Source organism: Clostridium cylindrosporum DSM 605 (genome assembly GCF_001047375.1).
Taxonomy (GTDB): domain Bacteria; phylum Bacillota; class Clostridia; order Clostridiales; family Caloramatoraceae; genus Clostridium_AB; species Clostridium_AB cylindrosporum.
The window spans coordinates 57,672-112,723 of record NZ_LFVU01000006.1 but is presented as its reverse complement, the minus strand read 5'-3'; the positions used below and the strand labels follow the sequence as shown (position 1 = coordinate 112,723).

General features: G+C 30.5%; 48 protein-coding genes, 2 tRNA genes, 2 pseudogenes and 3 other annotated features (1 of these 55 only partly in view). Of the genes and pseudogenes, 49 read left to right on the top strand and 3 right to left on the bottom strand.

Going from position 1 to position 55,052, the window contains the following annotated elements; genetic code table 11:
* The first annotated feature begins 59 nt into the window (after positions 1-59).
* The 14 genes from CLCY_RS04115 (at position 60) to CLCY_RS13305 (ending at position 13,123) form a co-directional block, all read left to right on the top strand.
* Positions 60-134, top strand: a tRNA-Gly gene (locus CLCY_RS04115).
* 9 nt (positions 135-143) lie between these two features.
* Positions 144-218, top strand: a tRNA-Cys gene (locus CLCY_RS04110).
* A gap of 86 nt (positions 219-304) precedes the next feature.
* The gene (locus CLCY_RS04105; RefSeq protein ID WP_048569873.1) at positions 305-1,069 is read left to right on the top strand and encodes a DUF6873 family GME fold protein; all 765 of its coding nucleotides are present in this window, start codon (positions 305-307) and stop codon (positions 1,067-1,069) included.
* Between the two features lie 63 nt (positions 1,070-1,132).
* Positions 1,133-2,044, top strand: coding sequence for a putative sporulation protein YtxC (gene ytxC / locus CLCY_RS04100; protein ID WP_082141700.1), 912 nt, complete (start codon positions 1,133-1,135; stop codon positions 2,042-2,044).
* Between the two features lie 50 nt (positions 2,045-2,094).
* Positions 2,095-2,315 (top strand) — a binding site (T-box leader).
* A 54-nt stretch (positions 2,316-2,369) separates the two neighbouring features.
* The gene (gene thrS, locus CLCY_RS04095; RefSeq protein ID WP_048569871.1) at positions 2,370-4,283 is read left to right on the top strand and encodes a threonine--tRNA ligase; all 1,914 of its coding nucleotides are present in this window, start codon (positions 2,370-2,372) and stop codon (positions 4,281-4,283) included.
* 69 nt (positions 4,284-4,352) lie between these two features.
* Positions 4,353-4,482, top strand: a sequence feature (ribosomal protein L20 leader region).
* An 18-nt stretch (positions 4,483-4,500) separates the two neighbouring features.
* Positions 4,501-5,022, top strand: coding sequence for a translation initiation factor IF-3 (gene infC, locus CLCY_RS04090; protein WP_053083257.1), 522 nt, complete (start codon positions 4,501-4,503; stop codon positions 5,020-5,022).
* 21 nt (positions 5,023-5,043) lie between these two features.
* Complete coding sequence (gene rpmI, locus CLCY_RS04085) at positions 5,044-5,241, top strand: 50S ribosomal protein L35 (RefSeq protein ID WP_048569869.1); 198 nt, start codon at positions 5,044-5,046, stop codon at positions 5,239-5,241.
* 30 nt (positions 5,242-5,271) lie between these two features.
* On the top strand, positions 5,272-5,631 hold the full coding sequence (gene rplT / locus CLCY_RS04080; protein ID WP_048569868.1) for a 50S ribosomal protein L20: 360 nt from the start codon (positions 5,272-5,274) through the stop codon (positions 5,629-5,631).
* Positions 5,632-5,850: 219 nt separating this feature from the next.
* Positions 5,851-7,212, top strand: coding sequence for a TrkH family potassium uptake protein (locus tag CLCY_RS04075; RefSeq protein ID WP_048569867.1), 1,362 nt, complete (start codon positions 5,851-5,853; stop codon positions 7,210-7,212).
* 18 nt (positions 7,213-7,230) lie between these two features.
* Positions 7,231-7,890: a potassium channel family protein gene (locus tag CLCY_RS04070; protein WP_048569866.1), complete on the top strand. Its 660-nt coding sequence runs from the start codon at positions 7,231-7,233 to the stop codon at positions 7,888-7,890.
* A gap of 10 nt (positions 7,891-7,900) precedes the next feature.
* Positions 7,901-8,674, top strand: a complete 774-nt coding sequence (locus tag CLCY_RS04065; protein ID WP_048569865.1) for a TrmH family RNA methyltransferase — start codon at positions 7,901-7,903, stop codon at positions 8,672-8,674.
* A 53-nt stretch (positions 8,675-8,727) separates the two neighbouring features.
* Positions 8,728-8,950, top strand: a binding site (T-box leader).
* A 64-nt stretch (positions 8,951-9,014) separates the two neighbouring features.
* Positions 9,015-10,037 (top strand): phenylalanine--tRNA ligase subunit alpha, encoded by a 1,023-nt coding sequence (gene pheS / locus CLCY_RS04060; protein ID WP_048569864.1) that lies wholly within the window; start codon positions 9,015-9,017, stop codon positions 10,035-10,037.
* Between the two features lie 13 nt (positions 10,038-10,050).
* Positions 10,051-12,417, top strand: coding sequence for a phenylalanine--tRNA ligase subunit beta (gene pheT, locus CLCY_RS04055; RefSeq protein ID WP_048569863.1), 2,367 nt, complete (start codon positions 10,051-10,053; stop codon positions 12,415-12,417).
* 94 nt (positions 12,418-12,511) lie between these two features.
* The gene (locus CLCY_RS13305; RefSeq protein WP_053083255.1) at positions 12,512-13,123 is read left to right on the top strand and encodes a cell division protein ZapA; all 612 of its coding nucleotides are present in this window, start codon (positions 12,512-12,514) and stop codon (positions 13,121-13,123) included.
* 64 nt (positions 13,124-13,187) lie between these two features.
* Here CLCY_RS13305 and CLCY_RS04045 read toward each other — a convergent pair whose 3' ends face one another.
* Positions 13,188-14,342 (bottom strand): aspartate aminotransferase family protein, encoded by a 1,155-nt coding sequence (locus CLCY_RS04045; protein ID WP_048569862.1) that lies wholly within the window; start codon positions 14,340-14,342, stop codon positions 13,188-13,190.
* Positions 14,343-14,344: 2 nt separating this feature from the next.
* Positions 14,345-15,211: an acetylglutamate kinase gene (argB, locus tag CLCY_RS04040; RefSeq protein WP_048569861.1), complete on the bottom strand. Its 867-nt coding sequence runs from the start codon at positions 15,209-15,211 to the stop codon at positions 14,345-14,347.
* Between the two features lie 161 nt (positions 15,212-15,372).
* Here argB and argC point away from each other — a divergent pair, with 161 nt between their 5' ends.
* From argC to CLCY_RS04025, 3 genes are all read left to right on the top strand, one after another.
* Positions 15,373-16,410 carry an N-acetyl-gamma-glutamyl-phosphate reductase gene (argC, locus tag CLCY_RS04035; protein WP_048569860.1) on the top strand — a complete coding sequence of 346 codons (1,038 nt, stop codon included), beginning with the start codon at positions 15,373-15,375 and terminating at the stop codon, positions 16,408-16,410.
* A 15-nt stretch (positions 16,411-16,425) separates the two neighbouring features.
* Positions 16,426-17,646 carry a bifunctional glutamate N-acetyltransferase/amino-acid acetyltransferase ArgJ gene (argJ, locus tag CLCY_RS04030; protein WP_048569859.1) on the top strand — a complete coding sequence of 407 codons (1,221 nt, stop codon included), beginning with the start codon at positions 16,426-16,428 and terminating at the stop codon, positions 17,644-17,646.
* Between the two features lie 108 nt (positions 17,647-17,754).
* Entirely contained in the window at positions 17,755-18,324 is a 570-nt protein-coding gene (locus CLCY_RS04025) for a DUF3994 domain-containing protein (RefSeq protein WP_048569858.1), read from the top strand.
* A gap of 55 nt (positions 18,325-18,379) precedes the next feature.
* Here the strand turns inward: CLCY_RS04025 and CLCY_RS04020 are convergent, their stop codons facing one another.
* On the bottom strand, positions 18,380-19,735 hold the full coding sequence (locus CLCY_RS04020) for a sodium-dependent transporter (protein WP_048569857.1): 1,356 nt from the start codon (positions 19,733-19,735) through the stop codon (positions 18,380-18,382).
* Between the two features lie 556 nt (positions 19,736-20,291).
* Here CLCY_RS04020 and CLCY_RS04015 point away from each other — a divergent pair.
* The 32 genes and pseudogenes from CLCY_RS04015 to CLCY_RS03870 form a co-directional block, all read left to right on the top strand.
* Positions 20,292-22,721 (top strand): U32 family peptidase, encoded by a 2,430-nt coding sequence (locus CLCY_RS04015; protein WP_048569856.1) that lies wholly within the window; start codon positions 20,292-20,294, stop codon positions 22,719-22,721.
* Between the two features lie 48 nt (positions 22,722-22,769).
* Positions 22,770-25,139, top strand: a complete 2,370-nt coding sequence (locus tag CLCY_RS04010; RefSeq protein ID WP_048569855.1) for an endonuclease MutS2 — start codon at positions 22,770-22,772, stop codon at positions 25,137-25,139.
* A 90-nt stretch (positions 25,140-25,229) separates the two neighbouring features.
* A complete protein-coding gene (locus CLCY_RS04005) occupies positions 25,230-25,421 on the top strand; it encodes a hypothetical protein (protein WP_048569854.1) in 192 nt (63 codons plus the stop codon).
* 208 nt (positions 25,422-25,629) lie between these two features.
* Entirely contained in the window at positions 25,630-26,055 is a 426-nt protein-coding gene (locus CLCY_RS04000; protein WP_048569853.1) for a hypothetical protein, read from the top strand.
* Positions 26,056-26,111: 56 nt separating this feature from the next.
* Positions 26,112-27,116: a type II toxin-antitoxin system antitoxin SocA domain-containing protein gene (locus CLCY_RS03995; protein WP_048569852.1), complete on the top strand. Its 1,005-nt coding sequence runs from the start codon at positions 26,112-26,114 to the stop codon at positions 27,114-27,116.
* Between the two features lie 230 nt (positions 27,117-27,346).
* On the top strand, positions 27,347-28,735 hold the full coding sequence (locus CLCY_RS03990) for a hypothetical protein (RefSeq protein ID WP_048569851.1): 1,389 nt from the start codon (positions 27,347-27,349) through the stop codon (positions 28,733-28,735).
* A 10-nt stretch (positions 28,736-28,745) separates the two neighbouring features.
* Complete coding sequence (locus tag CLCY_RS03985; protein WP_048569850.1) at positions 28,746-30,008, top strand: hypothetical protein; 1,263 nt, start codon at positions 28,746-28,748, stop codon at positions 30,006-30,008.
* 98 nt (positions 30,009-30,106) lie between these two features.
* Positions 30,107-30,292: pseudogene (locus CLCY_RS13595) on the top strand (hypothetical protein); the annotation flags it as partial.
* A gap of 4 nt (positions 30,293-30,296) precedes the next feature.
* Entirely contained in the window at positions 30,297-30,584 is a 288-nt protein-coding gene (locus CLCY_RS03980) for a MutS2/Smr-associated SH3 domain-containing protein (RefSeq protein ID WP_048569849.1), read from the top strand.
* A gap of 5 nt (positions 30,585-30,589) precedes the next feature.
* Complete coding sequence (locus CLCY_RS03975; RefSeq protein ID WP_048569848.1) at positions 30,590-30,859, top strand: Smr/MutS family protein; 270 nt, start codon at positions 30,590-30,592, stop codon at positions 30,857-30,859.
* 34 nt (positions 30,860-30,893) lie between these two features.
* Positions 30,894-31,052 carry a hypothetical protein gene (locus CLCY_RS13735; protein WP_161797102.1) on the top strand — a complete coding sequence of 53 codons (159 nt, stop codon included), beginning with the start codon at positions 30,894-30,896 and terminating at the stop codon, positions 31,050-31,052.
* Positions 31,053-31,302: 250 nt separating this feature from the next.
* Positions 31,303-31,658 (top strand): annotated as a pseudogene (gene tnpA, locus CLCY_RS03970) (IS200/IS605 family transposase).
* A 297-nt stretch (positions 31,659-31,955) separates the two neighbouring features.
* Positions 31,956-32,789, top strand: coding sequence for a flagellin Hag (gene hag / locus CLCY_RS03965; protein ID WP_048569847.1), 834 nt, complete (start codon positions 31,956-31,958; stop codon positions 32,787-32,789).
* Between the two features lie 92 nt (positions 32,790-32,881).
* Positions 32,882-35,158 (top strand): glycosyltransferase family 2 protein, encoded by a 2,277-nt coding sequence (locus CLCY_RS03960; protein ID WP_048569846.1) that lies wholly within the window; start codon positions 32,882-32,884, stop codon positions 35,156-35,158.
* Positions 35,159-35,198: 40 nt separating this feature from the next.
* On the top strand, positions 35,199-36,956 hold the full coding sequence (locus tag CLCY_RS03955; RefSeq protein ID WP_048569845.1) for a TIGR00180 family glycosyltransferase: 1,758 nt from the start codon (positions 35,199-35,201) through the stop codon (positions 36,954-36,956).
* Positions 36,957-37,024: 68 nt separating this feature from the next.
* Positions 37,025-38,332, top strand: a complete 1,308-nt coding sequence (locus CLCY_RS03950) for a glycosyltransferase family 4 protein (RefSeq protein ID WP_048569844.1) — start codon at positions 37,025-37,027, stop codon at positions 38,330-38,332.
* A gap of 10 nt (positions 38,333-38,342) precedes the next feature.
* Positions 38,343-39,512 (top strand): FkbM family methyltransferase, encoded by a 1,170-nt coding sequence (locus tag CLCY_RS03945; protein ID WP_048569843.1) that lies wholly within the window; start codon positions 38,343-38,345, stop codon positions 39,510-39,512.
* A 23-nt stretch (positions 39,513-39,535) separates the two neighbouring features.
* Positions 39,536-40,558 carry a radical SAM/SPASM domain-containing protein gene (locus CLCY_RS03940; protein ID WP_048569842.1) on the top strand — a complete coding sequence of 341 codons (1,023 nt, stop codon included), beginning with the start codon at positions 39,536-39,538 and terminating at the stop codon, positions 40,556-40,558.
* Positions 40,559-40,581: 23 nt separating this feature from the next.
* Positions 40,582-41,595, top strand: coding sequence for a radical SAM/SPASM domain-containing protein (locus CLCY_RS03935; RefSeq protein ID WP_048569841.1), 1,014 nt, complete (start codon positions 40,582-40,584; stop codon positions 41,593-41,595).
* 17 nt (positions 41,596-41,612) lie between these two features.
* A complete protein-coding gene (locus CLCY_RS03930; RefSeq protein ID WP_048569840.1) occupies positions 41,613-42,626 on the top strand; it encodes a radical SAM/SPASM domain-containing protein in 1,014 nt (337 codons plus the stop codon).
* 35 nt (positions 42,627-42,661) lie between these two features.
* Positions 42,662-43,201: a dTDP-4-dehydrorhamnose 3,5-epimerase gene (gene rfbC / locus CLCY_RS03925; RefSeq protein WP_048569839.1), complete on the top strand. Its 540-nt coding sequence runs from the start codon at positions 42,662-42,664 to the stop codon at positions 43,199-43,201.
* Between the two features lie 24 nt (positions 43,202-43,225).
* On the top strand, positions 43,226-44,002 hold the full coding sequence (gene rfbF, locus CLCY_RS03920) for a glucose-1-phosphate cytidylyltransferase (RefSeq protein ID WP_048569838.1): 777 nt from the start codon (positions 43,226-43,228) through the stop codon (positions 44,000-44,002).
* 32 nt (positions 44,003-44,034) lie between these two features.
* A complete protein-coding gene (locus CLCY_RS03915; protein ID WP_048569837.1) occupies positions 44,035-44,949 on the top strand; it encodes an SDR family oxidoreductase in 915 nt (304 codons plus the stop codon).
* On the top strand, positions 44,942-46,036 hold the full coding sequence (gene rfbG, locus CLCY_RS03910) for a CDP-glucose 4,6-dehydratase (RefSeq protein ID WP_048569836.1): 1,095 nt from the start codon (positions 44,942-44,944) through the stop codon (positions 46,034-46,036). The genes CLCY_RS03915 and rfbG overlap by 8 nt, the downstream gene beginning before the upstream one ends.
* 327 nt (positions 46,037-46,363) lie before the next feature.
* Positions 46,364-48,097: a phospho-sugar mutase gene (locus CLCY_RS03905; RefSeq protein ID WP_048569835.1), complete on the top strand. Its 1,734-nt coding sequence runs from the start codon at positions 46,364-46,366 to the stop codon at positions 48,095-48,097.
* A gap of 104 nt (positions 48,098-48,201) precedes the next feature.
* On the top strand, positions 48,202-49,551 hold the full coding sequence (locus CLCY_RS03900) for a glucose-6-phosphate isomerase (protein ID WP_048569877.1): 1,350 nt from the start codon (positions 48,202-48,204) through the stop codon (positions 49,549-49,551).
* A gap of 114 nt (positions 49,552-49,665) precedes the next feature.
* Positions 49,666-49,989, top strand: a complete 324-nt coding sequence (locus CLCY_RS03895) for a hypothetical protein (protein WP_048569834.1) — start codon at positions 49,666-49,668, stop codon at positions 49,987-49,989.
* Positions 49,990-50,142: 153 nt separating this feature from the next.
* A complete protein-coding gene (locus CLCY_RS03890) occupies positions 50,143-50,667 on the top strand; it encodes a GNAT family N-acetyltransferase (protein ID WP_048569833.1) in 525 nt (174 codons plus the stop codon).
* Positions 50,668-51,017: 350 nt separating this feature from the next.
* Positions 51,018-53,243 (top strand): formate C-acetyltransferase, encoded by a 2,226-nt coding sequence (gene pflB / locus CLCY_RS03885; RefSeq protein ID WP_048569832.1) that lies wholly within the window; start codon positions 51,018-51,020, stop codon positions 53,241-53,243.
* Between the two features lie 4 nt (positions 53,244-53,247).
* Positions 53,248-53,982 (top strand): pyruvate formate-lyase-activating protein, encoded by a 735-nt coding sequence (pflA, locus tag CLCY_RS03880; RefSeq protein WP_048569831.1) that lies wholly within the window; start codon positions 53,248-53,250, stop codon positions 53,980-53,982.
* Positions 53,983-54,188: 206 nt separating this feature from the next.
* Complete coding sequence (locus CLCY_RS03875) at positions 54,189-54,857, top strand: MgtC/SapB family protein (RefSeq protein WP_048569830.1); 669 nt, start codon at positions 54,189-54,191, stop codon at positions 54,855-54,857.
* 53 nt (positions 54,858-54,910) lie between these two features.
* Positions 54,911-55,052, top strand: partial view of a tetratricopeptide repeat protein gene (locus tag CLCY_RS03870; RefSeq protein ID WP_048569829.1) — the 5' end (the start) only. The gene runs 947 nt beyond the window's last position; 142 of the gene's 1,089 nt are visible here — the first part of the coding sequence; it begins with the start codon at positions 54,911-54,913; its stop codon lies off the right edge, out of view.

The following is a 55,052-nucleotide window of genomic DNA, read 5'->3' as shown; positions in this document are numbered from 1 at the left end:
AGCAGGGGACTGAAAATCCCCGTGTCGCTGGTTCGATTCCGGCTCGAGGCACCATTTATGCGGGAGTGGCTCAGTGGTAGAGCGTCACCTTGCCAAGGTGAACGTCGCGAGTTCGAATCTCGTCTTCCGCTCCAATTTCATATGGCGACATAGCCAAGTGGTAAGGCAGAGGTCTGCAAAACCTTTATTCCCCAGTTCAAATCTGGGTGTCGCCTCCAAAAAACCTTGAAGTTAACTTCAAGGTTTTTTTATATGTAAATTTATAAGTGTTTATGTTAATAAATTAGACTTTGGAGATGATTATGTGGAAAAAATTGTGAGAGTACCTAACTTGCCAGAGAATAAAGTTTCACTTGCAGTAGTAGATGGGAGAATACCTAGGGATATAGAAAAAGCTTTACTTTATAAAAAGATAAAAATTATAAAAACTAAAAAAATTGGGGCTTTATATAATTCTATTTCCTATCATCCTGATATTATGATGTGTCATATAGGCGGTAGTGATATAGTAGTTGCTAGAAACATATCAGAAGATTTTGTATATAAACTTGAGGATAATGGTTTTAATATAATTCAAGGGAAAAGTGAACTTACAAATAAATATCCCCTAGATGTGCAATATAATGTTTGTATAGATGAGGATTGTGTTATTTGTAATGAAAAGTTTACTGATACTACTCTTATAGATAAGCTTGTTCAAAAAGGTAAAAGAATAATAAATGTTAAGCAAGGGTATACTAAGTGTTCAACATTAATAGTTTCTTCTGGAGTATTTGTAACATCTGATCCTGGAATTCATACTATATTAATTAAGGAGAAAAAAGAGTCTCTGTTAATATCACCTGGATTCATTGACTTATTTGATATGAATTATGGTTTTATAGGAGGGGCTTCAGGAAAGATTTCATCTTTAGAGTTAGGATTTTATGGGAATATATCACTACATAAAGACGCTAATGAAATTAATGAATTTCTTAAAAAGCATAGAGTAAAACCTATGTCTTTAAGTAAAAATAAATTAATTGATTTAGGGACATTAATACCACTAAAAGAATATAATGGTATATAATCTCCGGTTTTTTCCTGAATATCATTTTATGGAGCACACATACTATTCTTGAAGGGAGTGATAATGTTGCTTCTCCTGTCTATAGGATATACGAACACTAGAAATGACATGTACTATAAATTTACTCAGTTATGCTCATATTTAAAAGAAAAAAGAGTTGATGCTGCTATTGTTGAAAGCGCGGTAGGTCAAGTTAATTATATAAAGTGCATACTTAAGGATACAGAAGAAAATATTACATTCTTTAATGAATGTAAAGAGTTTTTTTATGCATATGCATCAAACATTATATATGAGTTTATATCAAGTGAATATGAAGAGAAAATAATTAAGAAAATCGTAAAAGATAGTTATTATTATCTTGAAAATAAAGAAAAAACAGAAATAATAAAAAGATGTAATTCACTAATGTCGGGATCAGGCACATTTATAGCTGGAGGACTTATATCAAGTATAAGTTGTAAAAACTCAGTTATTAAAAAAATTCAAGACTATTTAGATAATAATCAAGAAATAAATATAGAAGGCTTTGTAAGGTTTAGACTTAAAAACATAATGTCAGAGTTAAACGTTATTGTAGATAAGGTAGTTGAAGATTATGTTTTAGAAAGAGAATATAGTGAGTTTATAAAACTTCTAAAATATTTCGTGGATATTCAAGAAAGTAAATATGAGATTGTTAACATATTTATAAAAGATGATAGCAAATACCAAATAACAAACGAGGATGATTTAGATATTACAGATGAATTTTTTGAGGATTTTGGATTAGATACAAGTGGTAATATGTCTCATAGGGAAGACATACTAATAAGCGCTCTTATAACATCCTCACCTTTAAAAATAGTAATCCATGGTTTTGAAAATATCAACTTTAAAGAATCTATTGATACCTTAATAAATATTTTTGGTGATAGAATGATACTTTGTAGTGGATGTGATAAATGTAAAGAACTTGTAGGATTATTTATGTAAATACAAATATAGACATTAAAATACTTATATGATATAATGCAGTCAGTATTATAAAAACTGTGATTGGGAAGAGTATTTTAGGACCGGTTATAAGAGAGGAAAGTCCTTGGCTGAAAGACTTTCTTAGCTAGGCTAATTGAAAACCACCCATGAGTTCTGTCTTGAAGAAGTTACTTTTAACTTATAGGGAACAGCGTTTGCTGCGTTAAAGCTTTAAGTGGGTTTATGCCAATCTGGGTGGAACCGCGGGAATTTATCTCTCGTCCCTGTTTTTCAGGACGGGAGTTTTATTTTTTGTTTAATTTACAAGATAAGGAGAAGAGATATGATTAAAGTTACTTTAAAAGATGGAAAAGTATTAGAATTTGATGGCAAGATAACTGCTGCTGATGTTGCAAAAAGCATAAGCATGGGTCTATTTAGAGCTTCACTTGCAGCTAAAGTAAATTCAAAGGTGGTTGATCTTAATACTGAAATTACATCAGATTGTGAAATAGAACTTTTAACAGCTGATAGTGAAGAAGGAATGGGAGCATTAAGACATACAAGTGCACATATATTGGCTCAAGCAGTTAAAAGACTTTATCCAGAGGTAAAGCTTGCAATTGGACCAGCTATAGATAATGGATACTACTATGATTTTGATGCTGATTTTGCTATAACACCGGAAATACTTGATAAGATTGAAAAGGAAATGGCAAAGATCGTTAAGGAAGATCTAGAACTTGAAAGATTTGAAATGAGTAGAAATGAAGCCATTGAATTCTTTAAGAATCAAGGTGAAATATACAAAGTAGAACTTATTGAAGACCTTCCAGAGGATGAGATTATCTCATTCTACAAGCAAGGTGAATTTACTGATCTTTGTGCAGGCCCTCATGTAGCATCTACTGGAAAAGTTAAGGCTATAAAACTTCTTTCAATTGCTGGTGCATATTGGAGAGGTGACGAAAAGAATAAGATGCTTCAAAGAGTATATGGAACTTCATTCCTAAAGAAAAGTGAGCTTGAAGAATATCTAAATATGCTTGAAGAAGCTAAGAAAAGAGATCATAGAAAACTAGGTAAAGAACTTGATTTATTTAGTATGAATGAAGCAGGACCTGGATTCCCATTTTTCCATCCAAAGGGAATGGTAGTGAGAAATGAGCTAGAAAACTTCTGGAGAAAGATTCATGCTAAAAACAAATATAATGAAATCAAAACTCCAATTATATTAAGTGAAGAACTTTGGCATACTTCAGGACACTGGGATCACTATAAAGACAACATGTACTTTACTAAAATTGATGGAGCGGATTATGCTGTAAAACCAATGAATTGTCCAGGAAGCATTTTAGTATATAAAAGCGGAATGCACAGTTACAGAGACCTTCCAGTGAAAATGGGGGAACTTGGACTTGTTCATAGACATGAAATATCAGGAGCTCTACATGGACTTATGAGAGTTAGAACATTTACTCAAGATGATGCTCATATATTTATGACTAAGTCACAAATAAAAGATGAAGTACTAGGAGTTATAAACCTAATTGACACAGTGTATAAAACTTTTGGTTTTGAATATAATGTTGAACTTTCAACAAGACCAGAAAGCTCAATGGGAAGCGATGAAGACTGGGAAGCTGCTACAAATGGTCTTTCAGATGCACTTGATGCTGCTGGACTTTCATATAAGATAAATGAAGGGGATGGAGCATTCTATGGACCTAAGATTGACTTTAAGCTAAAAGATTGTTTAGGAAGAACATGGCAATGTGGAACTATACAGCTAGATTTCCAATTACCTGAAAGATTTGATCTAAATTACATTGGCGAAGATGGAGAAAAGCATAGACCAGTTATGGTACACAGAGTTGTATTTGGAAGTATAGAAAGATTTATAGGAATACTAATAGAGCATTTTGCAGGGGCATTCCCAACATGGCTTGCACCTGTACAAGTAAAGATTCTTCCTGTAACAGATAGAGCAAATGAATATGCTAAAAATCTTGAAGCAAAGCTATTAGACAATGATATAAGAGTAGAAGTAGACACAAGAAATGAAAAAATAGGCTATAAGATTAGAGAAGCACAACTTCAAAAGTCTCCATATATGATTATACTTGGAGACAAGGAAGTAGAAGCAGGAAACCTTTCAGTTCGTTCAAGAGTTAAGGGAGATATGGGAGCAGTTTCAGTAGATGAATTTATAGCATCTATTAAGGAAGAAATACTAAATAGAACAATTAACCAATAATAATTAATGATAAAATTATAAAATTAAAAAAAGTTGACAATAACAAGGGTTACTTGTTACAATGTTAGAAGTGAAAAGAAGAAACCATCCGTTTCTCACCTTACTCTAATTAGGGTTGTAGGGTTAATAATTATGATATATTACTAATTTGTGTATATATATTGCGGGTGGAGAATTCCATCCGCATTATTTGTTATATGGTTTTAAATTTCTGGAGGTGGATACCATTAGTAAAGAAAATTTAATCAATGAAGAGATTCGTGAAAAGGAAGTCAGAGTACTAGGACCAGATGGAGAAGCAATTGGCTTCATGTCATCAAGGGAAGCACTAGAAATTGCTGAAGGAAAGCAACTAGACTTAGTATTGATTGCACCACAGGCTAAACCACCTGTAGTTAAGGTTATGGACTACGGAAAGTACCTATACGAACAACAAAAAAGAGACAAAGAAGCTAGAAAAAAACAAAAAACTGTTAATATGAAGGAAATTCGTGTTAGCCCGACTATTGAAGCAAATGATTTAGCAGTTAAGGCTAAGAATGCTGCAAAGTTCCTTAAAGATGGAGATAAAGTTAAAGTTACAGTTAGATTTAGAGGAAGAGAAGCAGAACATTCTCACTTCGGTGCAGAGCTTCTTAAGAAGTTTTTTGAAACGGTATCAGAAGTGGGTGTAATAGAAAAGCCAGCTAAGCTGGAAGGGAGAAATATGATAATGATATTGGCTCCTAAGAAGGCGTAACTAAGAGAGGAGGAAACTAAAATGCCAAAAATGAAAACTCATAGAGGTGCAGCAAAGAGATACAAGAAAACAGCGAGTGGTAAGTTCAAGAGAGCTCATGCTTTTAAGAGACACATTCTTAACAAGAAGTCATCTAAGAGAAAAAGAAAGCTTAGAAAAGGAACATACGTAAACGTAGCTGAACTTAAGATTGTAAGAAAATTATTACCTTACGTATAAAATAGATAGTAAGAAAAGGAGGGAACACTAATGGCAAGAGTGAAAAGAGCAGTTCATTCACATAAGAGACGTAGAAAAGTATTAAAACTAGCAAAAGGATATTACGGTGCGAAAAGCAAGTTATATAAAATAGCTAAGCAAGCAGTTATGAAGGCACTAAGCCAAGCATATATTGGTAGAAAGCTAAAGAAGAGAGATTACAGAAGACTTTGGATCGCAAGAATCAATGCTGCAGCTAGAGTTAACGGTTTATCATACTCAAAGATGATAAACGGGCTTAAGATTGCAGGAGTTGATATCAACAGAAAGATGCTTTCAGAAATAGCTATTAATGATGCAGCTGCATTTGCTGAACTAGCAGAAGTTGCAAAATCAAAGCTAAACGCATAGTTTATTAAGACCTGATTTTATCAGGTCTTTTTTGTACCCTAAATCTCTTATTAATATGCTAATATATACTATACTTGATAATAGATACTTGCAGTGATAGAATAACTGTTATAGTCAGTGTAATAAGATTTTTTATATTGGAATACTAGAACTTATAATAAAACCTATAGTGCCATATAGCACCTTTAATACTTAAAAGCAATTAGGAGGAGCAAGTAAATGTTCTTGAAAAGTAAAGAAAATAATTATAAATTTTTTAAGCTTAGGCCTGTTCAGATATTAGCACTAGGATTTGCTGCGCTAATTTTATTAGGAGCTATACTTTTAACCCTTCCAATTTCATCTAGAAATGGAGATGTAACTTCCTTTTTAGATGCCCTATTCACCGCAACATCAGCTACTTGTGTTACGGGACTTGTAGTTGTAGATACGGGAACACATTGGAGCACTTTTGGTCAAGTAGTTATAATATCACTTATACAAATCGGTGGTCTTGGGTTTATGACATTTTCAACACTTATTGCTATAATTCTTGGGAAAAGAGTTAGTTTAAAAGAGAGACTTATTATACAAGAAGCATATAATGCATTTAGCATACAAGGGATTGTGAAACTTGTTATCTATATACTGATTATTACTCTTACTATAGAAGGTATAGGAGCTATAATACTTACTACACAGTTTTTAAAAGATTATAGTATAGGAACTTCTATTTATTATGGTATATTCCATTCTATATCATCATTTTGTAATGCAGGATTTGATCTGCTTGGCGATTTTAAAGGTTACACAGGGTATGTGACAAATTCTATAGTCAGTTTAACTGTTGCAGCTCTTATAGTACTTGGAGGTATAGGATTCCTTGTAATAGCAGAGGTTATTGGTCATAAAAGAAGGAGAAAATATACATTACATACAAAGGTTGTAATAATAACAACTGCATTTCTTATTATATTAGGTGCAGTACTTATGTTTGCTTTTGAATACAATAATCCTAAAACAATGGGAAATCTATCAATTATAGATAAAATTGTAGCAAGTATATTTGCATCAGTAACTCCGAGAACCGCAGGTGCTAATACAATTTCAACTGGGGATATGACAATTGCAGGACAATTTTTAACTATAATTTTAATGTTTATAGGTGCATCTCCTGGTTCTACAGGAGGGGGAATCAAAACAACTACAATGATGATTCTTTTTATGACTATAATGTGTATTATTAATGGACGTGATGATACTGAAATATTCAGAAAGAGAATAAATAAGTATTCTGTTTATAGAGCCGTGTCTATAACACTTATAAGTTTTATGCTTGTAATAGTTGTTACAATGATTTTATCTATTACAGAAAAGGGGACATTTATTCAGTTCCTATATGAAGCAACATCAGCCTTTGGTACAGTTGGGCTAACTCTTGGACTTACTCCAACACTTACTCCAATAGGAAAAATAGCAATAATAATTACCATGTATGCAGGAAGACTTGGGCCTCTAACCCTTGTATTAGCATTTGCATATAAACAAAAAACAACAAATACAACTATAAAATATCCAGAGGATAAGATTTTAGTTGGTTAAGTTTAAGGAGGATAGATTATGACTTCAAAACAATATGTTATTATAGGACTTGGGAGATTTGGAACAAGTATTGCCAAAACACTTTATTCACTTGGAAATGAAGTTTTAGCAGTAGATGTTGATGAAGAGGTAGTGCAGGAAGTTTCTCAGGATGTTACACATGCAGTACAAGCTGACTCAACTGATGAAAGTGTTCTAAGGGCCCTTGGACTTAGAAACTTTGATGTTGCTGTAATTACTATAGGCTCAGATGTACAGGCGAGTATAATGGCAACACTTCTTGTAAAAGAACTTGGAGTAAAATATGTAATAGCAAAAGCTCATAATGAGGTTCATGCTAAGGTTCTGTATAAAATAGGTGCTGATAGAGTAGTGTTCCCAGAACGTGATATGGGAGTTAGGGTTGCACATAACCTGTGCTCATCTAACATACTAGATTATATAGAGCTTTCTCCGGATTATAGCATAATGGAAGTAACAGCTATTAATAAGTGGGTTGGAAAATCTCTTAAGGATCTAAATATCAGAAGTAGGTTTGGAATAAATGTTATGGCAATAAAAAGAGGAAATGACATTAATATTTCTCCAGAAGCTGATGAATACATTAAAAAGGGAGATATTTTAGTTGTAATTGGAGGAACTGAGTCACTTAAGGATATTGAAGAATACAGCGAATAGGAAGATAAATATGATATCAAAGGACAATAAGTTAGTAAAGAAAGCGCAAAAGCTTAAAAAGAAAAAGTATAGAGAAATAGAAGGACTTTTTTTAGCTGAAGGGATTAGATTTGTTGAAGCAGCTATTGAAAATGGATCTGCGGAGTATGTTTTATATAGTAATATGATATATTCTACAAATGGTTATGAAAGAGTTTTGGAATCAGATGTAGATTCATTTGAGGTACAGGATTCTATTTTAAGGGATATATGCGATACAGAATCTCCTCAGGGAGTAGTTGCTATATGTACTAAAAAGGATCATGTTATTGAAGAAATAATGGGAGATTTATTAGTTATTGTAGATGGTGTTCAAGACCCTGGAAACTTAGGTACAATAATAAGAACATGTGATGCAGCGGGTGTATCTGGAATCATTATTCTTAAGGGAACAGTTGATGTTTATAATCCTAAGGTGTTAAGGTCTACCATGGGGTCCATATTTCATATACCAATAGTTAGTGCTGATAACTTTAGTAATACATCTAATATTCTTTTAAATAATGGTTATAAAATATTAGCCACAAGCCTTCAAGGTAAAAAGTCTTTATATGAATATAACTTTTCAAATAAGACAGCGGTTATACTAGGTAATGAAGCAAATGGTGTAAGTGATGAGAATCTATCACTTGCAACTGACCTTATTATAATACCTATGGAGGGTGAAGCGGAATCCTTAAATGTTGGAGTAGCAAACTCTGTTATAGTATACGAGGCTTTAAGACAAAGGATTTATAAAAAATAGAGATAATTGACATATATCTAATTTGTGATACAATTGTATGGTATGAATTAGAATATACGGCGTTGAAAGAGGCCATTAGGAAGATACCCTGTACAGGAAAGATAAGTCATAGACTGAGAGCTTATCGGCAGAAGGACCTTTTGAAGTTTCCCTCTGGAGTCCCCTATCTGAATTTTTAGTAGGTTAGGGCGGTGAAAATCGTTATAATTGCTTTAAGTGGGTATTATATATACCAATTAGGGTGGTACCACGGAGAATACAGCCTTCGTCCCTTACCGGGATGAGGGCTTTTTTTATTTTTAAAAAAAAGTATACATAATTAAGAAAGGAGACTATCTTTATGAAGGATCAGTTAAATCAAATAAAAAACGATGCAATAGTAGATATTAAAGCCTCTGAGAATAGTCAAAGTATAGAGGAAATACGTGTTAAGTACCTTGGGAAAAAGGGATTACTTACAGGAATATTAAGAGGTATGGGTAAATTATCAGCAGAGGAAAGACCTATTGTTGGTAAAATAGCCAATGAAGTTAGAGAAGAAATAGAGGCAGAACTTGAAGTAGCGTTAAAATCTATTAAGAATAAAGAAAAAAATGAGAGATTACAAAGTGAAATAATAGATATAACAATGCCAGGAAAAAGACGTGAACTTGGAGGAATGCATCCTATAAATAAGGTTCTTGATGAAATAAAGGAAATATTCTTTGGTATGGGGTTTGCAATTACAGATGGACCTGAAGTTGAAAAGGATTATTATAACTTTGAGGCATTAAATATTCCAAAGAACCATCCAGCAAGAGATGAACAGGATACATTTTATATTAATGAAAATGTGGTTTTAAGAACTCAAACTTCTCCTATGCAAATTAGATATATGGAGGAAAATAAACCTGCTATAAGAATGATATCAGCAGGTAAGGTTTATAGATCAGATGCAGTAGATGCAACACATTCACCAATATTCCATCAAATAGAAGGACTTGTTATAGATAAGGATATTACTATGGCAAATCTTAAGGGAACACTAGATACATTTGTACAAAGATTCTTTGGTGAAAACATAAAAACTAAATTTAGACCACATCACTTCCCATTTACAGAGCCATCAGCAGAGGTTGATGTATCATGCTTTATGTGTGATGGTAAGGGATGTAGAGTTTGTAAAGGGGAAGGATGGATAGAAATCCTTGGCTGTGGTATGGTTCATCCTGAGGTATTAAAGGCAGGTAATATAGATCCAGAAAAGTATAGTGGATTTGCCTTTGGAATGGGTCTTGAAAGAATAGTTATGATTAAGTACGGAATTGATGATATAAGATTACTATTTGAGAATGATGTAAGATTCTTAAAGCAATTTAACTAAGGAGGTTTTTACTATGAAAGTTCCATATAAATGGATGTTAGAGTATGTAGATTTAGATGAAAATATAAATGATGTAGCAGATGCATTAACACTGTCAGGTTCTAAGGCAGAAGAGGTTATAGAAACAGGTAAAGAAATTTCTAATGTTATAACAGGTAAAATAGAAAAGATAGATGTACATCCAGATGCTGAAAAGCTAATTGTATGTCAAATAAATGTAGGACTAGATGAAAATATTCAAATAGTAACAGGAGCTAAAAATGTAAGCGAAGGAGATATAGTTCCAGTTGCTATGCATAAGTCAACTCTTCCAGGGGGAGTTAGCATAAAGAAGGGGAAACTTCGTGGAGTTGAATCAAATGGTATGCTTTGTTCTGAAGAGGAGTTAGCTATACCTGTAGATGAGCCAGTTCATGGAATAATGATACTAGATAAGGATACACCAATAGGAGCTGATATAAAGGAAGTTCTTGGTCTAAATGGTGGAATTATAGACTTTGAGATAACATCTAATAGATCAGATTGCTTTGGAGTATATGGTATTGCCAGGGAAGCCGCAGCTACATTTGGGAAGCCTTTAAAAGAGCTTGATCTTAGCTACAAAGAAGATAAGGATACTATAAAGCATTACCTTGATGTTAAAGTATCAGATTCTTTATGTAGAAGATACATGGCTAAGATGGTTAAAAACGTAAAGGTTGGACCATCACCTGCATGGTTAAAGGCAAATCTTGAGGAAGCAGGAGTTAGATCAATTAATAATATAGTAGATATTACAAACTATGTTATGATAGAACTTGGTCAACCTATGCATGCATTTGATTATAACTTTATTAGTGATAGCAAAATTGAAGTTAGAAGAGCTAATGATGCTGAGAAATTTACAACACTTGATGAAGTAGAAAGAACACTAGATTCATCAATGCTTGTTATAGCAGATGGAGAAAAAAGCGTTGCAATAGCAGGTGTTATGGGAGGAATGAACTCAGAGGTTACAGAGGCGACTCAGGTTATAGTACTTGAAAGTGCTAACTTTGATGGAACAAATGTTAGACTTACATCAAAGAAGCTTGCATTAAGAACAGATGCATCAGGTAAATTTGAAAAGGATCTTGATCCAAATCTTTGTGAAATTGCTATTAATAGAGCTTGCCATCTTATAGAATTAATTGGTGCTGGTGAAGTTATTAGTGATGTTATAGATGTATATGGAACTAAAACTGATGATGTAAACCTTGAGGTTACTCCAAAGTGGATAAATGGATTCCTTGGAACAGATATAAGTGTAGAAAGAATGAAGGAAATACTTGTAAGTCTTGGAATGGAAGTAGATGGAGAAGAAGTTCTAAATATAAAGGTACCTTCATTTAGACAAGATATTAGAATAAGAGAAGATGTAGCTGAAGAAATAGTTAGAATATATGGATATGATAAAATACCTTCAGTTAAAATCAAAGGTGAAGCAGTAGAAGCTGCATGGACAATAGAGCAAAAATTAACTAAGTTAGTTAAGGAAACAATGATTGCATCTGGATTCTATGAAGCATTAACATATTCATTTATAGCACCTAAGGTATTTGACTCTATAAATGTAGAAAAAGATAGTTCACTTAGAAACTGTGTTAAGATAAGCAACCCTCTAGGGGAAGACTTTAGTTTAATGAGAACAACAACAATGCCAAGTATGCTAGATTCCTTATCAAGAAACTATGCAAGAGATAATAAGGAGGCATTATTATTCGAAGTATCAAAGGTATATATACCAAGTGAGGATACTCTACCAGAAGAAAAGTTAAAGCTTACTATTGGTATGTATGGAGATGTAGACTTCTATGAATTAAAGGGAGTAGTTGAGGTTCTACTTGAAAAGCTTTCAGTTCCTAAGTTTGCATTCGAAAGAGAAAGCAGTAATCCATCATTCCATCCAGGAAAAACAGCAAACCTTCTAGTTAGAAATAAACCTGTTGGAACATTTGGTGAACTTCATCCAGATGTGCTTGAAAACTACGGATTTGAAAATAGAGTATTCTTTGCAGAGCTTGATTTAGAAAGTATTTTTGAAGCATCAAAGATGGATAAAAAGTATAAGGCGCTTCCAAAATTCCCAGCGGTAACAAGAGATATCGCTATGCTTGTTAATGAAGATGTAACTGTTGGTGAGATTGAAGCTATAATTAAGAAAAATGGGAAAGCTATACTAGAAGAAGTTAAGCTATTTGATGTTTATAGAGGAGCTCAAATTCCAGGTGGTAAGAAGAGTGTTGCATATGCTCTTGTATATAGAGGAGAGAATAAGACTCTAAAGGATGAAGAAGTTAATAAAGTTCATGATGGTGTAGTAAAAGCTTTATCAGAAAAGTTATCAGCGGAATTAAGATAGGATAAACTTAGAATTTTAAAAGGAGTTTGTTATATTTTTGTAGAATAACTACATGAAAATAACTTCTTAAACAAATTTGAAAGGGTGTCTTAGTATGACTAAGGAAAAAGTGGTAGTTAAAATCAATGGTGCAGAGTACACACTAAGGGGGGACGGCTCTGAGGCATATTTATATTCTATTGCAAGTTATGTAGATAGAATGTTAAAGGATATTCTTCAGGGTAATCCAATGCATAGTAATACATCTGCCGCTGTACTTACAGCACTAACAATTGCAGACGAATTGTTTATAGCAAAACAGAAACTACATGATTTAGAAAAAGAAATCAATATACCAAGGGAAAGAGAAGTTCAGATAAAGGCTAATTATGATAAGTTAAAAGAGGCTTATGAGTGTTTAAGTAAGGAATATGAGCAGTATAAAAATGAAAGTTCAGATTCATCATTAAACTTAAAAGGTTTAGAAGACACTAACAGTAAGCTAAGTCATGAATTAGAAATTAAGATAAAAGAATCTAAGCGTTTAGAGGAAGAATTAAATAAAGTAAAGCTAAATCTAAAAGAGTCAGATGAAATTAACAAGGTGTTAATTAAGAAAAATGAGAGTATTAAAACTCAAGCAATGGAAGCTCTTATAGAAGCTACTACTTTAAAGAAGGAAATTAAAGAATTTAAAGAGGCAAGAATAAATAGTAAAACTGTTTAACTTGCACTTGACGCCCTTGTAAAAAAGACTGCTAACTAGAAAGTTAGCAGTCTTTTAATTATATTTATAAACATTTTTCAAGAATACTTAATGCTTCATCAATTTCTTCATAGGTTACATTTAGAGGAGGTAAAAGTCTAACAACAGTAGAGCCTGCACCAACTAAAAGTAATTTATTTTCAAGTGCCTTTGAAACAACATCAGATGGATTTTCAACTTCTATTCCTATTAAAAGTCCCATTCCCTTAATATCTTTAATAGCAGAATTATTTTCCTTAATCTTGTTAAGCTTATCTACTATATAGTTAGCTTTTTCATTGACTTCTTTAATGATATTTTTATCTAATATCTCGTTAATAATAGCCATTGAAACTGCGCACGCTAGTGGATTTCCTCCAAATGTGCTTCCATGATCACCTGGTTCTAATTTTTCTGCAACCTTACTACTAACTACTGTAGCGCCGATTGGGAAACCTCCACCAAGTCCCTTAGCAAGACATAGAATATCAGGTGTAATTCCAAAGCTTTCAAATGTAAAGAAAGTACCTGTTCTTGCAATTCCACATTGAACCTCATCAAATATTAATAGTGCGTTGTATTTATCGCATAGAGTTTTAACTTCTAATAAGAAATCCTTATCTATGGATATAATTCCACCTTCACCTTGAATTGGCTCAAGAATAACAGCACATGTATCTTCATTTATCTTATTTTTTATATCTTCGATATTATTAAATTCTGACTCTATAACTCCTCCTATAAGTGGAGCAAATGCTTCTTGGTATTTTCCTTGGCCTGTTACAGAAAGAGCTCCCATAGTTCTACCATGGAATGAATTTTTCATAAATACAATATTACTCTTTGAATTGTTTCCAAAGGACTTCCCATATTTTCTTGCGAACTTTAAAGCTGCTTCAATTGATTCTGTACCACTGTTGCAAAAGAATACAGATGAAAGTGAAGAAAGTTCAGTAAGCTTTCTAGCAAGGTCTGTTTGAACATCACTCCAATATAGGTTTGATATGTGAACTAACTTCTCAGCTTGAGCAGTTAATGCATTTTTTATAATATCAGATGAATGTCCAAGACAATTAACAGCTATACCTGAAACAAAGTCTAAATATTTTTCTCCTTTATCAGTGTATAGGTAAGGTCCTTTACCTGAAACAAAAGTTAAGTCAAATCTTTTATAATTATTAGTTAATAAACCGTTTTCCATTATTAGTTACCTCCCTTTATAGATGTAGAAGTATAGCCTTCACCAAAAGCATCTGTTAATAGTGAATGTTCACGTCTTCCGTCTACTAAGTGAACAGTGTTCGTTCCGTTTTCGATAGCAGCTATACAACATTCCATCTTAGGAATCATTCCCCCTTGAATAACTCCACTTTTTATATAATCCTTTATTTCACTTGTTGTAATTTCCTTAATAAGTGATGATTTATCATTTATATCAAGATAAACCCCTTCAATATCAGTCATAAGAACTAATTTTTCAGCCTTTAACGCTGAACTTACAGCCCCTGCAACATAATCCGCATTTATATTATATATGTTACCCTCATTATCAACACCAATTGGTGCAATAACAGGAATAATGTCTTTATCTATAAGCATATTTAAAAATTCAGTGTTAACAGATTCAACTTCACCTACTAGACCAAGATCAATTTTTTCTCCATTAACATATGAGTATTTTTTCTTTGCCTTAAGAAGAGAACAGTCACGTCCTGAAACTCCTAAGGCGTTTAATGAGTAGCTAGATAGTGTACCAGAAAGTTCTTTATTAACACTTCCACAAAGAGTCATTTCAACAATTTCCATAGTATGTCCATCTGTTACCCTTTGTCCGTTTATAAATTCAGTTGTACATCCAATTTTATCAAGCATATTTGATATGTTAGGACCTCCACCGTGTACAATAACTATATTTACACCATTTTTCTTTAGGTAAGCAACATCTTTGAAAAATGCATCTTTGCCTTCTTCAGACCTCATGATGCTACCTCCGAATTTAATAACTATTGTATTTCCTTTGTATTTATTTATATTTGATGTATTAAAATCAAAGTTTAATGCATTTTCCATGATATAACCTCCATATCCAAAAATAACTATTACAGTCTTATACAAATAATTATAAATGATATATTATAATTATACAAGGAGTAAATTAAATATTTATAAATAATTATTGAATATTTATTCTATGTAGCATATAATGGTATTAATAATATGGGGGTGTTAATATGATAAAAGTAGGTATCGTAGGAGCTACAGGTTATGCGGGTCAACAGCTTTATTATATATTAAATAATCACAAGAATGTAGAAGTGAAGTATATATCTGCACATAGTAGTGTAGGTGTTTGTATAAGTGAATTGTATGGTAATTACAGTAATATTATTCAACAAAAATGCATAGGAATGGAGGGGGCAATAGAAAAACTTGATGAAATTGATGTTGTATTTCTAGCACTTCCACATGGTACTGCATTTGATTTAGTAGAAAAGGCATATAAAAAAGGTGTAAAGGTAATAGATCTTGGTGCTGACTATAGAATAGATGATGCTAAAAGTTATGAAACTTGGTATAATGTTGAACATAAAAACCCAGAATTAATAGAAGAAGCTGTTTATGGACTTTGTGAAATTAATAGGGATAAAATTAAAGACTCAAGTATAATTGCGAACCCAGGATGTTATACAACAGCAAGTATACTTGCAATGTATCCACTTATAAAGCATGGAATAGTAGATGAGAAAAAGGTAATAATAGATGCGGCTTCAGGTACAAGTGGTGCAGGAAGAAGTGGAAAGATAGATAATCTTTTCTGTGAAGTTAATGAAAACTATAAGGCATATGGAGTAACGAATCACAGACATACTCCTGAAATTGAACAGGAACTTACAAAGGCATGTGGTAGTGAAGTATTAATATCATTTACTCCTCACCTAGTACCTATGAATAGAGGTATACTTGCTACTTGTTATGGTTTCTTAAAGAAAGATGTAACACATGAAGAAATTAAAGCTATATATGAAGAAGAATATGGTAATGAAAGATTTATAAGATTACTTGATACTTTCCCACAAACAAGATGGGTACGTGGAACTAATCTATGCGATATATCATTTAAAATAGATGAAAGAACTGGAAGAATAGTTGTTATATCAGCTATAGATAATCTGGTTAAAGGTGCAGCAGGTCAGGCTGTGCAAAATATGAATATAATTTTTGGACTTGATGAAGCAGAAGGTATAGATAATTTAGCTATGGCACCTTAGTAGGAGGAAGGATTTATGAAAATTTTAGAAGGAAAAACAATAACAGATGTTAAAGGGTTTTTAGCCAACGGAATATACAGTGGCGTAAAAAGAAGTAAAAAACTTGATCTATGCATGATTTACAGTGAATATAAGGCAAAGGCATCAGGAACATTTACTCAAAACAAAGCAAAGGCAGCTCCTGTAACATTGAATCAACAAAACATTGATAATGAAAACATTCAAGCAATAGTTGTTAACAGTGGAAATGCCAACGCTTGTACAGGTGAAAATGGATATAATGATGCGGTTAAAATGACTGAAAAAGTTGCAGAGTGCCTAAATCTTAAGAAAGAGGAAGTTCTTGTTGCATCAACAGGAATAATAGGGGTACCTCTTGAAATGGATAAGATTCTACCAGGGATTGAAGAATCTTCAAAGATTCTATCAGCTGATGGTGGAGAAAATGCTGCAAAGGCAATTCTTACAACGGATACATTTTCTAAGGAAATAGCAGTAGAATTTACTGTAGGTGGTAAGGTAGCTAGAATTGCAGGAATGGCTAAGGGGTCAGGAATGATACATCCGAATATGGCAACAATGCTTGCATTTATAACAACAGATGTTAACATTTCAAAGAACCTATTAGACAAGGCTTTTAAGGAAAGTGTTGCCTCAACCTATAATATGGTTTCAGTAGATGGAGACACTAGTACAAATGACATGTCTATAATACTAGCCAATGGGGCATGTGAAAATGAAGAAATCATAAGTGAAGAAAGTGCTGATTATATAGAGTTTAAGAAAGCTATTGAATTTGTAAATGAAACACTTGCAAAGCTTATAGCAAAAGATGGAGAAGGCGCTACAAAGCTTTTAGAAGTTAAAATTAAGGAAGCATTAACTCTAGAAGATGCTAGAAAATGTGCAAAGTCAGTTGTTTCATCTAATCTATTTAAATGTGCTTTATTTGGAAATGATGCAAACTGGGGTAGAATAGTTTGTGCACTAGGGTACTCAGATGCTAACATAGATATGGACATAATAGATGTATTCCTTAGAAATGAATCAGAAAGTATTCAGATTGTAAAAAAAGGTGTAGGCATTAATTTTGATGAAGATGCAGCTGAAAAGCTTCTTGATAGCAAAACAGTTTCAGTAGTAGTAAACCTTAAGCAAGGTGCATATGAAGCTACAGCTTGGGGATGCGATTTAAGCTTTGAGTATGTGAGAATCAATGGGTGCTACAGAACATAATTAATGTTTTGTATAATTTCATATAGAATGGAAATAGTAAGTAAAGAGTATTTATTAGATGCTCTTTACTTTTTTTATTTTAAATTAAATTTTAAAGGAGAGATAAAAGTGGCAAAAGTATTTAAAAAATTATCAGTTGCACTTGTAGGAATAATATCAGCTAGTATGATATTAGCTTCTTGTACAACAGCTGAAAAAATTAAAAATGATGTTAATCAAGGGACTAATGACGTTAAACAAGGTGCAGTAAAAGGCGTTCAAGATGTAAAAGAAGGAAGTAAAAAGGTAGGGGAAGGTGCTAAGGATATCGGTGAAGATGTAGTAGATAAGATAAAGAATGCTAAGGCATTTCTAATTGGTAGTTGGACTGGAAAAGAAGATAGTGGAGATCACTATAAAATCTCACTATATGCTGATTCTACATATGAAGTAGTAGAAAATAATGCTAAAGGTGAAGAAAAAGCTGTTTATTCAGGAAAGTATACAGTTGATAATAGTAAGATAACTCTTAATCAAGAAAAGAAAAGAGAAAAAGGAAAAGTAGTAGAAGATAAGAAAGTTAAGAAATTGACTTATAACATAGTAGATAATAAGGTGCTAAAAATTAAAGATGAAAGCAAAAAGTCAGAAATAAGCCTTAATAGAGAAAGTAATCTATTTGATAAGATAATTAAGTAGATAGAAAAGCTACCTATACCAGAATATAAATTCTAGTAAGGGTAGCTTTTGTTATTTATTTCTTAAGGAAGTTAAATGCTCCTAAACTATCTAAGAAAACAATTATTATAGCAATTGGTGCAATATACTTTATAATTATATACCAAGTATTAAATAGCCATTTTTTAATAGGTTTCGGATTTGATAGCTCTGAAAAAAGCTCTTCTTTTTTCATTTTTAGTGGTAAGAATATAGATATAAGTAATGCTCCGAGCGGCATTAAAAAATTACTTACCATAAAGTCAGCTAAATCAAAAAAGGTTTTCCCTAATATAGTAAAATCACTTAATGCTCCAAATGAAAGTGCAGATGGTATACCAAATGCAAATATACTAAGACCTATTATCCATGACCATTTATTTCTTTTAGTATTATCTCCCTTAGTTATTGAATTAACAATAATTTCAAGCATTGAAAATGATGACGTAAGTGCTGCAAATAAAAATAATACAAGAAAAGCTATAAAAAATAATGTACCAAATGGTATTCTACTAAATACATTTGGAAGAACATTAAATAGTAGTGCAGGTCCCTGATCAGGTTTTAGTCCAAATGAAAATACACCAGGGAAAATAGCAAGTCCAGAAAGAATTATAATAAATAAGTTCATAGAAACTATTGAAATAGCAGAACTATTTATGTTTGTATTCTTAGGTAAGTATGCACTATAAGTTACCATACCTGAAACCCCAAGACTTAAGGTGAAAAAGGCCTGACCTAGTGCAAATAATATAGATTGAGATGTTATCTTAGTAAAGTCAGGTTTAAATAAAAACTCAACTCCAGCATAAGCATTCTCTAGACTTAATGAGCGAGCTATAATAATAATAAATATTACAAATAAAGCTGGCATCATAATTTTACTTGCTCTTTCTATTCCAGATTGAACCCCTTTAGATATAACAAGTATATTAAGTACTATAAACAGGAGATGGGCAATAATAGAAAGTAGGGGATCTCCTGAAACAGAGCCAAGTAATTCTCCATACCCTTGAGGCGAAAGATCAGTAAGACCACCTGTAATACCTTTAAATATATAAATAAGAATCCATCCACCTATAACACTGTAGAAAGATAGTAGTATAAAAACGGTTACATTACCAAGATAGCCTATAAGGTTCCACTTGGTACCAGGTGCGATTGTAGAATATGCTTCTATTGCATCTTTTCCTGTCTTACGTCCGATGATAAACTCCCCAAGTAGAAGAGGAAGTCCAAGTGAGATAGTGAATATAACAAACATAAAGAAAAATGCTCCTCCACCACTGATTCCAGCTATATAAGGGAATTTCCATATAGCTCCAAGTCCAATAGCGGAACCAGCTGCAGCTAGAATAAATCCAATTCTTGATGAGAATTGATTATCACTCATATTATAACCTCCGTTAATTATTATATTGTAAAAATGTGTCGCTTTATTATATCACAGTATAGAACTATATGAAATAATAAAATAGAAAATGCTTTCTGCTTGTTGTAGGTATGAGGTGTGCAGTAGTGGGGTTTAGGGTTGAAGCGACGAGAATTTCGAGAAGGACTTCTAATCCCCACAAATATATTAAGCCAAGTGCGACCTCTAAATCGCTACACTTGCCGAGGTCTTCTAAGTCTTAATATATTTGATTTGGATAAGAATTCCTAACTCTCATTGCTACTGCTTCAACCCTAAACCCCACTACTTGCATGAAACTATACTTAAATAATAAGATGGAAATATTTGGAGAGTATGTATACTTTATAAATTTTTATACTTTTATACGGACACTACTTTTTTAATAGTAAACTTTATTATTACCTAAAATTTATATATTTATATACAAAATAGTTTTTTTCAACTACTGCATAGCACATACTTCATCTAAATAGTTGTGTAGAATTAAGATTATTGTATATAATTAAATTAAGACTAAGGAAGAGGAGAAATAATTATGTCAGAGATATTAGCTCCTGCTGGAAATTTTGAATGTTTAAAGGCAGCTGTACTTAATGGTGCAGATGCAGTATATGTAGGTGGTAGTGAGTTTTCAGCAAGAAAGTACGCAAGTAACTTCTCTAGGGAAGAAATGATAGAAGCAGTTAGATATTGTCATTCATATAACGTTAAGCTTTATGTAACTATGAATACATTATTAAGTAATAAAGAGATTCAAGGCGCACTTGAATACGCTGCCTTTTTATATGAGGTAGGGGTAGACGCTATTATAGTTCAGGATATAGGATTTTTAAAGCTTTTAAGAGATAAGCTACCAGAGCTTGAGGTACATGGAAGTACACAAATGACTGTTCATAATTTAGAGGGAGTTAACCTTCTATATAATATGGGAGTAAAAAGGGTAGTGCTTTCACGTGAGCTTTCAATAGAGGAAATCAAATATATAAAGGAAAATACAAAAGCTGAGATTGAGGTTTTTGTTCATGGTGCTCTTTGTATATGCTTCTCTGGTCAATGTTTGTTTAGTAGCATGATAGGTGGAAGAAGTGGAAATCGTGGAACCTGTGCACAAAGTTGTAGAATGGAATATAGCTTAGATGGTGGGAAGAAGAGTCATATCTTAAGTCCTAAGGATTTATCTACATTAGAATATATAGAAAAGTTAGTAGAAATAGGTGTTGATTCCCTGAAGATTGAAGGAAGAATGAAGCGCTTCGAGTATGTCGCAACAGTTGTATCATCATATAAGAAAGCTATAGAAGGAAGAAGAGAATCAAAGGATATAAAAAATGTTACCCAGATATTCAATAGAGGAGGGTTCACATCAGCCTTTATGCATAAAAATGAAGGTAAGAATATGATGAGCTATGATAGACCAAAGAACTGGGGGACATATCTTGGTGATGTTATAGGTGCTAAGGGAAAGTTTTGTGATATACGTTTAGTTTCAGAATTAAATCTTGAAGATGGAGTTGAAGTCTTTGGTAAGGATAAAGGTGCAAAGGTTTCGAAGATAAAAAAAGGAAATATAGAGGTAGAATCTGCATCAAAGGGTGATATAGTCACAATATATCTTGAAGGTGCAAAGGCAGGAGATAAGATATACAAGTCTTCAGATATACTTCTTCTAAAGTCAGCAAAGGAAACAATAGATCCTAAATCATCTCCTAAAAGAGGAATAAGAGGAGAGTTTATAGCAAAGATTGGAGAAGAGCCAATACTGACAGTTAGAATAGATTCAGGTAATGTATATAAAGAAGGTAAGATTTTCAGAAAGTCATTAGAAAACTTTGAAGAAATTCTTGTCAATGTTACTTCAGATATAAGTGAGAGAGCAATAAATAAGCCAACTACAAAGGAAAAGGTAGAAGAGTCATTAAGAAAACTTGGAGATACACCATTTGAGTTTGAATCCTTAAATGTAGACATTGAAGAGGGAATAATAATACCTGTATCAAGGCTAAATGCTATGAGAAGAGAAGTTATAGATTCTCTAATTGACAAACTTCAAGGTAAAAAGGAAAAGTTAGGTGTTAATATAGAATATAATAAAAAGCCTTCTAGTGATAACAAAAGGCTTGTAGTATGTACGACTGATATAAAATCTGCGAAGGAAGCTCATAATGAAGGAGTAGATTTGGTATTTTATGGAGGGGAAAATCTAAGATTTAATCCTACAAAGATAAGAGAAATAGCAAAACTTAATAATGAGGGAATAAAGATATATCCATGGTTTAGTGAAATTGTTTTAGAAGAACTGGATAAGGTTAAGGAAGATATAGCCTATCTTAAAGAAAATGGAGTAGATAAGGCACTATGTTCTAACCTTGGAGTTTATAGTATATTAAAGGAAAGTGGATATGATGTATTCTTAGATAAGGGATTCAACGTGTTTAATTCCAAGGCATGCGAAACCTTTGAAAGTGAAGGAGTTCTTCTTTCACCTGAACTAAATGTAAAACAGCTAAGAGATACAGTAAGTAAAACAGAGATTAAAACAATGATTCATATTCATGGAAGGCAAAAACTTATGGTTAGTAGACATTGTCCTGTAGGAAGTTTCAAGGGAGATGGAACTAAGACCTGTAGTACTCTTTGTGAAAATAGGATTCATTACATGAAGGATAGAATGGGAGAAGACTTCCCTATATATACTGACCTATTATGTAGAAGTCATATATATAATTCAAAGACCCTTTGCACTATAGAATCATTAAGAGATATTATAAGCATTAATGTAGATTATCTTATGATTAGTTTTTTAGATGAAGATATAGAAGAAGTTAAGGCTACAATAAAGGCTTATAGAGATGCTATTGAAAGAGGACAAAATGGAGACTTTAGCATTTCAAAGTCTCAGGAAGAAGTAATTAGTAAACTTAATGGGAAAGCTACTAAAGGACATTTTTATAAAGGTGTTATATAGAGTAAAATATATTCAATTTAGTTTAATAGTATAAAATGAGGGGATTATATGAACGATAAGACGCTTAGAATTTTAGAATTTGAAAAAATTATAGATATGCTAAAAAGTAAAGCATCATCAAGTATAGGGAAAGTGACATGTGAAAGTCTTATGCCTTCCTTTAAACTTTATGATGTAAAGGAAAGACTTGAGGAAACTCGTGAGGCACTAGATATAGTTCTTCAGTGGGGTTCTCTTCCATTTGATGGAGTACGAAACATTGAAAGCTCAGTTAAAAGGGCAAAGCTTGGATTTGTTCTAACGCCATCTGAACTTTTAGATATTGCTGGATTACTTAGATGTACCAAATCCTTAAAGACATTTTTCGAAGATGGTTCAAAGAATGAGAGCTATCCTATTACATTTGAAATGGTAGACACACTTGTTTATATAAAGAACCTTCGTGAGAAGATAGAGGAAATAGTTATAGGAACAGATGAAGTTTCAGATAGAGCAAGTGATTTATTGTTCTCATTAAGAAGAAGTATAAGAGATAAGAATTCAAGAATTAAAGAAAAGCTTCAAGGAATGATATCTTCACATGGAAAGTATCTACAAGACCCGATAATAACAATTAGAGGAGATAGGTACGTAATACCTGTAAAGGCTGAGTGTAAAGGAAATGTTCCAGGACTTGTTCATGATCAATCATCATCAGGGTCGACTTTATTTATAGAGCCTATGGCAATAGTTGAGATGAATAACCAAATTAAAGAGCTTTCTCTAAAGGAAAAGGCAGAGGTAGAAAGAATACTTAATCAATTATCAAGAATAGTTGAGGAAAATGCAGATCACCTTCTTCATAATAATACAAACATAGGTTACCTTGACTTTATTATATCAAAGGGTAAGCTTGCACTTGATATGGGGGCAACTATTCCGATGGTTAATGATAAGGGAATCATTGATATTAAAGAAGGAAGACATCCACTAATCGATAGAGATAAGGTTGTTGCAAGTGATATTAGACTAGGTAAAGAGTTTAACTGTTTAGTTATAACTGGGCCGAATACAGGTGGTAAAACAGTTACACTTAAGACAACAGGGCTTTTAACTTTAATGGCAATGTCAGGACTTGCCGTGCCAGCAAATGATGGATCAACTCTTTCTATATTTAATAAGGTGTTTGCTGATATTGGAGACGAACAAAGTATTGAACAAAGTTTATCAACCTTTTCATCACATATGGTGAATATAGTAGACATAATTAATAATGTAGATTCATCATCATTAGTACTTGTTGATGAGCTTGGTGCAGGAACAGACCCAACTGAAGGGGCAACTCTTGCTATGGCAATCATGCAAAACCTATATGAAAAAGGTGCTAAGATTATAGCTACAACACACTATAGTGAAATAAAAGTTTTTGCTATGGAAAGAGCTGGATTTGAAAATGCAAGTGTTGAGTTTAATATAGAGACTTTAAGACCTACTTATAGATTACTTATAGGTATACCAGGTAAATCTAATGCATTTAATATTTCAAAAAGACTTGGACTTTCTGAAAATATAATTGAAGAAGCTAAATCAATGATATCCAAGGATGAAGCTAACTTTGAAGACGTTATCCAATCTCTTCAAGATAAAACAATTCAAGCTCAAAAGCAACTTTCAGAAGCAGAAGGGCTTCGAGAAGAAGTTAATAGACTAAAGAAAGAGCTTGCAATGAAGCAAGAAAAAATTGATGAGAAAAGAGATAAAATCCTAGAAAAGTCTAAAAAAGAAGCACAGGATATATTAAGAAATGCTAAAGAAGAAGCAGATAGAATTCTAAGAGAACTTAATGAAATCAGAAGTAACGCAAAATCAGCTTCAATGAAGGATGCTGAAAGAGCAAGAAGAGAACTTGGTTCTAAGCTTGATGAGGCATCAAAAAATAAAATAGGAACATCTACACTAAAGGTAGGCATGCAAGCAGTTAAAAGTGTAATGCTAGGTGATGAAGTATATGTATCAACTGTAGGACAAAAGGGAATTGTTATGAGTCTTCCTGATAGTAAGGGAATGATTCAAGTTCAAGTAGGTGTTATGAAAATGACAGTTGCTGTAAAGAACCTAGCAGTAGACACAGCGCCTAAGAAGCAAACGAAGAAAACAGGTGTAGCCAACATGGTAAAAACTAAGGCTAATAAGACTAACTCTTCAATCGATCTTAGAGGATACATGGTAGATGAGGCTATATATGAAATAGATAAATATCTTGATGATGCATTCCTTGCAGGATATGATGCAGTTCAGATTATTCATGGTAAAGGAACAGGTGCCCTTAGAAAAGGAGTTCAAGAACACCTAAAGAGACACCACTATGTAAAATCAATGAGAATAGGTGGTTTCGATGAAGGTGGAGCTGGAGTTACTGTTGTAGAGATTAAAAAATAAATAAAAGATTAATACTAAAGGTTAAGATAGGCTTTTTAAGGGGCGAAATATCCTTAAAGCCTTATGTACCAATGAAAAGGAGTGATGTAAATGGATAAAAGTATAATAAACATAGTAGATGACATGATAAGCAAAATAGAAACAATTGAAAAGGATCTAGAAAACATAAAGAATAATGTAAAAGGTGAAGGTTCAGAAGTTCATAGTACGGTAAGTAGTATAGAAGAGAAGCTTAAGGAAATGGAAGAGCTTGTAAAGCTTATAGAAGAATCATCTAAGTAAAAAGTTAAGTTGTGTTATAAAGAAGATGCTATCTGTTTTGTACAGAAGGCATCTTTTTTAGTATGTTTTTTATATAGCTAGACTAGAAAGGGTATAATTAGTACTAAATTAAACTAAATTAAATGTATTAATTGATACAAATTTATTGCTATATAGGTATTGTTGTTGTATAATTTAGATATAATAGTACTAAAGGAGCGATTAAGATTTGGATTCTACTAATAAAGAAACAAAAAAATATACAAGTTTTACTCCAGAAGAAATTAAAGAATATATTGTTAATATTAGAAAATTGATTATAGAAGGCAAATACACAATATCTAAAAATCAAAATAGAAAAGAAAATGTTGATTTCATAGAGAATTACAAAATAGATAGTAAAAAAGAAAAAGGTATTTTACTTAATCTTGAATATGATGATTTTTGTTATGCTGTTGATAATGAAAAGGAAGAGTTCGCTCATGAGAAGTTATACATATTTTGTAAAGAGTGTGAGCTAGATAGTTGGGGTGAACTAGAATTAGTAGAAGTATATATTAAAATTAATATATCTGAAACAAGAAAAGGTAATGAGTTTATGATAGTTGTATCTTTTCATAAAAGGAATAAGCCAATTAAATATTTATTTAAATAATTGCTAATTAGCCTATATAATATTTTAAAGATATTTAATGATTAGGAGGTAATTTGATGTTAGGATTTTGTGAAAAATGCCACGATATGACAGAGTACTTTATTGAGGAAGTTGATAAAGAAAAATGCATAAAAGGTAAGAATATAAATTATAAAGGAAGAGAAGCTTATTGCAAGGGGTGCAGGGAAGAAATATTTGTGTCTGATATTAGAGATTATAATTTGCAGATGTTAGATGATGCTTATAGAAATCATGAAGGGTTAATTTTAATATCAGAAATAGAAGGTATATTAGAGAAGTATAGTATTGGGAAAAGACCACTATCATTATTATTAGGTTGGGGGGAAGGAACCCTAACTAGATATTTGAATGGAGATATACCAACAAAGCAATACTCGGATACATTAAAAAGAATTTTAGAAGATTCATCATATATGCTTAAAATATTGGAAGAAAATAAAGATAAAATAACTGAACGTGCGTATAACAATTGTAAAAAATCTATTGAATATAATGAAGAAGATCAAAGAGCAATTACAATGGTGTGTAATGATAAAATTGATAGTGTCATTAAATATATGCTACTTAAGTGTGAGGAAATAACTCCATTGGCTCTGCAAAAATTATTGTATTATTCTCAGGCATTTTATAAAATTTTTAACGGTGAGTATTTGTTTAACAATGATTGTGAAGCTTGGGTTCATGGTCCAGTATATAGGGATGTATATTTTAGATATAAAAATCATGGATATAATCCTATTGAAGAAAATATTGATTATGATGATATTGATTTAACTGAAATTGAAAAAGAAGTAATTAACAGTGTTATTAAAAGTTTTGGTTGCTATAGTGGAAAAATTTTAGAAAATATGACACATGTTGAAATGCCTTGGATAGTTACTAGAATAGGATTAGAGTCTAATGATTCTTCAGATAAAGTTATTACTAAGGAATTAATTGATAAATACTTTTATGAAATAAAATTAAAGTATAGTATGTTAAATATATATGATATTAAAGACTATAGTGAAAACCTTTTTGATAAAATAAATAATAGTTAGTAAGTTTTATATAATGATTCAATAAAAATTAGGCTTCTAAAAGTTTTTAGAGGCTTTATTTAAGTTGAATTAGTGAGATTTTTATTCTAAACAAGCTTCAAGCAGCTTAGTTTCTGAGTTAGAAAAATTTCCATTTTTGATTTTATTATAATGGCTATAAAAGATTTTTAATATATTAATTAATATATTAAAAATACTTTTATGGAATTTTATTTTAAGGGGGTAGTGTTTTGATTCAAAATATTGTAACATATGCAGGACAGATATTGATAACCATTTATCATAAAGGATTTGATAGTGATATTAGAAGCAGAAATATTAAAAAGATTAGGAAGATAGGTAAATATAATTTGATTTTTGAGGAAAAGGTAGTTCCTGATAATATAGTAGATACAGTAATAGGGTGGACGTGGAAATTTGAAGGTTTACTTCAAGTAGATGAGGATAAAAATCCATATAGTGGATCTGTTTGTGCATACATACAAGAATATGTTTATTTAAATAAACCAAATAAAATATTCAGTATAAAGGATGACAAATATTCACTTAAAATACCTATAGAACAATTTAAGGAAATTAATAAATTTGTGAAAAAATATACTGGACTTAACATCGAGAAGAATCCTATGTGTTATGGAAATATTTTGCTATATGACAGTCACATTGGATTATATCATGCAAAGCAAGAAGAAGGCATAGTGGTTAAGGAATTAAATTCTAACACTATAGTGATTGTCAAGTTTATAAAAGATAAAATGGTGGTTTCAACAAAAATAGTTAATGTAACTCAATATACAAAAGAATTAGAAATTATATCAGATAGAAAGTGGGATTGTCATGATATTGAGATTTATAAAGATAATGAATTAATATATATAAATAAGAATGTCTCATATATTAGAAGAATTCAATTAAATATGAATATTATTGGGCAAAGTAAAAAAGTAAAATTAAATAAGTTGCTTGAAGAGTTTGTTATAAAAGGTGAAAGTAGTGAGCAGGTTAGCATAATAGGAGATGAAATAGATGAATTGGAGAACTTATATATTAAATCAAATTATTCAATAGGAAATAGACTAAAACAGGAAATAGATGATAATATGGTTGTGTTTATAAGTCCAGGTGAGCTTAATAAAGCCATGAATATAATTACTAATGTTTTAGGGTCAGACTATGATGCTATATGGATCTTTGATCCTTATTTTACTGATAATCAAAAAATAACACATATAATGGATTGGATGCGGATTATTACGCATAGTAATATAAACTCTAAGAATATTAATATTGCTTTTTTCTGTAAAAATAAAGAGAAAGCTTATGGAGTTAAAGAAATGATTGAATTCATAAAAGAAGATTCAGTAATAATAGATGTTTTGAAGAAGAAGGAAAGTCTAGGAATTCATTTTTATCAGACGAAAGCTCCTATTCATGATAGATTTATTATAACAAGCAAGGGCGATGAGTATTCTGGAATTGCAATAGGAACCTCTTTTAATTCATTAGGAGAAAATCATTATTGTATTCATAAACTTACTCATATAGCATCAAAAAATATATGGAGTAATTTGAAGGTATGGTTAGAGGACGGAAATATTATAGATTCAGGGGAGATATAAGAGGGAGATTATGAATGCTAAGAATATAAGTCAGTTATCAGAAATTATTTTTGATAAGTGGAATAGAATAGATTCAAGAGAAAATATAAAGTTAAGAATAAATCGTATATTTGGTAGAAAGAAAATATCAACAATAGTAAAGGAATTAGAAAAGTATAAGATAAATATGTCTGATGACCAAAAAAGGGATTTTCCATTTAGTGTTTTAATTGTAGTTCTTGCTATAATCATAAGAAATTTAGATTGCATTGATGGATTACAAAGAGAATTAGAAATTAGAAGTCTTATTAACCCTCTATATGGGGGGATGTATAAGCTTCTTTGTGGCAATTCTCAAAAAATGTGCATTAATATTGAATGGAGCGAGAATAGTTATAAGAATAAATATGAATTTCTAAATAGATTCCATGAATTTAAGTATTGGGACTATATTGAGATTTTTCAAATTAGCATAATATTATTTAAGTCTGATAAAGAGAAATTTGAAAAGTTAGTAATGCAAGATAAAAACAAATTACTTTTACTAAATATGGTATCGGGTCATATGAATGTAGAACCTTCAGGAGAATTGATAGATTATTTATTAAATGATAAAGATGAATTGAATCAGAATATTGGATTTACTTTTTTAACTAGACATTTGGATTACTGTTTTAGTAGGATAGAACAATTTAATAACAGCAAAAAAATGGGTATAAGGTCATCAAAACAAGAAATCCAAGAAATAAAAAAGAATATAGAATCGTATATACAGTATTTAGAAGAAAAATTATTAAAATGTGATAAAAAAACAAAGGTATCACTGATAGTTAATTATATTTTAATAAATAATCGCTATCCAAAGGTTTTTGCATATTGGTTAATGGATGTTGAACTTCAAGGGGAATTTATAATTGAAATTAATAAAAGTAAGAAATTAAGAACGTTAAAAGAAATATATACATTACTATTTATTATATCTAAGACAAAAATAAGAGTATTAGATAGAAAAAAAGTATCTAGGGTTCAACTATATGAATCTATTAATAATGTTATAATTGGATTTATACAAGAAGGGAATGGAATATATAAGTGGGAAAGAGAAGAACAAGAAATCTTCTTGCTCATAGTTGGATTACTACCAGTAAGGCAGAAAAAGAAACTGAAAAATTTTCTTATTAAGAAAAGAGATAAATTGATGACTTCCAAAATAGATGAATTAATCCGTTTTAAAATTTATTTAGAAGATAAAAGAAAAAAGGATATAATTGATGGTATGTTAGCAGAAATTTAAATATTCAATGAAGTATTTAAAAAACATAGTAGCGTAAAGAAGGGTCTGATGTATAGTTAATAAATGTATATTATGCATCAGACTTTCTATCTTAATTAGTTACAATTAAGACAACAGGGATTTTAACATTAATGGCAATGTTAGGACTTGCAGTACCTGTAAATAATGGATTAACTCTTTCTATATTTAATAAAGTATTTGCTGATATTGGAGACGAACAAAGTATTGAACAAAGTTTATCAACCTTTTCATCACATATGGTGAATATAGTAGACAAAATCAGCTTCTATGAAGGATGCTGAAAGAGCAAGAAGAGAACTTGGTTCTAAGCTTGACGAGGCTTCAAAGAACAAAATAGGAACATCTACACTAAAGGTAGGGATGCAAGCAGTTAAAAGTGTAATGCTTGGTGATGAAGTATATGTATCAACTGTAGGACAAAAGGGAATTGTTATGAGTTTACCTGATAGTAAGGGAATGATTCAAGTTCAAGTAGGTGTTATGAAAATGACAGTTGCTGTAAAGAATCTAGAAGTAGACACAGCGACTAAGAAGCAAACTAAAAAACAGGTGTAGCCAATATGGTGAAAACTAAGGCTAATAAAACAAATTCTTCAATGGACCTTAGAGGATACATGGTAGATGAGGCTATATATGAAATAGATAAATATCTTGATGATGCATTCCTTGCGGGGTATGATGCAGTTCAGATAATACATGGTAAAGGAACAGGGGCCCTTAGAAAGGGAGTGCAAGAACACTTAAAGAGATACCACTATGTAAAATCAATGAGAAGAGGTGGTTTTGATGAAGGTGGAGCTGGAGTTACTGTTGTAGAGATAAAAAAATAAATATAAAATTAATACGAAAGTAGGAGGGATACAAATGGATAAAAGTATAATAAACATAGTAGATGACATGATAAGCAAAATAGAAACAATAGAAAAGGACCTAGAAAACATAAAGAATAATGTAAAAGGTGAGGATTCAGCAGTTCATAGCACAGTAAGTAGTATAGAAGAGAAGTTGAAGAAAATTGAATAAATTGCAAAGCTTATAGAAGAATCATCAAAGTAAAAAGTTTAGCTACTAATAAGGAAATTTATTAGTAGCCTTTTTGTCTTTAGAAAACCACCTGCTATGCAGGTGAGTTCTGAAAAGCTTAAGCGATGAACAAAAAAAGACCTTCATTTGTTAAAATAGATATTGGTTTCGCCGACCAAATCTAAACAAATGGAGGTATTAAATGAATAATAATAGTTTATAACATACAAAATGGAATTGTAAGTATCACATAGTGTTTGCTCCAAAGTATAGAAGGAAAGAAATATATGGACAAAAGAAAGTAGAAATAGGAAAAATACTTAGACAGTTATGCGAGTGGAAAAATGTAGAGATTATAGAAGCTACAGCGTGTATAGATCATATACATATGTTGGTAGCCATACCACCTAAAATGAGTGTATCAGGATTTGTAGGATTTTTAAAAGGGAAAAGTAGTTTGATGATATTTGAGAGATTTGCAAATCTAAAATATAAATATGGTAATAGACATTTTGGTGTAGGGGATTTTATGTTGATACAGTAGGAAGAAATAAAAAAGCAATAGAAGAATATATAAAGAATCAGCAAAATGAAGATATGATTTAAGATCAAATTAGTATAAAAGAATATACAGACGCTTTTAAGGGTAGCAAGTAACAATAGTTGTGCCTGAGGAAACAAAAAAGCGCCTTAAGGCGCAATGCTAGTAAAATATTCTTATAGGATTTAAGAAATACCACCAACTAAGCTGGTGGATTATTATTATAAGAAAAATATTAAAATGCTATAAAGTAAATTTAAAGGGGTGCGATAATCATAGTAAGAAGTTAAGATAACTTCAAATAAAACATGTATCCTGTGCAGGGAAGCACATAAAGGGATAAAACAGGGAGGTAACAAATTATGATTATTAATCACAATATGAACGCTATGAATGCTCATAGAAATATGAGTATAAACAATGGAAATTCAGCTAAGTCAATGGAAAAGCTAAGCTCAGGTCTTAGAATAAATAAAGCTGGAGATGACGCAGCAGGACTTGCTATCTCAGAAAAGATGAGAGGACAAATCAGAGGTCTTGATCAAGCATCAAGAAATTCTCAAGATGGTATATCACTTATTCAAACAGCAGAAGGAGCACTTCAAGAAACACACTCAATTCTTCAAAGAATGAGAGAATTAGCTGTACAAGGAGCTAATGATACTAATGTTGGAGAAGATAGAGACCAAATAGGTAAGGAAGTTGCACAACTACAAGCAGAAATAGATAGAATAGCAAATAATACAGAATTCAATACTAAGAAACTGCTTAATACAGCATCAAGTGCTGGAACAATTACATTCCAAGTTGGAGCGAATAAGGATCAAACTATAACACTAGACATAGGAAAGATGACTGCTGCATCACTAGGAGTTTCAACAACATCAGTTGTAATTAGTAACGCTACTACTTCAACAACTATATCAAAGGCAGTATCAACAATAAATAATGCTATAAATAAGGTATCATCAGAAAGAGCAAAACTTGGTGCTTACCAAAATAGATTAGAGCATACAATAGCTAATCTAGATACTTCATCAGAAAATTTACAAGCATCAGAATCAAGAATTAGGGATGTAGATATGGCAAAGGAAATGATGAACTTCTCAAAGAATAATATTCTTAACCAAGCTGCACAAGCTATGCTTGCTCAAGCAAATCAACAGCCACAAGCAGTTCTTCAATTATTAAGATAATTAAAGGGGTTTTTACCCCTTTTTTTAAATTAAACTAAAATAAATAGTGGAATTTAATAAGTAATAGTTTAACTTAAAAAGAGGTGAATATAATGATTAGTATTTGTATGATGGTAAAAAATGAGGAAAATAATCTTAGAAGGTGCTTAGATTCAATTAAGATATTACTAGATAAGGGTATTGCAGAACTTATAGTTGTAGATACAGGATCAGAGGATAAAACAGTTAAAATAGCAAGAGAATATACAGAAAAATTATACTACCATGAATGGAATTATAATTTTTCTGAAATGAGGAATATATCTATCTCATATGCTAAAGGGAATTGGATATTTATATTAGATGCAGATGAGGAAGTTGAAAATACATTAGATTTAATTAGTGCCTTTGAAAGTAAAAATATAGAATATTATAATACAATAAATTTATCAGTGAAAAATTTAGATAGCTTAAGTAACCAACATAAGTATAATGTTTTATCTTCTCCAAGACTATTCAGAAATGATGGTTCCTTTAGATATGAGGGTGCAGTCCATAATCAACCAATCTATAAAGAACCTTGCTTTAATATAGATGTAAATATAGTTCACTATGGTTATGTTTCTAATGATAAGGAGCTAATGAAGAAGAAATTTGAAAGAACATCAGATTTGTTATTAAGAGAACTAAAGAAAGATCCTAATAATATTTATTATATATATCAACTAGGTGTAAGTTATGATATGTATAATAAGAAGAAAGAGGCTTTAGATTATTTTGAGAAAGCATATCTTAAACTGAAAAGTAAATCGAGTCAAGAAAGAAAAAATTATCTCGCACTTTTTCAATCATACGCCTCAAGTTTATATTCTGATAAACAATATGATAAATGTATTAATGTTTGTAATGAGGGATTAAAACTTGAAAAAGATTTTATAGATTTTTACTATCTAATAGCTAATTCATATTCAAATATAGGGAATAAAGAAAAAAGTTTTGAAGCATTTAAGAAATATATTGAAATTTATAGAAGATATAAAAACCTTCCAATATATAGAGACCCTTCGGTAATAACTTATCATATAGATGATATAGCAAAATCTATAGCAAGTTATAATGTTTCTACATACTATTATGGATTAGAGGAATATAATAAATCTTATATATATTACAAAGATATTGTAACTATAGATTTAAAAATAGCATTATCAGCTAAGTTGTTAATAAAAATGAAAAAATATGATGAGATAGTTGAGTATATAAATAACTTAGATAAAAAAGAAGATATATATAAATATTTAAATGTGCTAGAAGGAAATATAAATTCACAAGAAAATATAAATGATGTTTATAGTAAGTTATCTTTAATTAAAGGAACTTATGGAGATTATTGTCTCATAAAGTGCAAAGATTTTATTGATGAAGGTGAAGTAGTACAATTTTTTCACAAAAATGATTGTAACTTTTTGGATATATATTATTTTGATTTATTACTACATATAAAAAAATCTTCTAGCATTGTAAATATAATTAGAGAATTAGCTCAAGGAAAACAAATGCAAGTAGTTAATAGTTTAATTAACAAAGATGAAGAGTTTTTTTATAAGATTATAAAGTTATGTGAAGAAGTTAATATAGAGAAATTGACTTTAAGTGAAATTACTGTATTCAAGAATATGACGAGAATAATCATTATTAATTTATTGAATAAAGATGAAAAGATAGTTTTTAAGAAATCCTTATTCAATAAATATTTAGATATAGGTATAATTTATATGAAAAGTATTTATAATTTTGAGAATATTTATAGGATTATTAATGTTTTAAGTAGTGAAGAGAAGTTCTTGTATTATTTATATAGAGCAAAGTTGTATAGTAAGCTAGATAAAAAGGAGTGCATTGACAATATAAAAAAGGCTCTTGAGGTAGAAAAAGCATTTGCAAAGTGTATAAATGTATATAAAGAAAATTTAATTAAAGAAGCAGTTGATGTATTTAAGAATAAGGAAATAGATGAGTATTTAAGTGTAGTAAAGAATAATGTGCTTAATCTTGTTAATTTAGGGGAATTAGATTCTGCCTTGAATATAATAGGGGAACTAAAAGCAATTGTAAAATGTGATGAAAGCATCTTTAACATGGAAGCGATGATTTATATAATGAAAGAAGAATATTTTCTAGCTGAAAGTTCCATTAGAAAAGGAATTGAATTGTATCCCAAAAGTTTTGATTTATATTATAATTTAGCTTATATGTATGAGAAAATTGGTTTTTATAATAAAGCTGTAGATATATATAAAATAGCACGAGAAATATGTGCTAGTGATGATAATAGAATTGAGTTAGATAATATTATACTTATGTTGGAAATTAACTCGCTTCAAAATTAACTGAAAGCATATGAAATAAGCACTTGGAAGAAGGGATAAAGTGGATAAAAAAATAGAGTCACTTAAAAAGCGAGTAAGTGAAAGTGTACAGTTCCTTATCGCTGATAATAAATTAGATGAAGCAATAAGTTTAATAAATGGGTATTTTAAAATAAACTCTGGGGATATAGAAATATATTCCATGAAAGCTGTTGTTTTAATTATGCAAGGAGATTTAGAAGCCGCGGAAGAGATAATTAATGATGGGCTAAAAATAGACGATAATAATTTTGATTTACTATATAATCTTGCATATGTTTATGAGCAAAAAGAGGAGTATAGTAAAGCAATAATATATTATAAAAGAGCAAGAAAGCTTAAATATTATGAATCAACAATGAAACATGAGATTGATAAGATTATTGAAAATATTTTGATTAATAATAGAGAGAGAATAGAAGAAGAATGTAAAACAAATGAAATATATAGATATCTAAATAAAGTTAACAATGTATTGTTTATAGATTTTAATTTAACAAAAAAAGTAAATGATTTAGGAAAAAGTTTAGACGAGTATGGAATAAACATTGACTTAGCATATAGTGGAACAAGTCCAGATAGTAACTTTAGTAATAAAGAGCTTATATATAGAAAAACACTAGGTATAACTAATGTAGATGATTTAATAGAGTATGTAAATTATTACTGCTATGATATTGTTCATATTTTCAATGCAACTCAAGATATTAATAAGTATTTAAAGGAAAAATGTGATGTTCAGGTAATCTCTAATGACGATTTTCTAATGAATAAGATAGAAGTTATTTTGAAAAGTTATTCAGAATCAATAAAACATAAAAAATATAAATTGAATAATGAAAATGGTGAAGATCTTACAATTTTAATACCAACTTATAATAGACCAGAGGTTTTTAAAAGAACTTTGAGTTTTTTTAATAGTTTTAAAAATTGTAAACCTTACATAATCGTTTTAGATTCTAGTTCAGATGTAAATAAAAAAGTTAATGAAAGTACAGTTTTAAATTATAATAATAAAAAAATATCATATTACGCATTCGATGATTCTATTGAGTGCGATTTTAAAATAAACTTTGGATTTGAAATTATAAAAACTCCATATACAGCTATTTGTGCAGATGACGATATTTTAACTGAAGAAGGGATAATTAAGTCTTTAGAATTATTAAAAGAAGATAATTCACTATTTTCGGTAAAAGGTAAAAATTTGTATTTTTCTGGTGAAATTTCTAAATTAAAAGAGTATGACTTTTTTGAAGGTCTAATGCAGGAAAATTTAGTAGATAGAATGCACTCCTATGTTAAGGGATTTGTATGTACTTTAACTTATCAAGTTTTTAGAACTTATCAAATAAAAAAGATATATTCATTTATCAAAAGTAATTTTGATAAAGTACCTATAGATGGTGTTTTTGCAGAATATTGCTTTTACTTTTTAGAGGTGATAACTGGAAAGATAAGAAAGATGAATATAGATTTGAATATAAGAGATAAAGGGATTCAAAGAGAGTATTATGTAAAAAACTTTCCGGAGACTGTAGTGGAAGGGAGTTTCAATAAAAATTATTCTATGCTTTGCGACTTTTTATGTAACTATTGTGAAGAGATTGGAGCGAATAGTAATGCACTCAAACAGAACATGGATAACATTTTTAGTGATTTTCTTATAAACTTTATTAGCGTACCTAAAGAATATATTATTATAAAAGATAATAAGTTTGATTTAGTTCAACTTGAAATTGGTATGAGAAAAAGTTGGGTATGGCCTAGGAACTTATAAACATAATTAATCTATATGCTTTATTGCGTAATTATGATATTTAAAAATTTAAAGATAGGGTTGATTATATGCTAAACATACTTCATATAACACCTCACATGGGTGGTGGAGTTGGAAATGTTATATCACGTTTAGCTACATATTGTGATGAGCGTATTAATAATATTATTGTTTTAATAGAAGAACCAATAAAATATAATTTTATTGATAAATTAAAAGAAATAGAAGAAAAGGTCTTAATTTGTCCCGACAAAACAACTCTTGAAAAAGCAATAATAGAAAGTGATTTAATAATAGTTCATTGGTGGCATCATCCTAAGATTTCTAAATTCTTATATGAATTACCACAAATACCACTTAGACTAATGATTTGGACACACATTTCAAATTTAACGGTGCCAGCTTTAAATTCTAACATGTTAGTTGAGGCTACAAGAGTGTTATTTACTACTGAAGCTTCCTATAAAGCCGATGTATTTAAGAGTGTTCCTAATTATATATTAAAGAAAAAAACAGGTGTGGTTTATGGATGTGGTGGATTTGATGATTTTCCTAGAATAGACCATAGAGAACATGAAGAATTTAATATTGGTTATTTAGGACTGGTTGATTTTTCTAAAATGCATCCAGATTTTGTGGAGTTTTGTAAACAAGTAAATATTCCAGAAGCAAAATTTATTCTAGTTGGAGATGCACCAGCTAAACAATGTATAAGTGAAAAAATTAAAGAGAAAAGAATTAAAAATCAATTTATATATACCGATTATGTAGAAGATGTTAAGCCTATTTTATCCCAATTTGATGTGTTCGGATATCCTTTAATGCCATATCATACATGTACTACAGAAAATGCAATTTTAGAAGCGATGGCAGCTGAAGTAACACCTGTATTATTAAAACAATTAACAGAAAATTATATTGTAGAAGATGGTAAGACAGGATTTCTAGTATCAAGTAAAGAGGAATATGGAAGGGTTATGAGATACCTATACAATAATCCTGATATCAGGCAAAAAGTTGGTGAAAGTGCAAGAGAGTATGTTATAAAAAAACATACATTAAAAAAATTCTTAGATAGTTTTTATGAAAATTGTGAAATAGCAATGAATTGTTCTAAAAAAATAATAAATTTCAAAAAGATTATAGGTGAAACTCCAGCAGAATGGTTTTTATCTTGTTTAGGTAAAGATTATGATTTATTTAAACAAAGTTTTGCCCTAGGATATAATAATCAAACTCAGAATATTAAAAAAGCATTTTCATCTATAAGCCCATTGCTAAAGCAACAAAATAAGTCGTCATTATTTCACTATCAAAGAGAATTCAAAGATGATACTATGCTCAATGTTTGGGCAAATATAAATAATAAATTCTAGGAGTGATAACTTGAATAGTAATTATATTAATGAAATTAGTAATTTATTAAATAATGTTCAAAATGAAATGAAACTCGAAAAATTATTAAAATACATTATGAATTCTCATGTATATGTGTATGGTGCAGGAAATGCAGGGGAAATGACATATACACTTTTGAAAAAAGCAAATATAGACATTGAAGGTTTTATTGATAAAAGATCAGAGAAATTAATTAAATATATGAATAAGCCAGTTTGTAAAATTGAAGAGATGAATAATAAAATAATTGAGAAAGAAAATATATTAATTATAATCGCATTTATATGCAGCTATGATGAATTGAAAACGTTAAAAGATGACTTGGGTAAGTATGGATATAAAAAAATATTTTATTATCATGATATTTATAACTTAGTGATTACAAAAGAATTTATGAGTTTAGATTTAAAAGATGATAAAAATATAAAATCATTTAATAATGAAAAAGAAGATGTTACAAAAGTTGCTAGTTTTTTTTATGATGATGAGAGTAGAAAAGTATATTTTAATTTTTTGAATGCTATTACTAATTGTAATCCAGATTTGTTTTCTAAACCAACAGAGGAAGAACAATACTTTGTTAGAGACATACCATTTGCAAAAGGATACTCAAGATTTATTGATTGCGGAGCTTTTGATGGCGATACTGCAATGAGTTTAAAAGCAAATAAAGGTATTATAGAAAAAATAGCATTATTTGAACCAGATAATAATAATTTTCATAAATTAAGAATTAATTTAAATAAATCACGTGTAGCGAAAGAAGAAATTCTCTTCCCTTGTGGAGTTTGGAAAACAACAGAAATTTTACAGTTTGAATCGGGAAATCAAACAACAAGTTCAATTTCAGACAATGGGGGGAGCTTTATTCAATGCATTGCATTAGATGAAGTTCTAAGAGACTTTAAACCAACTTTTATAAAGATGGATATTGAAGGAGCAGAGTATGAGGCCTTATTAGGAGCAGAAAATATGATAAAGCAATACACCCCAGATCTTGCTATAAGTGTTTATCATAGAGTGGAGCACATGTGGAATATACCGCTTCTTATAAGACAATTTAATTCTAATTATAAATTTTATTTAAGATCTCATGCTATTCATGGCATGGAAACAATATTATATGCGGTATGTGAAGAAAGAAAACAAATGTATTAATGTAAAGGAAGGAAATTTATTTAATGAAAGCTCAAATTAAACCAAGTTATGATACAAAGCGTAAGTTGCTTGCAGATATAATTCCTTTAAGTGAACCATTTACTATTTTTATAGAACCAACTCGTTATTGTAATTTTAAATGCTTTTACTGTTTACATAGTACAAGAGGAGAGAATGATGGAGAATTAGCTAAAACTAATTATGAGTTAAAAAATATGGATTTTTTAACATATGAAAATATTTTGGAAAATATAAAAGAATTCCCAGTGAAACTTAAGAGGATAGTATTTTCAGGATTAGGGGAACCCCTAATGAATCCAGATTTACCTAAAATGATAGCAAAGGCAAAACAATTAAATATAGCAGAAAGATTAGATATTTTAACAAATGCTTCATTATTAACTCCTGAGATTTCAGATGCACTAATAGAAGCAGGAACTACTAGAATACAGGTTTCTTTGCAAGGATTAAATTCTGAAAAATACAAAGAAGTTTCTAATGTTGATGTAGATTTTGAAAAAATTTATGAAAACCTTACTTATTTGTATAAAAATAAGGGAGAATGTTCAATTTTTATTAAAATAATTGACTCTTTATTAGAAAGTAAAGAAGATGAAGAAAAATTTTATAATTTATTTGGGAATATTTGTGATGAAATATTTATTGAACATTTAATAACTCTTCAACAACAAATGGGAAATCATAATGGGAAAGCAGACAATTCTCGTAACCTTAATAATGAAAAGGTTGTATATAGAAATGTATGTCCTGTAATATTTTATATGCTTCAGATTGATGTTGATGGTAATGTATTTCCTTGCCCAGTGGGAGGACTTCCTGAGACTTTTAGCATGGGAAATATAAAAGATGAAAAGTTAATACAAATATGGAATGGAAGTAAACGTAAGAATTTAATTAAGGGTCATTTAATGATGAATAGAAAAAAAATACCTGTATGTTCTACTTGTTATGCATGTGCTTGTGTTCTTGATGAAAATGAATATCTTGATGACAAAGCTGTAGAATTATTAAATCTATTTAATTAATGGTATAAGGAAGGTGAGAAATTATGGCATCTGAAATAAAGCCTATTTGTGGACTTGATAGAACAAAACTTTCAGAAGTTGTTCCACTAAAAACACCATTTACTCTATTTGTATTTCCAACTACATTTTGTAATTTTAAATGTAATTATTGTGGACATTCTTTAGGTTTTGAAAAGATGAAAGAAAAGTATAATTTTCAACCAGAAACTATGAGTTTGGAAACATATAAACGCATTATAGAGCAAGTTAAAGAATTTCCAAATAAATTAAAAATGTTATCTTTAACTGGACATGGAGAGCCTTTAATAAATAAAAATTTGCCTGAAATGATTAAAATAGCAAAAGAAGCTAATATAGCTGAAAGAGTTGAAATTATAACTAATGCATCATTGCTCACTGAAGAAATTGCAAAAGATTTAATTGATGCAGGATTAGATACTATAAGAATATCTCTTCAAGGAGTTTCATCTGATAAATATAAACAAGTATGTGATTATAATTTGGATTTTGAGGAATTTATATCTAACATAAAATATTTTTATGAAAATAAAAAGCAGTGCAATGTATATGTAAAGATTATGGATATAGCACTTGAAAAAGAGGAAGAAAAGAGATTCTATAATCTGTTTTCAGATATAAGTGATAGAATGTATATAGAACAATGTAGGCCTGTTTATGATGGAGTAAAATATTCAGATAAAGCATTGATAGTTGCTGATAGATATGGAAGGGTTCATGAAAAAAGAGAAGTATGTCCGTTACCATTCTTTATGTTGGGGATATTTCCTAATGGTGATGTAGAACCTTGCGATACAATTTATAAGCCAGTTATATTAGGAAATGTACAGCAAGATACCCTATTAAGTATGTGGAATGGAGAAAAACTTAAAGATTTTCAAACACTACAATTAAAAAAGAAAAGATGTAATAACAATAGATGTTCAGTATGCTGTGCACCAGATGACGTTGCTCATCCAGAAGATAACTTAGATGATGAGACTAAGAAGATTATAAGTAGATTAAAATGTAGCTACTAAATAAAAGGAATGATATTATGAATAGTAAAATTATAAATGGTATTACGCCAGGTGGTAAACGTACAGTTCTAGCTGAAGTGTTACCCCTTAATACTCCTTTTTTGGTTCAAATATTCCCTGTTTATAATTGTAATTTTAGATGTAATTATTGTTTACATGCTTTACCAAGAAACAAACATGGATACATATCTGATAAAGTTTTTATGGATATAAATATGTATAAAAAATGTATAGACGATATGAGTAATTTTAAAAATAAACTTAAAATGCTCAGATTTGCAGGTATAGGTGAACCATTATTACATAAAGAGATTAGTGAAATGATAAGATATGCAAAGAGAAAAAATGTTGCGGATAGTACTGATATAGTAACAAATGGAGCCTTGCTTAATCCAGATTTATCACTTTCCCTTATAGATGCAGGACTTGATAAATTAAGGATATCTATACAAGGGGTTTCTGCAGAAAGTTATAGTAGTGTTTCGAATGTTAAAATAAATTTTGATAAACTTGTAGAAAATATAAAATTCTTTTATGAAAATAGAGGAAGAACTAATGTTTATATAAAGATAATAGATTGTGCTTTTAATAATGAAACTGAGGAACAAAAATTCTTTGATATATTTGGAGGTATATGCGATACCATTGCTATAGAACATTTAACTCCGACAGTAAAAGAAATTAATTATGAAAAGCTTTCAAAGGGTAAAAAACTAGATATGACACAAAGTGGAAACTCCATAATGGATAGTAATATTTGCCCGCAACCTTTTTATATGATGCAAGTAAATCCAGATGGAGCTGTTGTACCTTGTTGCTCTATGACGTATCCTAAAACATTAGGGAATGTTACAGAACAATGCATTGAAAGTATTTGGAATGATGATGAATTTAATAATTTTAGAAGGCAATTGCTTAATGGGGTACAAGAAGCTGGTAGTACATGTTCTCAATGTTCTTTATATAAATATGGACTTTTTAAAGAGGATACGTTAGATGAATATGCAGAAAATCTAAAAAAATTATATTAAAGTACACATTAAAAATAAAACTGGAAGTGATTTAAATGTATAAAATAAATAAGACAAATATTGAGGGACCTATTGAAATTATACCAAATATATTTACAGATCACAGAGGAGTATCTATAAAACCATTTCATAGTGATACTTTTAAGCGTTTAGGATTAGAATATGATTTTAATGAAGATTTAATGGTAACATCTAATAAAGGTGTTTTAAGAGGGTTGCATTTACAAAAACCTCCTTATGAACAAGCAAAGCTTATTTATTGTGTCAAAGGAAGTATTTTTGATGTTGCAGTTGATGTTAGAAAAGAATCATTAACTTATGGACAATATGCTTGTTTTTATATAGATGCTAAAAAGCATAATATAGTATATATTCCAGCTGGATTTGCTCATGGTTATTTAGTAATAGAAGATGATACTACTGTTATTTATAAAATGTCATCTATATACTCACCTAGTCATGAAGATGGTATAAGATGGGATTCAATCAATATACCTTGGCCAATTAAAGAACCTATTTTATCTGAAAAAGATAATAAGTTACCACCATTCAATAGTTTTATTAGTGAATTTTAGAATACATTAAGAGGAGATGATTTTGTGAAAGTAGTTATCTTAGCTGGAGGATATGGAACACGTATAAGTGAAGAATCACATTTAAAGCCAAAACCTATGATTGAAATAGGAGAAAGACCTATTTTATGGCATATTATGAAGCTTTATTCTCATTATAACTTTAATGATTTTGTTATTTGTTTAGGTTATAAGGGGTATGTAATAAAAGAATATTTTGCACAATATTTTTTGCATGGTTCAGATGTTACATTTGATTTAGCTAAAAATAAAATGGCAATTCATTCTAGTGAAGAAGTGGAACCTTGGAAGGTTACATTAGCTAATACAGGAATTGATACTTTAACAGGCGGAAGAATAAAAAGGATAAAGAAATATATAGGTGATGAGACTTTTATGCTTACTTATGGTGATGGAGTATCAAATGTAAATATTGAGGAATTATTAGCTTTTCATAAATCTCATGGCAAGCTTGCTACAGTTACAGCTGTTCAACCAAGTGGAAGATATGGTGTATTAGGACTTAATGATGACGCTAGTGTTTTGGAGTTTATTGAAAAACCAAAAACACTTGATGCTTGGATTAATGGAGGTTTCTTTGTTCTCGAACCAGAAGTATTTGATTATATTGAAGGTGATAGTACAGCCTTTGAAGGAGAGCCTTTAAGCAATCTAGCTAAGGATAATCAAATTGTTGCTTATAAGCATCCAGGGTTTTGGAAATGCATGGATACCCAAAGAGATAAGTATGTTCTTGAAAATATGTGGAATAGTGGGCAAGTACCGTGGAAAGTATGGAAATAACTTTTTAATAAATGGAGATAGGTAGTGATATTTTGAAAAAAGTTTTAATAATAGGAGCATCAGGATTTTTAGGTAGAGAGTTGTACAAGACAATTGAATTAGATACAACCTATAAAGTTTATGGTACATATTCAAAAGGAAAAATAGAAAATTTGGAGCATTTAGATGTATCAGACTTAGAAAGTATTAATAATGTCTTTTCAAAAATACAACCTAATATTGTAATAATAACAGCTGCCTTAACAAATGTAGAATATTGTGAAAGAAATAGAGAAGAAACTTACAGGATAAATGTTTTAGGAATTGAAAATATAGTTAAGGAGTGCAAAAAATATAACTGTAGGATTATATATATTTCTACAGAATATGTATTTGACGGAATAAATGGACCTTATGATGAAATAGCAGAAGTCAATCCTATAAATTATTATGGAGAAACTAAGCTTTTAGGCGAAAAAATAATACTGAAAGAAACAGAGGAATATTTAATTATAAGAACCACAGTGGTATACGGTTGGGATTTACAGTCTAAAAATTTTATAATGCAGTTAATAAAAAGTCTTAGTGAAAATAAATCTATGAAAGTACCTGTTGATCAAATAAGTAGTCCTACTTACTGTCCTAATTTAGCAGAGATGATTAAAGAATGTTGTGATAAAAACATTAAGGGTGTATTTAATATAGTTGGAAGTGAAATTATGGATAGGTATACTTTTGCAATTAAGGCAGCAGACACTATAGGCTTAAATAAAGAGTTATTAATACCTATAAAAACGGAATTGTTAGGACAAGTTGCTAATAGACCACTCAATGCAGGGCTAAAAGTAGAAAAAGTATTAGAAACATTACAAACTAAACCTATTAGTGTGGGGAATGGACTGAAAGAAGTTCGAAAGCATTACATAGAATATAAGAAGAGACCTCTAGAGGAGGCTATTTATGAGTAATTTATTTAATAATATTTATCAAGGTAAGAGAGTGCTTATAACAGGACATACAGGGTTTAAAGGGGCATGGCTATCATTATGGCTTCAAAAACTTGGCGCTAAAGTTATAGGATATGCGTTAGAACCTCCTACAGAGCCTTCTCTTTTTAAAATATGTAAGTTAGAAGAAAAAATCACGAGTATAATTGGTGACATAAGAGATGAAGGAAAATTAAGACAGGTTTTTAAAGAATATAAGCCAGATATAGTTTTTCACTTGGCAGCACAGCCTCTTGTAAGGTTTTCCTATAGAGAGCCGAAGGAAACTTATGAAATAAATATAATGGGAACAGTAAATGTGCTTGAAGTAGCTAAAAATACAGATAGTGTAAAGTCAGTTATAATCATTACTACAGATAAATGTTATGAAAATAAAGAATGGGCTTATGGATATAGAGAAACTGATTCAATGGGAGGTTATGATCCATATAGTTGCAGTAAAAGCTGTGTTGAACTTATAGTTTCTTCTTATAGAAATAGCTTTTTCAATGAAAGAGGAATAGCCTTATCATCAGTAAGAGCAGGAAATGTAATTGGTGGTGGAGATTGGGCAGAGGATAGATTGATTCCTGACTTTGTAAGGTCTATTATAGAAAATAAATCAATATTTATAAGAAATCCATTAGCAATAAGACCTTGGCAACATGTATTAGAACCTTTATCAGGATATTTATGGCTTGGAGCATTAATGCTTGAAGATAAATATAAATATAATAGTGGATGGAATTTTGGACCTAAAGATTCTGATATTTTAAACGTAGAAAAGATATTGGAATTGGCTATAGAAAGTTGGGGGAAAGGTAGTATTGAAGTGGATAAATCAGAACAACCTCATGAAGCGAATTTTTTAAAGCTTGATATAAGTAAGGTGGCATCATACTTAAAGTGGTATCCAGTATATGATATTAATAAATCTATACATAAAACAATACAGTGGTATAAAACATACTATGAAAATAAAAATGAAGATATATATGAATATACTTTAAAACAAATACAACATTATGAGAAAGAAGCGCAAATACAGAGTTTAATGTGGAGTGAATAAAATGATAAATTTTAATTTTAATTTGAATTCTGTAAAAACTGATATATTAAATAAATTAAAACTGTATAATTTAAATTATAAACTAAAGTAGCCTGAAATAGATATAAACCCTGTTTCAGGCCTTATTATTTTTAACTTATTTAAAAATTAATTGGAATGAAATTGTTTAAATGTTAAAAAGCTAAAATTAAAATATACTAAACTAGATTAAAAACATAGACGATAAAATCTAGTAAAGGTGGAATTAGATATTATAAAAGTATAAATAGGTATTATATAGAAGAGTATGATATAGTTATATAATCATAAATACAGAAGGGATTAATTATGCTAGTGGAAGATACAGATTATTTAAAACTATATAATCAATGGTTAGAAAGTGATTATATTAATTCAGATACTAAAACAGAACTTAGATTAATTAAAAAAAATGAGAGAGAAATAAATGATCGTTTCTATAAAAACCTTGAGTTTGGAACAGGTGGAATGCGAGGTATTATTGGTGCAGGCTTAAATAGAATGAATATTTATACTGTTAGAAAAGCTACACAAGGTTTAGCTAATTATTTAAATCAAATTAATAATAGGTATACTAATAGTGTAGTTATAGCTTATGACTCTAGAATTTATTCAGATGTTTTCGCTGAAGAAGTGTCAATGATTCTTGCTGGGAATGGTATAAGTGTGTATTTGTTTGAAGGGATTAGGACAACACCGGAACTTTCTTTTGCTGTAAGGTACCTAAAATGTTCAGCAGGGATTGTTATAACAGCTAGCCATAATCCATCTGAATACAATGGATATAAGGTATATGGTCCTGATGGAGGCCAGATAACTGACGTATATGCTGAGGGGATTATAAAATGTATTAATGATATAGATAATTTTGATAAAATAAAAAAAATAGATAAAAAACAGGCGATAGAAAAAAAACTTTTTAGGTTAATTGGTGAAGAAATTGATAGAGAATATGTTGATAGGGTTAAAAATCTTTCATTGAAACCAAAATTGTCTCAAAGTATTCTAGATTTTAGTGTAGTATATACACCATTACATGGTACTGGTTTAATGCCTATTAGTAGATGTCTAAAAGAATTAGGTTATAAAAATATTTATATTGTAGAGTCACAAGCTATACCTGATGGAAATTTTTCTACGGTTAAATCTCCAAATCCGGAAGAACATGAATCATTTGAATTAGGAATAGAATTAGCTGAGAAAGTTAATGCAGATATTTTATTAGGAACAGATCCTGATGCTGACCGTGTAGGGGTAGTGGTTAAAGATAATAAGGGTCAGTATAAAGTATTAACTGGAAATCAAGTAGGGGCTTTACTTATGCAATATATTCTTTCATCTCAAAAATTAATATCCGAGAAAGATGCTGTAATAAAGACAATAGTTACTTCAGACCTTGGTGCTAGAATTGCTGAGTCTTTTGGAGCAAGTATATTTAATACTTTAACAGGATTTAAATATATAGGAGAAAGAATAAAACAGTTTGAAGAAGAAAATTCATATAATTTTTTATTTGGATATGAGGAAAGTTATGGTTATTTATCAGGAACATTTGTAAGAGATAAAGATGCGGTTAGCTCTTCAATGCTTATTGTAGAAATGACAGCATTCTATAAATCACTAGGTAAAACTTTATATGATGTGTTACAAGATTTATATAAAAGTTATGGGTTCTACCGTGAGTGTTTGAAAACTTTTACATTTAAAGGGGTAGAGGGTCAGATAAAGATTAATAATATTATGGAAAAGGCTAGAGACTTTAAGTCTTTAAAACTCTTTATGAATGACATAGATTATATTGAAGATTATAGATTGCAAAAGAGAATTTACATAGAAAACGACGCGATGGAGGAAATACAGTTACCTAAGTCAAATGTAATTAAAGTATGTTTTATTAACGAGTCATGGATTGCTATTAGACCTTCTGGAACAGAACCAAAATTAAAAATATATTTTTCTGCAATTGGTTCTAGCAATAAGATAGCAGAAGAAATTTTAAATAAGTTAATAAAAAGGACTAATGAATTTCTTAAATTGATTTGAGAAGTTGTTATTAATAAATAATAAAATATAAGAACTTTACTTAAAATTATCTGAAGTTTTTATACTAAAGTCTAGTGAAAAGGGATGAAATGAGAATTATGGACATGGGAAAAATAGCTTTAGATTATTCACAAGTACTTAATTTCATAAATAACAAAGAATTAACTACCTTACAGGAAAAGATAAGGCTATGCCATAATATGTTGCATAATGGAACGGGGGAGGGTAGTGATTATTTGGGGTGGGTAGATTTACCTAATAATTATGAGGAAATTGAGTTTGATAAGGTTAAAGCTGTAGCACAAAAAATAAAAAAACAATCAGAGGTTTTAATAGTTGTAGGTATAGGAGGATCATATTTAGGTGCAAGAGCTGCAATAGAAATGTTAAATCATAATTTCTATAATGAGCTTCCGAGTGATAAGAGAAAAGGACCTAAAGTGTATTTTGCAGGCCATAATATTAGTTCGTATTATCTTAAAAATCTTCTGGATATTATAGAGGGACAGGATGTATCTATAAATGTAATATCAAAATCAGGTACAACTACGGAGCCTGCAATTGTATTTAGACTACTAAAAGAATATATGGAAAATAAATATGGTAAGAATGAAGCTAGTAAAAGGATATATGTAACTACGGATAAATGTAAAGGTGCATTGAAGAAACTAGCCAATAAAGAAGGGTATGAAAGCTTTGTAATTCCTAACGATGTTGGAGGAAGATATTCTGTGCTGACTCCTGTAGGATTGCTTCCTATGGCTGTAGCTGGGATAGATATAGATGAGGTTATGATAGGTGCTAAAGCTTCTATGGAGGATTTATCAACTGATGCACTTGATTTTAATGAAGCATATAAATATGCTGCTATAAGGAATACACTATACTCTAAGGGTAAAACAACAGAGGTAATGGTAAGTTATGAGCCTAATCTATTTTATTTTGGCGAATGGTATAAGCAGCTATTTGGAGAAAGTGAAGGAAAGGATGGAAAGGGCATATTTCCAACTACATTAAGTTTCACAACTGATTTACATTCAATGGGTCAATATATACAGGATGGTATAAAGAATATATTTGAAACTGTTTTAAATGTAGAAAAGCCTATAGACGAAATTCTAATTAAAAAAGATGCTAAAAATATAGATGGGTTAAACTATTTAAAAGGAAAAACATTGGGTTTTGTAAATAAGAAGTCTATGGAAGGTGCAATGTTAGCTCATGTAGATGGAGGAGTACCTAATTTAATTATTAATATTCCAGAGATTTCTCCATATTACCTAGGATATTTAATATATTTCTTTCAAAAAGCTTGTGGAATGAGTGGATACTTACTTGGAGTAAATCCATTTAATCAGCCAGGTGTAGAAGTATATAAAACAAATATGTTTAGATTGTTAGGTAAGCCGGGATATGAAGATATTCTTATAGAAGAAGTAGCTTCCACTAATTAATATTTATAAATTAAGAAACCAATTATTGTAAATTACTAAATGTACATGGCAAGTTAGCTTGTGTTTAATATAATGATTATTAGAATTATACAAATATTCTTAGGAAGTGATTTAGTGTTAGTAAATGATAATATAGTTATCAGTAAACAAACGGTGAAAAAAATTTTATTAGAATTAAACAATATAAATTTAATATGTGATGATAACCTTATAAAGGATAAAGTTGAAAATATAATTTCTCTTATAAAAAATTCATCAGATATAGATTGTGAAGTGTCAACTTTAACTAAAATTTATAACAAAATGCAGGAAATTAGAGAAGTTAATGAAGAATTACATGTTAGACTATATATGTTATATAGAAAGCTACAAGATGCTAAGATATCTGAGGATGAAGCACAGAGGACATATATAAAACTTATTAGAAATTTAGAATAGGGATTATATATTATGTTTAATGTTAAATATTTAAATATAATAAAACTATAAACAGGCATTGAGAGCTAATAGGGCTTTTGATGCTTATTTGTTTTTATATGATTTTATGTTAGTATAATCTGACAAACCGCTTTAAATGAAAAGGAGAGAATTATGCTAAAGGGAAATAAAACAATGCTAAGACCTATTGAACTAGAGGACTCAAGAATTCTTTCAACTTGGCTTAATGATAGAGAAACCAACAAAGGACTTGATATTATATACCCTCTTTCAAAGCGCTATGCAGATAGCTTTGTACTTGAAGCTGAAGATGAAAGAAAAAGGATATTTATGATAGATGATGAGGAATATAAACCTATAGGAATAGTTATTATAGATAAGATTAAGTGGGAATATAGACACTGTGAGATAGGAATTGCTATATACAAGAAAGAGAAAAGAGGGCAAGGGTACGGAAAAGATTCATTAAAGACATTACTTGACTTTATATTTAATGATATGAATATGAATCTTGTATACTTAAATGTTCTTGAAAATAATATTCCAGCTATAAATCTATATAAGTCACTTGGATTTACTCAGGAGGGCATCTTAAGGAATAGATATTATCAAGGTGGGAAGTATTATAACATTATATCTATGAGTTTAACTAGAGAGGAATTAGTGACTGTATTGTAACAGTTGCTATTTTATAATAATTATTATTTGTAGTTTATAAAGAAGTGGGAAGCGTACGTAATTTTGTTAACTTGTTTTATATTATGTAATATAGTGAATGAATTTTAAAAGAAATTATATATCTGTCCAAAGGTGAGAATAGTTTTTATCTATCTCGCCCTTTTTTATATATTTTTTTGTCAATTTGTTGTAGTTTCTTTAATATAATATAGTGTATAAATTATATAACAGATTATATAATTACTATAACAGAATGTTAAATCACTGTGAAATAGGCTTTTAAGGGTTGATACAGTAATACAAGAATAGTATAATAATAATCAAAGAAAGAGTTTAGGAGGAATTTAATTATGAGATTCCAACAATGGATAGGTTTTGAAAAGGGAATATGGTGTGATGAGGTTGATGTTAGAGACTTTATCCAAAAGAACTATGTTCCATATGAAGGTAATGAAGATTTTCTTCAAGGTCCAACTGAGAATACTAAGGTAGTATGGGATAGTGCTTTAGAACTTCTTAAGAAGGAACTTAAAGACGGAGTTGTAGATATAGATACTGAGACGGTTTCTGGTATAAATGCATATAAGCCAGGTTATATAGATAAAGAAAGAGAGTCTATAGTAGGTTTTCAAACAGATGCTCCTTTAAAGAGGGTTGTTAATCCTTGGGGAGGAATTAGAATGGCTGTTGGAGCTGCTAAGGCTTATGGATATGATGTAAGTGAAGAAATGGACGAGATTTTCTCAAAGTATAGAAAGACTCATAATCAAGGTGTCTTTGATGCTTATACTGATGAAATGAGACTTGCAAGAAAAGTAGGTATTATAACAGGACTTCCAGATGCCTATGGTAGAGGTAGAATTATAGGTGACTATAGAAGAATAGCTGTTTATGGTATTGATTTTCTTATAGAAAAGAAGATGGAAGATAAGAAGAAGTTAACAGGTCCTATGAGTGAAGAGCTTATAAGACTTCGTGAAGAAGTTTCAGAGCAAATAGTTGCACTTAACGAAATAAAGGAAATGGCACTTAGCTACGGATTTGATATATCAGCTCCTGCAAAGGATGCTAAGGAAGCTGTACAATGGGTATACTTCGGATATCTTGCAGCTATTAAGCAACAAAACGGTGCTGCTATGTCACTAGGAAGAGTATCTTCTTTCCTTGATGTATATATTAATAAGGATTTAAATGATGGGAAGATTACAGAATCTGAGGCGCAAGAATTGATTGATCAATTTGTAATTAAGCTAAGACTTGCAAGACACCTTAGAACTCCAGAATACAATGATTTATTCGCAGGTGATCCTACTTGGGTTACAGAGTCAATAGGTGGTATGTCTAGTGACGGAAGAACTCTTGTTACTAAAAGTAGCTTTAGATTCCTGCATACACTAGTGAATCTAGGTTCTGCACCAGAGCCTAATATGACAGTACTTTGGTCAACAAGTCTTCCAGAGGCTTTTAAGAAATATTGTGCAGAAATTTCAATTAAAACAGATTCAGTACAATATGAAAATGATGATGTAATGAGACCTAGTTACGGTGATGATTATGCTATTGCTTGCTGTGTTTCTCCTATGAGAGTTGGTAAGAGTATGCAGTTCTTTGGAGCAAGAGCGAATCTTGCAAAGGCTTTACTTTACTCTTTAAACGGTGGTATAGATGAAGTTAAGAACATGCAAGTAGGTCCTAAGACTACACTATCAAGTTCAGAGTATTTAAACTATGACGATGTTATGAAAAGCTACGACGAAACATTAAGATGGCTTGCAGAGCTTTATGTAAATACTATGAATGTTATTCACTATATGCATGACAAATACGCATATGAATCATCAATGATGGCTCTACATGATACTGATGTATATAGAATGATGGCATTTGGAATAGCTGGACTTTCAGTTGTTACTGACTCGCTAAGTGCTATTAAATATGCAAAGGTTAAACCAATTCGTGAAAATGGTATTGCAGTTGACTTTGAAATTGAAGGAGATTACCCAAGATATGGTAATGATGACGATAGAGCAGATAGTATTGCAATTGAAGTTGTAAATAAGTTTATGGATGAATTAAGACGCCATAAAACATATAGAGATTCAGATCATACTATGAGTGTTCTTACTATTACATCAAATGTTGTGTACGGTAAGAAAACAGGATCAACACCAGATGGAAGAAAGGCTGGAGAGCCATTTGCACCAGGGGCTAATCCAATGCATGGTAGAGACATGAGTGGAGCACTAGCATCACTTAACTCAGTTGCAAAAATACCATTCTGTAACTGTGAAGATGGTATATCAAATACCTTTACTATAGTTCCAGAGTCATTAGGACGCGAGATGGAAGAGAGAAAAACAAATTTAGTTGGCATACTAGATGGATATTTTCAACAAAGAGCACATCATCTAAATGTAAATGTTCTAAATAGAAAAACACTTGAGGATGCAGTAGAAAATCCAGAAAAATACCCAACACTAACTATTAGAGTTTCAGGATATGCTGTTAACTTTAGCAGACTATCAAAGGAACAACAACAGGAAGTTATCCTTAGAACTTTCCACGAAAGGGTGTAATGTAATGACAGTGGCAAGAATTCATTCTATAGAAACAATGGGACTTGTTGATGGACCAGGTATAAGATTTGTAGTTTTTATGCAAGGATGTAAGTTGAGATGTCTTTATTGCCACAACCCAGATACATGGAGTATGTCAGAGGGAGAAGAAATAAGTTCTATTGACCTTTTAAATAAGGTTAAAAGATATAAGATATATTTTAAGAATTCAGGGGGAGGAGTTACACTGTCTGGTGGAGATCCTCTTCTTCAACCTGAATTTGTTGAAGAGTTCTTTAGGATGTGTAAGGCTGAGGGGATTCATACATGCCTTGATACAGCAGGCTATGGACTTGGAAACTATGAAAATATATTAAAATACACAGATCTTGTTCTTCTGGATATTAAGCATATAGATGATAAAAAACATAAATGTCTTACAGGTCAGTCTATGGAGGAGTCAATAAAATTTATAGAAACTCTAAAAAATAGTAATACTAAGGTATGGATAAGACATGTTGTTGTAGAAGGATATACAGATAGTGCTGAGCACGTATTATCTCTTGCAAAGTATATAGATACTATTCCAAATGTAGAGAGAATAGACTTCCTTCCTTATCATACACATGGTGTAAACAAATATAAGGAGCTTGGTATAAATTATAGATTAGATGGTTTAAAGCCTTTCAAAGTAGAAAGACTAGAAGATTTAAAGAAGATACTTGAAGATAACATTAATGATAGTATACAAATTAATTAAAATAAAATAATCCAGTATCCTTAAAGAAAAAGGCATACAGAATCCCTTCTGTAACTCCCGTAAATTGCTTTTTTCTTTAAGGATACTAGTTTTTTGAAGATTTTTATATTTATCTATAAAATATAAGCAATAAGAGATATAATTAATAATATAATTTACTTATAAGAGGTATAGTGATTATTTGTAAGTCTTTTAGGAGGAATGATATGGATTATATTATTATTGGGGAAAGTTTATTAAAACTTCTACTTGCCTTAATTTTAGGTGGTCTAATTGGAGGAGAGCGTGAGCATAAAAGTAGGCCAGCTGGACTTAGAACTCATATGTTAGTATGTATAGGGGCAACTCTCATAGAAATAACTTCTATAAACTACTATCATGAATTTCGTGGAGGCTTTAATGTTGACCCTATGAGACTTGGGGCTCAAGTTATAAGTGGGATAGGTTTTTTAGGAGCGGGTACAATTATTAAAGAAGGTGCAAGTATTAGAGGGCTTACAACTGCAGCAAGTATATGGGTAGTGGGGTGTTTAGGTCTTACCATTGGTGCAGGGCTTTATATAGAGGCTATTCTTGGTACAGTATTTATGTATATTGCCCTTAAGTGCTTTAAATCCTTAGAAGGAAGAATTGCAAGAGGAAGAAGGATATATTGCTTAGAAATAGTTGCAGAAAATATACCAGGGAAAATAGGTGAGATAGGAACCCAGATGGGAAACTGTGGAGTAAGCATATTAAATGTTGATATGCGTGATGCTGATAGCTCCCATTTTACTATGGAACTTGTAGTGAAAAGTACTGGTAATATAAATCATAGTTTGATAGTTGAGAAGGTAGCATCACTACAAGGAGTTAAAGAAGTTAAATTTATTTAAATATAATATCTTGAAAATATATATGTTTATATGTTTAGGAAAGGAAGGATATTTTGAATTATAATACATACTTAAAAAGAGAAATTGAGAAAGCACTTTTTATAGAAATAGGAAGAGATGTTCCTTTGAACATAGGCTCTAGCGAAGTAGTCCTTAAAAAGGGGGAGTATCCAATACTTCCAAAGGATATGATAA

What these genes read in the sequence shown, in the direction of transcription:
- CLCY_RS03905 (WP_048569835.1), top strand. Translation starts at nt 46,364, where the DNA reads ATGCTAGTGGAAGATACAGATTATTTAAAACTATATAATCAATGGTTA.
- thrS (WP_048569871.1), top strand. Translation starts at nt 2,370, where the DNA reads ATGATTAAAGTTACTTTAAAAGATGGAAAAGTATTAGAATTTGATGGC.
- argB (WP_048569861.1), bottom strand. Translation starts at nt 15,211, where the DNA reads ATGGAAAATGCATTAAACTTTGATTTTAATACATCAAATATAAATAAA.
- CLCY_RS03960 (WP_048569846.1), top strand. Translation starts at nt 32,882, where the DNA reads ATGATTAGTATTTGTATGATGGTAAAAAATGAGGAAAATAATCTTAGA.
- pflB (WP_048569832.1), top strand. Translation starts at nt 51,018, where the DNA reads ATGAGATTCCAACAATGGATAGGTTTTGAAAAGGGAATATGGTGTGAT.
- pflA (WP_048569831.1), top strand. Translation starts at nt 53,248, where the DNA reads ATGACAGTGGCAAGAATTCATTCTATAGAAACAATGGGACTTGTTGAT.
- CLCY_RS03975 (WP_048569848.1), top strand. Translation starts at nt 30,590, where the DNA reads ATGGTGAAAACTAAGGCTAATAAAACAAATTCTTCAATGGACCTTAGA.
- rfbG (WP_048569836.1), top strand. Translation starts at nt 44,942, where the DNA reads ATGAGTAATTTATTTAATAATATTTATCAAGGTAAGAGAGTGCTTATA.
- rpmI (WP_048569869.1), top strand. Translation starts at nt 5,044, where the DNA reads ATGCCAAAAATGAAAACTCATAGAGGTGCAGCAAAGAGATACAAGAAA.
- CLCY_RS03995 (WP_048569852.1), top strand. Translation starts at nt 26,112, where the DNA reads ATGTTAGGATTTTGTGAAAAATGCCACGATATGACAGAGTACTTTATT.
- CLCY_RS03935 (WP_048569841.1), top strand. Translation starts at nt 40,582, where the DNA reads ATGGCATCTGAAATAAAGCCTATTTGTGGACTTGATAGAACAAAACTT.
- rplT (WP_048569868.1), top strand. Translation starts at nt 5,272, where the DNA reads ATGGCAAGAGTGAAAAGAGCAGTTCATTCACATAAGAGACGTAGAAAA.
- CLCY_RS04005 (WP_048569854.1), top strand. Translation starts at nt 25,230, where the DNA reads ATGGATAAAAGTATAATAAACATAGTAGATGACATGATAAGCAAAATA.
- CLCY_RS03950 (WP_048569844.1), top strand. Translation starts at nt 37,025, where the DNA reads ATGCTAAACATACTTCATATAACACCTCACATGGGTGGTGGAGTTGGA.
- argC (WP_048569860.1), top strand. Translation starts at nt 15,373, where the DNA reads ATGATAAAAGTAGGTATCGTAGGAGCTACAGGTTATGCGGGTCAACAG.
- CLCY_RS04070 (WP_048569866.1), top strand. Translation starts at nt 7,231, where the DNA reads ATGACTTCAAAACAATATGTTATTATAGGACTTGGGAGATTTGGAACA.
- CLCY_RS04020 (WP_048569857.1), bottom strand. Translation starts at nt 19,735, where the DNA reads ATGAGTGATAATCAATTCTCATCAAGAATTGGATTTATTCTAGCTGCA.
- CLCY_RS03930 (WP_048569840.1), top strand. Translation starts at nt 41,613, where the DNA reads ATGAATAGTAAAATTATAAATGGTATTACGCCAGGTGGTAAACGTACA.
- CLCY_RS13305 (WP_053083255.1), top strand. Translation starts at nt 12,512, where the DNA reads ATGACTAAGGAAAAAGTGGTAGTTAAAATCAATGGTGCAGAGTACACA.
- hag (WP_048569847.1), top strand. Translation starts at nt 31,956, where the DNA reads ATGATTATTAATCACAATATGAACGCTATGAATGCTCATAGAAATATG.
- CLCY_RS03890 (WP_048569833.1), top strand. Translation starts at nt 50,143, where the DNA reads ATGCTAAAGGGAAATAAAACAATGCTAAGACCTATTGAACTAGAGGAC.
- CLCY_RS04010 (WP_048569855.1), top strand. Translation starts at nt 22,770, where the DNA reads ATGAACGATAAGACGCTTAGAATTTTAGAATTTGAAAAAATTATAGAT.
- CLCY_RS03900 (WP_048569877.1), top strand. Translation starts at nt 48,202, where the DNA reads ATGGGAAAAATAGCTTTAGATTATTCACAAGTACTTAATTTCATAAAT.
- CLCY_RS13735 (WP_161797102.1), top strand. Translation starts at nt 30,894, where the DNA reads ATGGATAAAAGTATAATAAACATAGTAGATGACATGATAAGCAAAATA.
- CLCY_RS03980 (WP_048569849.1), top strand. Translation starts at nt 30,297, where the DNA reads ATGAAGGATGCTGAAAGAGCAAGAAGAGAACTTGGTTCTAAGCTTGAC.
- CLCY_RS03940 (WP_048569842.1), top strand. Translation starts at nt 39,536, where the DNA reads ATGAAAGCTCAAATTAAACCAAGTTATGATACAAAGCGTAAGTTGCTT.
- pheT (WP_048569863.1), top strand. Translation starts at nt 10,051, where the DNA reads ATGAAAGTTCCATATAAATGGATGTTAGAGTATGTAGATTTAGATGAA.
- CLCY_RS04075 (WP_048569867.1), top strand. Translation starts at nt 5,851, where the DNA reads ATGTTCTTGAAAAGTAAAGAAAATAATTATAAATTTTTTAAGCTTAGG.
- CLCY_RS03985 (WP_048569850.1), top strand. Translation starts at nt 28,746, where the DNA reads ATGAATGCTAAGAATATAAGTCAGTTATCAGAAATTATTTTTGATAAG.
- CLCY_RS04065 (WP_048569865.1), top strand. Translation starts at nt 7,901, where the DNA reads ATGATATCAAAGGACAATAAGTTAGTAAAGAAAGCGCAAAAGCTTAAA.
- rfbC (WP_048569839.1), top strand. Translation starts at nt 42,662, where the DNA reads ATGTATAAAATAAATAAGACAAATATTGAGGGACCTATTGAAATTATA.
- CLCY_RS03875 (WP_048569830.1), top strand. Translation starts at nt 54,189, where the DNA reads ATGGATTATATTATTATTGGGGAAAGTTTATTAAAACTTCTACTTGCC.
- argJ (WP_048569859.1), top strand. Translation starts at nt 16,426, where the DNA reads ATGAAAATTTTAGAAGGAAAAACAATAACAGATGTTAAAGGGTTTTTA.
- CLCY_RS04015 (WP_048569856.1), top strand. Translation starts at nt 20,292, where the DNA reads ATGTCAGAGATATTAGCTCCTGCTGGAAATTTTGAATGTTTAAAGGCA.
- ytxC (WP_082141700.1), top strand. Translation starts at nt 1,133, where the DNA reads ATGTTGCTTCTCCTGTCTATAGGATATACGAACACTAGAAATGACATG.
- CLCY_RS04045 (WP_048569862.1), bottom strand. Translation starts at nt 14,342, where the DNA reads ATGGAAAACGGTTTATTAACTAATAATTATAAAAGATTTGACTTAACT.
- pheS (WP_048569864.1), top strand. Translation starts at nt 9,015, where the DNA reads ATGAAGGATCAGTTAAATCAAATAAAAAACGATGCAATAGTAGATATT.